Genomic DNA, 57,671 nt, shown 5'->3' with positions numbered 1-57,671 from the left:
TCCACTACATGACTATAAAGCTGGAAGCATGGGACCTCAAGCAAGCTTTGACTTACTTGAAAAATTCGGTGCCAAATGGACTTGGCAACCAGATATCGCCTATCGTCAAGATGGTCGTTTAGAATAAAAAAATTTCCTGCAAGTTTGTACCTTGCAGGATTTTTGCTTCTGATTAGATTAAGCCTTCTAAGAGCCCCTTCATAAAGTTTTCTGAGTTAAATTCTCCAATATCATCGATTTTTTCACCAAAACCAATCAATTTTACAGGAATATTGAGTTCTTCACGGATGGCTAGAACAACACCACCTCGAGCAGTTCCATCAATCTTAGTCAAGACAATTCCCGTTAAAGGTGTAATTTTTGAAAATTCTTTGGCCTGTACCAGGGCATTTTGACCTGTTGATGCATCCAGAGCCAAGAAGGTTTCATGCGGTGCTTCTGGCACAACACGTTTGATGATACGACCAATCTTTTCCAACTCAGCCATAAGGTTATCCTTATTTTGCAGACGACCAGCTGTGTCAATCATAAGAATGTCGATACCTTCAGCCACGGCACGTTCCATACCATCAAAGACCACACTGGCTGGGTCAGCTTTTTCAGGTCCAGTTACAACTGGAACATCTACACGTCGACCCCATTCAGCTAGCTGGGCTACTGCCCCTGCACGGAAGGTATCTGCCGCAACCAGCATGACCTTCTTACCTGCTTGTTTGTAGCGGTGGGCTAGTTTCCCAATAGAAGTTGTTTTCCCAACACCATTAACACCAACAAAGAGCATGACTGTCAAGCCATCTTGGAAGTGGATGCTTTCATCGTAGTTACCATCCTTTTCATAAAGCTCAACCAATTTCTCAATGATGACACGGCGAAGTGCATCAGGTTTCTTGGCGTTTTCAAGCTTGGCTTCGTAGCGTAACTCCTCTGTTAAGTTAGAAGCGACCTGTACACCAACGTCACTCATGATCAGCAGTTCTTCCAGTTCCTCGAAAAATTCTTCATCAACAGAGCGGAAATTTGCAAAGAAGGCATTCAAGCGGGCTCCGAAGCCTGTACGAGTTTTCTTAAGACTGCGGTCATATTTTTCCTGAACAGTTTCTTCTGCTTGAGGCGTTTCTGCTTCAAGAACTTCAGAACTATTTTCTTCTACAGTTTCTAGGAGCTCAGTATTCTCTTCCTCTGGGACTTCTTCTTGTTGAACTTCTACAACTGGTTCTGAATCCGTACTTTCTTCAACTGTGACTTGGATTTCCTCTTCTTCAAACACAGCTTCTTCAGAACTTTCAACCTCTGCTTCTTCTTGAGGAACTTCCTCAGCTTCTGCAAGGGCAAGCTCATTATCTGCAGACAAATCAAGATTTTCCAGAGCTTCTTTTACAACTTCTTCGATTTTAGGTTCTTCTTTTTTTCCGAATAGACGGTCAAATAATCCCATATCTTAGTTCTCCTTTAGCACATATTCTTCGATAGCCCAGGCGACAGCTTCCTCATCATTGGTCATTGGAGTTACCACATTTGCGACTGCCTTGACTTCAGGAACAGCGTTTTGCATGGCAACACCGAGCCCTGCCCATTCAATCATAGAAAGGTCATTGGCTTCATCACCACAGGCCATGACTTGGCTTTGATTGATTCCAAGATGGCTGATTAGTTTTGCCAAACCTGTTGCTTTATGAACATTCTTTGGTGACCACTCTAGCAACATTTCACGTGATTTAAAGATTTCATATTGGTCAAACAATTCTGGAGAAATCTTCTGAATGGCTGCATCCAAGGGTTCTTGAGCAAAGGCAGTCACGCATTTATTGTAAGTCATTTGACTAGATAAGTCTTCAAAGTCCACTGGAACAAAAGTCAAAGCTGGATTAAATTTGGCATAAAGACTTTCTTGGTCGGATTGGATTTGATAAACAGTTCCTTCTGAGATAGCATCAAGAGGCAGTGATAATTTCTCTGTTTCCTCGTACAAGCGTGCCACATCATCATATGAAAAGACTGTTTTATCAAGGATTTCTCCTGTATTTTTCTGAACCAAACCACCATTAAAAGTAATCGTATACTCATCTTCTTGGCCGTCAGTCCCTAGCTCATGGAGAAAGAAATCCATAGCTTTTAAGGGACGACCAGTTGTTAATACGACCTTGATACCACGATCACGTGCAGCTTTCAGGGTTGCCTTGGTTCGATCTGTCAGCCTTTTATCAGTAGTCAGCAAGGTCCCATCCAAGTCCAATGCAATCAATTTTATATCTGCCATTATAAGCCCTCCATATAAGCTATAACCGACTGGTCCTTATGGTGACCAATCACAGTCTCTGCTAATTCTAAAATTTCTGGTCGTGCATTTTCAGGAGCTACAGGATGTCCCACAACCTGCATCATATGCAAGTCATTTAGATTATCTCCAAAAGCCATAACCTGATTCATTGTGATACCAAGTTTTTTAGCTAATTCAACAATAGCCACACCCTTATCGACATAATCCAGAACAATATCAATAGATTCAAAGCCAGTTGTCATGGCCTTAACACCAGGAACGTTTTCATTAACCCAAGTTTCTCCAGCTTCTAGCGTTTCTTCTGTGAAGTTGGTTGTAAATTTGAAAATGTCATCTGTGATATCTTCCAAATTCGCTACTTTTTGGATATTTTCATTATAGTGCTGACTCACTTTTAAATAGATCTCATCAACCGTATCTAGCACATAAGAGCCTTTTTTCCCCGTCAAGAGCAGTTTATTGATATCTACATAAGGTGACGTTTTCAGCTTTTCAAAAGTCGTCAGATAAAAGTCACGAGACATGGTCGCTTCATACAAGTCTTGACCTTGATACTCTACCAAACTGCCATTCTCCGCGATGAAAATAATGTCATCACGAATATCAGCAAATAATTTTTCTAAAGACAGAAATCCTCGACCCGAAGCTACCGCAAAGTAAATCCCTTTTTTCTTATAGGAAACTAAGAGAGACTTGAGACGATCCATATCAAAGCAACCATTCCCATCTAGGAAGGTTCCGTCCATATCCGTTGCTACTAGTTTAATTGTCATCCTTCAATACTTTCTAAATCTTTTAACTTAACTGAAACAATTTTTGAGACACCTGATTCTTGCATGGTCACACCATAGATAGAATCAGCCGCTGCCATGGTTCCCTTACGGTGGGTTACGACAATGAACTGGCTATCCTTGTCAAAACGATTGAGGTAATCCCCGAAACGTTTAACATTGGCTTCATCCAGTGCAGCCTCTACCTCATCCAAGATAACAAAAGGAATGGTCTTGACACGAACAATGGAGAAAAGCAAGGCAAGAGCCGATAGAGCTTTTTCACCACCACTCATGAGGTTAAGCGACTGGATTTTTTTACCTGGAGGTTGAACAGAAATCTCAACCCCAGCTGTCAGCAAGTCTCCCTCAGTCAAAATGAGGTCCGCCTGACCTCCACCAAACATCTGCTTGAAGGTCACTTTAAAGGACTCACGAATAGCTTCAAAGGTTGATTTAAAGCGGTCTTTGACCTCATCATTCATCTCTGTAATGGTTTCAAGGAGCAGATTTCTCGCTGACAAAATATCGTCTCGCTGACTATTTAGAAAGGCCAGACGGTTGTGCACTTCTTCGTACTGTTCAATAGCATCCAAGTTGACAGGACCCAGCGAGCGAATAGCCTTCTCTAAATCCTTAACCTCTTGCTCCGCCAGATTGAGATTTTCCAACTCATGCGCTTTTTCTAGAGCTTCAGTGTAGCTGATCTGGTACTGGTCTGTTAATTGACTTTGTAGATGGCGCAAGCGCTCGCTGACCTTTTCTTTCTTGGCTTCAGCACGTGTTTGCTTGCGAATCCACTCCTCATTCTGCTGGCGAGCCTGATCCAAATGACTAGCAATATCATCCAGCTGACCTTCAATATCATCCAACTCAAACTGCTTGCGAATCAAACCTTGTTGGAGATTTGTTTTCTGATTTTTGGCTTCTTCAGCCTGCTGACTGAGCAAATCCGTATCAACTTTCTCAAGATTGTCAACCTTTTCTTGAAGAAGGCGCTGGATTTCCTCTTGTTCGACATCTAGATTGTCCAATTCCTTGCCTAAACGCTCAATATCAGCTACTTCATAACGTTTTTGTCCTTGCAGTTCAGTCTTAAGCAAGCGAGCCTGCGCTAGCTCTTCCTGCAAGTTTTGATAGCGTTCTTGGATGGCGTTTTTGTTAGACTTAATCTCTTCAATCTCAGCTTCCAGATTTTGCTTGTCACTGGCAATAGTAGCAAGGCGTGCTTGACATTTTTCCTTATCCGCTTGCCAATCTCCCTCAGAAAGACGATCTAATTCCTCTTCTTGGAGTTTCCAAAGAGTTTCTAGCTCTTCAACTTGCTGACTGGTCTGCTGATAAGCGAGGGACAAGCCTTGCTCCTGAATACGTGCCTGTTCTCCCTGAGATTTAATACCTTCTAATCTTTCTGTCAATCTAGCCATCTGGTCTTGTAAGGTCTTCAAAGCCACTTCTTCTGAACGAAGACTTGCTTCCTCTTCAGCAATTTCTTTTTGTAATTGCTCCAGTTCTGGCTTGATGAAGATGCTGTTGTTCTGACGATTGGCTCCACCTGCATAGGAACCACCTGTACGCAGCTCTGTCCCATCCAATGTCACCATGCGAACCTGATAACGAACTTGTCGAGCAGCTTCACGCGCATGTTCTACTGTATCAAAAATAGCTGTTGTAGCTAGCAAATTCTTGAAAATGGCTTCTAGTCTCTTATCAAACGACACCAACTCATCTGCCATGCCAAGGAAGCCTGGACTTGCTGCGATAGCATCTTGATTCTGACTAGAAATCGTACGAGCCTTGATTGTTGTCAAAGGAAGGAAGGTTGCACGACCGGCTCTGTTTCGTTTAAGGAAATCAATGGCCTTGGTTGCCGCCTCTTCATCTTCTACGATGATATGCTGGCTACTTGCCCCTAAGGCAATCTCTAGGGCAGTTTGATAATGCACATCAAAAGTCAAGTGCTCACTGACTGCACCAATAATCCCACCAAGGCGATCTTTTTCTTGGAGAACACTCTTAACACCTGCATAAAAGTTACTGTGATTTCTAAGGATATTTTCCAAACTTTGGGCTCTGGCCTGCTTGTTTTTGAGATTATCCAGACGGTCAAAGAGTTGACTTTGTTGAGCTTGATAGGAAGCTTTCTGCTCCTCTTGCTCCTTGGCAATAGCTTGGTAGTCGGCCAATAATTTTTGAACCTGCTCCTTGGCAGTTTCAAGCTCTTCTTTTTGCTGACTAGCCTTCTCTTTAGCTGTAGCCAGTTGTTCTTTGAGCTTTTGTAGTTGATCTGCTTGTTTTTGAGAAAGCTGACGACTATTTTCCAACTCATTCTCGATGCGGGTCAACTGGTTCGAGACATCTGCTTCTTCTTGTAAAAGAGCGACAAAGCGTTCACGCAAGAGCTCAATCATCTGATCAGGATCATCTGAAAAAGCCAGCAATTCAGCTTCTAAACGATTGAGTTTTTGATTATTTTGGACTAGATTTTCCTCTAACAGAGCTAAAGAGCTTTCTTTATCAGATTTTTCTTGGCTGAGTAAATTTCTCTTATCCTCCAAAGCAGCCAAACGAGTTTGTGCTTCCTGTTGATTGAGGGCTACTTGTTCAGATTCTAATTTTGATAGGGCTAATTTTCTCTCTAAATCACTAATCAGACTGGTCAAATCCATCAAACCGCCCTGGTCTTTGGCCATTTCAGCCTGTAAATCTTGGCGTTGCTTTTTAAGAGTTTGATTTTCTTTTTCTAATTTTTCACGCTTTTGGTAGTAGCTCGTCAAGAGTTCCTGAACCTGAGCCAACTCTTCTTCTGTCGAGTCTAGTTCAACCTTATTTTCCTTGATTTGAGCAACCAGAACGTCTAAATAAATAGCCTTACGTTGTCCTTCCAAGTCTAGAAACTTACGAGCATTTTCAGCTTGCTTCTCAAGAGGCTTGATTTGATTGTCCAACTCGTAGATAATGTCCTCTAAGCGGTCTAGATTATCCTGAGTTTGTTGCAATTTGCTCTCAGTCTCTTTTCTACGAGTCTTGTATTTTAAAACTCCTGCAGCTTCTTCAAAAATAGCTCGGCGTTCCTCAGGCTTGGAATTAAAAATCTCCTCAACCTTCCCTTGGGAAATGATGGAGAAGGAATCTCGTCCCAATCCAGTATCTAAGAAAAGGTCATGAATATCACGCAGACGGACTTTCTTGCCGTCAATCTTGTATTCGCTATCTCCACTACGATAGATATGGCGTTCTACCCTGATTTCTTGACCTGCATCCTTGATAAATCCGTCATGATTATCCAAAGTCACAACTACAGAAGCATAATTGAGCGGTTTGCGACTTTCTGTTCCAGCAAAGATGACATCCGGCATCTTGCCCCCACGGAGACTCTTAACACTTGACTCCCCCAAGGCCCAACGCAGACTTTCTGTAATATTAGACTTTCCAGATCCATTGGGTCCAACAACTGCCGTCACACCTTGGTCAAAGACGACCTTGGTCTTGTCAGCAAAAGACTTGAATCCCTGAATTTCGATTTCCTTTAAATACATGAATCCAGACCTTTCTCAACGGCATTTTTAGCAGCTTCCTGCTCTGCTAATTTCTTAGAACGACCTTGACCTTGACCGATGCTCTTACCTTCAACAAGAACTTCTACATCAAAGACCTTATCATGGGCAGGACCCGTTTCAGAAATCACCTGATAACGAATAGCCACATCCCCATTGACCTGTAGTAACTCTTGGAGATGGGTTTTGTAGTCTGTAATCATCTCAAATTCGCCTGCTTCAACCTTAGGAATCATGACTTGATAGATAAATTCCTTGACCTTGACCACATCCTTGTCCAAAAGGAGGGCACCAAGAAAGGCTTCAAAGGCATCACCAAGAATGGTATCACGATTGCGCCCCCCAGATTTTTCTTCCCCCTTACCCAGCTTGATAAACTGATCAAACTGGCAATCACGCGCAAAACCAGCCAAACTCTCCTCGCGGACAATCATGGCACGGAGTTTGGACAAATCACCCTCAGGTTTTTTAGGATATTTTTTATACAGATATTCTGAAATCAATAACTGTAGAACAGCGTCTCCTAAAAATTCCAAGCGCTCATTGTGTGAAATTTTTAAGAGGCGGTGCTCATTGGCATAACTCGTATGAGTAAAGGCAGTTTCCAGTAAATTTTTGTCTGCAAATTCGATTGCAAAATGGTTCTTTAGTACAGTTTGTAATTCTTTCATACCAACCTCTTTCTAACTGATAACAGTCCTTTTTATTATATCAAAAAAAGCCCCCTGAGTCACTCTAAAACGGGACTGGAAAGCATTTGGGCATTCTTTAAAATAAGATTTTCAGTTTTCGGAGCAAATTTGGGTCAGAATAAAGAAAAAAGCCCTATTTAAAGGCTTTCTTAGGATGTTTACATCCACCCTGAGGGAATCGAACCCCCATCTCAAGAACCGGAATCTTACGTGATATCCATTACACTAAAGGTGGAAACTTGTTTTATTATAACAGAAATTTGCTCTAATAACAAGTTTTTTTCTAGACGGATAGCCCGTCTTAGTGGGAAGCATCCCCATTCCAGATTGAGTTTTTCACGATAACATAATCAACGTGTTTAAGGTCAGCAACCTGACGTCCACCTGCATAAGAAATAGCACTTTGAAGGTCTTGTTCCATCTCAGTTAAAGTGTCTTGCAGATGACCTTTAGCAGGAAGCAAGATGCGTTTCCCCTCCACATTTTTGTAAGCACCTTTTTGATATTGTGAAGCTGAACCGTAGTACTCTTTGAATTGTTCACCATCGACTTCAATCGTTTTCCCTGGACTTTCGATGTGTCCTGCAAAGAGGGAACCAATCATAACCATGCTGGCACCGAATCGGATAGACTTGGCAATATCACCGTGAGTACGAATTCCTCCATCAGCGATAATCGGTTTACGCGCAGCCTTAGCACACCAGCGTAGAGCAGCCAACTGCCAACCACCTGTACCAAAACCAGTCTTGACCTTGGTGATACAAACCTTACCAGGTCCAATTCCGACCTTAGTAGCATCCGCACCAGCATTTTCCAATTCACGCACAGCTTCTGGTGTTCCCACATTTCCAGCAATGACAAAAGTATCTGGCAATTCTTTCTTGATGTGTTGAATCATAGAAATCACGCTATCCGCATGACCATGGGCAATATCAATCGTGATGTACTCAGGAGCATCAGCCTTGAGCTGGCTGACAAAATCATACTCATAATCCTTAACACCGACAGAGATAGAAGCAATGAGCCCTTGATCGTGCATGCGTTTAATAAAAGGAATGCGCCCTGCCTCATCAAAACGATGCATAATGTAGAAGTAACCACCTTTAGCCAGTTGCTCTGCTACATTTTCATCCAAAATCGTCTGCATATTAGCTGGCACAACAGGTAGTTTAAAGGTGTGATTTCCTAGAGTGACACTTGTATCCGCTTCTGCACGGCTTTTAATGACACATTTATTTGGAATCAATTGAATATCTTCGTAATCAAAAATTGGAAATTCATTTAACATATCGATGTCTCGTTTCTTTTGTAATGACCTACCTATGCTTGCGCATCTCTACGTCTTTTCCGACGTTTCCTTAATTTATTATAAACCAAAGTACAGTTTTTGTCAAATTATTTTATGAATTAAAATATATCGTTCGGGTTTTATTGTGTAAATGACAAAATAAAGAGGAGAGATTATTTTCTCCCCACTTCTTCTACATTCTAATAATACTCGCCCTGACGGTAGTCCCATGAGTTAAAGGTATCTGACAGGTGCATCATAATCTTATCAATGTCAAGCCCTTTACGGATTACAACTGGAGCTGGTGAAGTTGATCGTGCTCCCCCTTGTTCTGGGATGAGTTTGCCATCTTTATCGACCATAGACACCATCACGCCTTGCTCATAGCGAGTTTCAATCGTTTTGTCAGGTTGGATGGATGCCACATAGTCGTCTGCTTCGATGACAAGGTCTACAGCTCCTTCAATACGTTCTCCGATACCTTCTACCTTACCACGGTTTCCTTTTCCAGATGGGTTAGCTGATGAGGCATAAACCATCTTGCCTTCTTCCCAAAGTTTGGCAGCCAATTGTTCACCAGCTTTCCCAAACTTGATAACAAAACAGCTAGTACCACGCACGTCAGTCATAAGTTCTTCACGGCCATCACCGTATGCTTTGAGTTTTTCAAAGGCTTCTGGTTTCCAAGGAAGGATACAACCAAGAAGAATATCTTCATCCCAATGTTTTTGGTAAAAGGCTTCAATTTCTGGGTTAAGTTGTGCTAAAGCACGAAGCTCATCCATGCTACCGCAGAGAACAACACCTGGTTTGTTACGGTTACGTTCTTTAGCTGCGAACTTACGTTCAAGACCAGCCTTATCACTAGTCATGATGATGTAACCAACTTTAGTAGGGCAAACGATACATCCACCCTCACCTTTTAAAATGTCATATCCTTCTTGTGAAAGTGTTCCGTTCCATTGAATGTGTTTTGTCATAGTTCTATTTCCTTTTCTATTTTTCTTCTAATCCTGCCAGTAGGCTGGTCGTTGTTTTTCATAAGCAGCAATCAAATCTTCATACTGCAAGGTAATACCGATATCATCCAAACCATTTAAGAGCTTGTGTTTCCACTCGCTATCGATTTCAAAAGTGAATTCTCCAATTGGTGAGATGATTTTTTGTTGTTCCAAGTCCACAGTTACCTGGTCACTTGGTTGTAGCTGGGCTAGTTTCTCTCGAACCTCTCTCGGCTGAACAATAGGCAACATGCCATTATTGAGTTCATTATTGTAATGAATATCCCCAAAAGACCCTGCAATCACGACCTTAAAACCATAGTCCGCTAAAGCCCAAGCTGCGTGTTCCCTCGAAGAACCTGCCCCAAAGTTATCACCTGAGATGAGGATAGTTGCTTTCCGATATTCAGGTCGATTAAAGACAAACCCTGGATCCTCAGTATACTTGTCGTCCAGATAACGCCAAGCATACATGAGGTACTTACCAAAGCCTTTTTTATCAATCAACTTGAGAAACTGCTTGGGTAGGATTTGGTCAGTGTCGATGTTATCATTCATGAGAGGAACAGTCGTTCCCGTATAAACTGTAAATTTCTCCATATCCTCTCCTTACTGGGCTTCTGGCATTTGCCGAACATCTACAAAGCGCCCTGCGATAGCTGCCGCAGCTGCCATGGCTGGACTGCAGAGGTGGGTCTTAGCACCAAATCCCTGTCTGTCTTCAAAGTTGCGGTTGCTGGTTGAGGCGCAGTGGACACCATCAGGAACCTTGTCTGGATTCATTCCTAGGCACATAGAGCAACCTGGGTCTCTCCATTCAAAGCCAGCATCTAAGAAAACTTTATCCAAGCCTAATTTCTCCGCAGCTCGTTTGACAGGACGAGAGCCCGGAACCACGATAGCCGTTAAGTTAGGAGCTATTTTCTTCCCTTTGACAAATCGCGCAGCCAGTTGCAAGTCGCTGAGACGAGCATTGGTACAAGAACCGATAAAGATATAGCCTAATTCAATATCTGCTGGCTTTTGACCAGGCTCCAAATCCATGTAATTGTAGGCTCGTTCATCATTCATATCCTTAATTTCTGGGAAACTACTGTCAAAGTCAACCCCCATAGCAGGGTTGGTTCCCCAGGTCACCATAGGAGCAAGGTCTGAGACATCCATCCGGATAACCTTATCATAAACAGCATCCTCATCACTGACAATTGTTTTCCAATCCGCCACAGCCTCCTCGAAATTCTCTGGAACACACTCGCGTCCTTTGAGATAGTCATAGGTGGTTTGATCTGGATTCATAATTCCCATCTTAGAGCCAAACTCGATGGACATATTGCAGATGGTCATTCGCTCTTCCATGCTTAGTGCATCAATCGCTTGTCCACGATATTCCACCACATAGCCAACACCACAAGCAACGCCGTACTTGGCAATCAAGGCTAAAATAAAGTCCTTGGAATAAACTCCCTTTTGAGGAACTCCTGTGAATTCCACCAGCATTTTCTTGGGTTTGACCTGCCAGAGGGTCTGTGTCGCAAAGACATGTTCGACCTCACTAGTTCCAATTCCAAAGGCGATTGCTCCGAAAGCTCCGTGAGTCGCCGTATGGCTGTCTCCACAGACAATGAATTTTCCTGGTTGAGTTCTTCCTGTTTCTGGACCAACCATATGAACAATCCCCTGCTTTTCAGAACCGTGGGCCGCATGTTCAATCCCAAACTCCTCAACATTTTCAGCAAGCTTATCAATTTGCGCCTTGGAAATGACATCTCGAATATCGTAGATATTGACCGTCGGGACATTGTGGTCAAAGGTTCCAAATGTCAAGTCTGGTCGTCTCAATCTGCGCTCTGCATCTCGTAATCCTTGAAAAGCCTGAGGACTGGTCACTTCATGAATATAGTGCTGATCCACATACATGAGTTGGGGCTGCCCCTCTTCTCCTGTGATGACATGACGGTCCCATAATTTATCAAAAATCGATTTTCCTGCCATCCATTACCTCCAAATAACATATAAAGCTACTAGTGTAGTCACCATCCCAAGAAACCAAACTGTTTTAAAGTGCCATTTTCGAGTCTTGTGGTGAAAAATGATTCCTGCTAGCCAGGCACCAAAACCACCACAAGCAAAGGCTAAAATGAGTAAGATTTTCTCTGGGATGCGCCAAGCTCTTCTCCTTGCCTTAGATTTGTCAATACCATAAGTCAAGAAAACCATGACATTCCAAATCAAAAGGACTAGAGTAATTTTTTCGTCTAATTTCATAACCTTGCAATAATAGCTTCTGTCATTTCCTTAGTCGAAGCCTGTCCACCTATATCTCTTGTTAAAATGCCAGCCGCTAAACTAGCTTCAACAGCACGCTCAATACGCTCTGCATCCTCATAACGACCAAAACTATCTCTCAACATCATGGCCACTGATAAAATCATGGAGATAGGATTAGCAATTCCTTGACCTGCAATATCAGGAGCTGAACCGTGAATGGGCTCATATAGACTTGGTCCATTTTCAGAATGACTGGCTGATGGCATAACCCCAAGTGTGCCAGATAGAACGCTTGATTCATCCGAGAGAATATCTCCAAAAAGATTCTCCGTCACGATGACATCAAACTTGGCAGGATTGGTAATCATAAGCATGGCAGCTGAGTCGACTAGCTGGTGCTCCAAGGTTACATCTGGGAAATCCTGCGCGACTTCCTCAGCTACTTTCCGCCAGAGTTTTGAGGTCGCTAGAACATTTTGCTTATCGATACTAGTAACGATTTTTCTGCGATTTCTTGCGATTTCAAAGGCTTTGCGAATAATCCGCTCCACTTCCTCATAGCTATAGTCGTTGATATCACGCGCTTTGCGCTCTTCAAGGATATGATCCCCAAAGTAAATCCCACCTGTCAACTCACGCACCACAACAAAGTCTACACCAGCAATTCGTTCTGGTTTAAGTGGTGACAAATGCTTGAGACTGTCAAAGATTTTTACAGGGCGAATATTAGCGTAAAGATTGAGTTCCTTACGGAGAGCTAGCAAGCCTTGTTCAGGCCGAACCGCTGCGTCATCATACTGAGGACTACCGATAGCCGCTAGGAGAATGGCATCTGCTTCTCTACATGCCTTGAGAGTTTCACTAGGTAAGGGATGACCTGCAGCATCAATACCTGCACCTCCAAAAGGGCGTCTGTCTATTTCATAGTCAAAACCTGTTTTTTCAGCTAGAGCCTCCAGAACCTCTAAACCAGCCTCCATGATTTCTGGGCCAATTCCGTCCCCTGCTAGAGCTACTATTTTCTTTGTCATAGCCTTCTCCTTTACACACTAGGCATATCGCGATAGGAAACGCTACGTCCCATCTCACCAGCATTCTCTTTTTGAACAAAGGTATTAGCATTGATGTAGGCAATAGCAGATGCTTTCAGTACATCGAAATCAAGCCCTGCTGCGTTAAAGATAGTTTCTGTATCTCTGTTTTCAACAGTGACCAAGACCCGAGCTTGGGCATCAATTCCATCTGTCACCGCGTCAATAGTGTAAGACACCAAGCGGACGGATTGGTTAAAGAACTTATCGATAGCGTTAAAAATCGCTTCAACGGAACCTTGCCCTGTCGCATTAAACTCGACTTTCTCACCATCCATATTGGCTAGGCTAACAAGTGCTTCAATGTCATTATCTGCATGAGTTTGCAGTTGTAAATCATCAAAGTGGAAGCCTTCTGGGTTTTCAACCATAGTTCCAGCGACCAGCGCACGAATATCTGCATCTGTGATTTCTTGTTTCTTATCTGCCAGAGCCTTGAACTTAGCGAAGAGTGGTTTGATGTCCTCTTCTGTAAAATCTAAGGCTAATTCTCTTAGTTTCTCGACAAAGGCATGGCGACCAGACAATTTTCCAAGCGGAAGACTATTACTCTTAACACCAACCAATTCAGGGGTGATAATCTCATAAGTAAGAGGATTTTTAAGAACTCCATCTTGGTGAATACCAGATTCGTGAGAAAAGGCATTACCACCAACTACAGCCTTGTTTTTAGGAACTGGAATACCAGAGAAGCGAGAAACCATTTCTGACGTATTGATTGTTTCATTCAAAACAATATCACTAGTTACTTGGAAGAAATCCTCACGAATCTTCAAAGCAACAGCTACTTCCTCAAGAGCAACATTACCTGCGCGTTCACCGATACCATTAATAGTTCCCTGGACACGTCCAGCACCGTGTTTAATTGCTGTCAAAGTATTTGCAGTTGCCATACCGAGATCATCGTGACAGTGGACACCAAAGACAACTTTATGATCTGATTTAACATTTTCAGTCAAGTGATCAAAGATACGGGCAAACTCTTCTGGAGTCGTAAAGCCAACTGTGTCAGGGATATTGATATAAGACGCCCCTGCATCAACCGCTGTTTGAACGACTTGTAAGAGGAAATCCAACTCTGTTCTAGTCGCATCCTCAGGAGAGAATTCGACTACTTCAAACTTAGAGCGAGCATAAGAAACATGTTCCTTAATAGCTTCCAAAATCTCTTCCTTGCTCTTATTAAGTTTATACTTACGATGAATGGGACTGGTAGCAATAAAGACATGAACTTGTGGATACTTGGCGTCCTTGAGGGCCTCATAACATGCATCGATATCAGACTTGACAGAGCGAGCCAAACCTGTCACTGCAGTTTTCTTCAAGACCTTAGCAATCTCCTGCACTGCCGTAAATGAATCTGGACTAGCAGCCGGAAAACCAGCTTCAATTACAGAAATTCCCCATTTCTCCAGCTGTCTTGCAATGGAAACTTTTTCCTTTATTGAAAAGTTAACACCAGGTGTTTGTTCCCCATCACGAAGACTTGTATCAAAAAATTCAATTTTACGCATAAGATTTCCCCTTTTCCAAATGTGGTTTTTAAAAAAACATCTCGCTTAGAAGTCCAAGCGAGATGTTGATTCACTCCCGCTTGGTAAGCCAAACAGGACTAATGCTTTTTGCACTAGCCCGAGTACCTCAACAACAAAGCAAATTGATTAAACTTAGCTGTTCTCATGTTTGACTTTCTCCTTCGTTTGATATCTTGTTTAGTATTTTAGCATAGGCAAAAGCACTTGTCAAGAAAAAATCAAATATTTTCTGAAAATTTCTTCAGTATAGAATATTTAGCTAATTGAAAATTATTGAAAATCCTTGAAATGTTTCATTTTTTAGAAGTTAAATTCCAACTTCTTTCTATCAATTCCAGTACTTCTTCATCTGATAAAGTATCATCAAGCGCCACACTAATCCAGTAGCGTTTGTTCATATGAAAAGCTGGATAAATGCCCTTTTGTGAAAGTAAGTAAGCTACTTGGTCATGTTTGAGATTGACTGCTTCCACTAATCCTTCTCTGCCCTTATCTAGCCTATCCCAAGGTATTCTCATCAAAACAGCATACCATTTTTTATTGCCTTCATGTCTTAACACTGCCGTATCAGGCGATTTCTCCCACAAATACTCCAACTGATTACCATACTTTTCCTGAACTTGAGTCATGATTCGCTTAGTCTGAGGGCAGATAAAATCCTGTACCTCAAAACAAGCCTTCCGAATCTGGTAAAGAATCTCCAAACAAGCCTCACGGACACTTCCTACAAAACTTCCCCTCATACTTTCCATATGGACTTGAGGATAGAGATCACCCGTTTCCTGATCAAAGACTTGAAAGTTCACATTATCAGCAGTGATAGACACAGTCATGACAAAATCACCCTCCAAAATCTTACAACTGTAGGTCCAGACTCCACTATTTTCTACAAAACCAAAAGCATGAGCCTTTTCTTGATTAAACTGATAGGATTTAAAAATTTCAAACATAAGTGAAAACTGCTACCAAAAGCTAGCAGTTCCTTTCTATTTTTTAAAAGACAACCTTGGTACCATGCAATTGTGTCACACCTAGCTGGTCGATAAAGGTTTGACGGTTGTCAAGGTCAATCCCCCCACCTGGTAGAATTTCAATCTTACCTTTAGCATGCTCCAAAATTCTGTGATAATGAGCAAAACGTTTCTCTAGTGAATCGCCAGACTCACCAGCACGAGTTAAGATACGAGTGACACCGGCTTGGCTGAGCCAGTCAATAGCCTCCAACTGGTCTTCATCACTCAATTCATCAAAGGCCATGTGGAAGACAATTTCCATCCCTTTTGATGCAGCAGTTAACTTCTCAAGATTAGCCTTATCCAACTTCTTCTCAGCAGTTAAAGCCCCAAATACAACTCCTTGACTTCCAGCCTGAGCAGTCAAACGAATATCTTCTAGCATGATAGCAATTTCTAGTTCATTATAGACAAAATCGCCACCACGGGGACGAATCATGGTCATGATAGTCGTTTCATAGTTAGCCGCCAGTTCAACCGCTGCCTTGGTCACTCCATAGCTGGGAGTTGTCCCACCAACTGCTAGATTGTCACAAAGTTCGATTCGACGAGCTCCAGCCTGCATCGCTTTTTCAAGCAAGGTCACATTTTCAGCACAAAATTCGTAAATCATTTGATTCTCCTTGAAGATTACTTTAAATTTATTATATCATATTGTTGTGAATATGCTTTCAATTTTATCAAGGCAAATAACTACTATTTTAACTATTCTTTGTCTGGAATGACCTTGAAGAGATAATAGGTAATAAAGATGGTCAAGGCTCCTAGACCGATTTTGACCGGTAAAAGAGGGGCAAAATAAATGGAAATTCCCATCAAGATGTAGATAGAAACGATGATTTTTTTCTTACGTTCACGCGCAATAGACTTAGTCTCGCGAAAATCAGCCACATATGCTTGATAGAGTTTGGTATGATAAAGCCAATCTTCGAAGCGCTTGGAACTTCTAGAGAAACAAGCAATAGACAGTAAAAGAAAAGGTGTTGTAGGCAACAAGGGTAAAACAACCCCAACAATAGCCAAGGCCAGTGATAAAAAACCAATAATTAGATAAATAATACGCATAACTTCTCCTAGTTAATACTCTTCGAAAATCTCTTCAAACCGCATCAACGTCGCCTTGACGTAGGTATGGTTCCTGATTTCGTCAGTCTTATCTGTAACCTCAAAGCAGTGCTTTGAGCAACCTGCGGTTAGTTTCTAGTTTGCTCTTTGATTTTCATTGAGTATAAAATAATCTTCTTCTAGTTTCGCATAAAATGATGAATTTTGTCAAGTTCTAACCAAAAAGAGCCTGAAATTCACTTTCAGGACTCTCCTCTTATTTAATCTTTTCTTCTTCGTAGTCACCCTTGCTACAAACAACCTGCTTGCCACCACCACGGACTTTTTTCTCCATGAGGAAGTTGCCACATTTTGGACAGTCACGACCAACAGGCTTATCCCAAGAGGTAAATTCACATTCTGGATAGCGATTGCAACCATAGAAGAGGCGATTACGTTTGGTTTTGCGTTCAATGATTTGTCCCTGATGACAACTTGGACACTCAACACCAATCTCTTTCACGATTGCTTGGGTATGACGGCAATCTGGGAAATTGCTACAAGCGTAGAACTTACCAAAACGACCAAGTTTAATGACCATTGGACTGCCACACACTTCACAGTCAAATCCAGCTGGTTCATCCTTGATTTGGATTTTTTCCATTTCTTCTTCAGCCTTGGCGACCTCTTTAGAGAAAGGTTTGTAAAAGGCATCAATAACACGTTGCCACTGCTCTTTTCCGACTTCGACATCATCTAGTTTGCCTTCCATTTCAGCTGTAAAGGTTACGTTTACGATATCTGGGAAATATTCAACGATGAGCTTGTTAACAATTTCTCCCAACTCTGTTGGTTCAAAACGTTTGGCTGCAAGGCGAACATAATAACGTTTCTGAATAGTTTCAATGGTTGGTGCGTAGGTTGACGGACGTCCAACCCCATTTTCCTCCAAGGTCTTGATCAGTGTCGCTTCGGAATAACGAGCAGGCGGTTGAGTGAAATGTTGCTCTGGTTTGCTATTAACTTGCTTGACTACATCTCCAACAGCCATATCTGGTAACATCTTATTCTTATCAGAATCATTATAAATGGCAAGATAACCATCAAACTTAACCTGACTACCATTGGCAGCAAATTGAACCCCATTTTGAGACAATTTAACAGCCATGGTATCAAAGACAGCTGCTGTCATCTGACTCGCTACAAAACGATTCCAGATAAGAGTATAAAGCTTGAGCTGATCCTTGTCCAGATACTTAGCGATGCTTTCCGGTGTATTAAAGACACTAGAAGGACGAATAGCCTCGTGGGCATCCTGAGCTCCTGAAGCATTTTTGACCTTGCTACCATGCTTAGAATACTTGCTACCAAAACGGTCCGTAATGAAACTTGCTGCTTCGTTCTGCGCTACTGGACTGATACGAGTCGAATCAGTACGCATATAGGTAATTAAACCTTGCACACCAGAACCAATATTAATCCCTTCATAAAGCTGTTGGGCAACCATCATGGTCTTTCGAGTACGGAAATTAATTTTATTGGCAGCATCCATCTGCATAGATGAAGTAGTATAGGGTAATGGAGCATTACGTTTGCGCTCTTTCTTATCCACCTGATCTACTGAAAAATCTTTACTAGTCAGACGAGATAAGACTTCCTTGACCTCATCATTACTAGTCAGTTTTAGCTTTTTACCATCTACTCCATAGAAGGAAGCCTGAAATTGCTTGGTTCCCTTTTTAAAGACACCATCAATTGTCCAATATTCTTCTGGTTGGAAGGCATTAATTTCATTCTCACGGTCAATGATTAACTTAAGCGCAATAGACTGAACGCGACCTGCTGACAAGCCCTTCTTGACCTTCTTCCACAAAATAGGCGAAATCGAATATCCTACCAAGCGGTCTAGGACACGACGAGCCTGTTGGGCATCGACCAAATCCATATCAATTTTACGAGGTTCTTTAAAAGCATTTTTGACCGCATCCTTGGTGATTTCATTGAAGACCACACGGTTGGCATCATTTTCATCCAAGTTGAGAATATGGGCCAAATGCCAAGAAATCGCTTCTCCTTCACGGTCCGGGTCACTCGCCAGAAAGACTTTATTAGCTTTTTTAGCTTCTTTTTTCAAGTCATTGATGAGAGGGCCTTTTCCTCGGATATTGATATATTGCGGTTCATAATTATTTTCAATATCGACGGACATACTGGATTTCTTCAAATCACGGATATGCCCGACACTGGCTAAAACCTTGTAGTTTCTGCCTAAATATTTTTCAATCGTCTTGGCCTTAGCAGGCGACTCCACGATTACTAGATTTTTTTTAACTGTTGATTTTTTCTTTTTTGTTGCCGTAGCCACAGTATCACACCTTTTCAAAGTAATAAACTTTATAAAGTGTAAACCATTTTGTCATAACTGTCAAGACTTAGCTCCTATATATAGAAGAAAAGTTGGTTTAGAAGGAAAAAATAGTGTTCTATAATGAAGTTAGCCACCCAGCCCTCCTAAAAATTAGATGGTTCAACTAGCTGATAGCTAGTCTTCGATTTCATTTGATAAGAGGCTTGATGCTGTTAGGCTGGCGAGCCAAGGCTAAGACTAGCCTTGGTTTAGCTGACAAAACAGCTTCAAGGGTTCCTCTTACCAAATGAAAGCTAATTTAGGCATAAGAAAACACCTCTGTGTTATACTTGTTGTTCAACCACAAACACAAGAAAGGCACAGAGATGCAAGACAATTATACTACAAAAGGCAAACATTTGACAATCGATAGCCGTCGCTTAATCAAAAGAAGGGAAATCAAATAGAAAAATTCCTTCTCTACTTGGAAAAGCTCCTCAAACTATCCACACTGAAATCAAGCGCGGGACAATTCTACAATGTGTTGGAAAAGGGCGCTTCAAAAAGGTTTATTCTGCCGACTATGCTCAACAAGCTTATGAAAGCAATCGCAAGCACTCGGTCAAGAAATCAAGCTTAACCAAAGAACTAAAGGAAAAGATTCTCCGCTATCATAATCAAAAGTTTTCTCATGAAATGATGGTCAAGGCTAAGGAGGTTAACGTGGGCATTTCTACCATCTACTACTGGATTCATCATGGAAAATTGGGGTTAACCAAACAGAACCTCCTGTATCCTAGAAAAGGAAAAACTACTAAGAAACAGGCTAGCACCAATTTTAAACCCGCTGGTCAGTCTATCGAACAGCGTCCTGAAGTTATCAATCTGCGATTGGGAAATGGGCATTATGAGATTGATACGGTTCTACTTACAAGAGCGAAAAACTATTGTTTACTAGTCTTAACTGATCGAAGGAGTAGGCATCAGATTATCCGATTGATTCCAAATAAAAGCGCTGAGGCGGTCAATCAGGCTCTAAAACTCATCTTAAAACAACACAAGATTCTATCCATTACGGCAGATAATGGAACGGAATTCAACCGATTGTCTGATGTGTTTTCTAAGGAACATATCTATTATGCACACCCCTATGCCTCTTGGGAAAGGGGAACTAATGAGAATCACAACAGGCTCATTCGTAGATGGTTACCTAAGGGAACTAAGAAAACGACTCCCAAAGAAGTCGCATTCATCGAAAATTGGATTAATAACTATCCTAAAAAATGCTTGAACTACAAGTCACCCAGAGAAGACTTCTTGATGGCTAACTTGAACTTGAAATTCACCTTTAGAAGGAAAAATTAACCAACCGTTTCGATTTTCCAACTATTCCACCCTTTAAAGCGTATAGCTCCTTGCTGGTCAGTTCGATATACTTTGCTATTGATACCTTCCAGTCGTGTCAAAGTTTCCTGATGGGGGAGTTTGGTTCGATTGTTCTTTCCAACTGAGATGAGAGTAAACTCTGGTTTGAGTTGTTCTAGAAAGGCTGAACTTGATGATTTTTTAGAGCCATGTTGGCTAGCTTTCAAAACATCCACCTCTAGGTCAGGATACTGCTTCAACAAGTCCTTCTCTCCTTTCTCCTCCAAATTTCCTGTGAAAAGAAAATACTTATCCAAGAGTTTCCCATACAGAACCAGAGAATCTTCATGATTTCCATCTCCCATTTTCCTTGGAGATAGGACTTCTAACTGACTTCCAAAAATTGGAAGGTTCTCTCCCACTGACACACTACGAACCTTGGTTTGAGTCGCCTGTAGTTCTGCTACAAATTGCTTCTGTTTCAGACTTCCTTTTGATACTAAAATCTCCCCTACATGAAAAGCCTTGGTCACCTCCAACAAATCTCCAACATGCTCCTTATCTGTATTGGTCAAAATTAGCTGGTCAATCTTGACCGCTCCTCGACTTTTAAGATAGGGTATCAAGCTTCTCTGTGCATTGCTGGTCGTCGTCCTTTCTTGCCATTTTTCGATTTTCTTACCAGATTCTACCTTGCCACCTACATCTATGAGAATGGTCTTACCAGTTACATCCCGTAGGAAAATACTTTCCCCTTGCCCAACATCCAGCATGGTAATTTCATTTTCCAATGGATGCTTGGTCAAGCAAAAGAGCCCTGTAATCAATAAGCTCAACACTGCTAGCCTTTTAATGTTTTTCCTCAAATCATAGACCAAAGCCAAGGAAATTAATAGTAGCATCAACAGCCATGAATTGGGCTGTCCAAAGACCAGCGGCCTGCTTGCCACCTGCGATACCAAGCGAATAATGTCCTCCAACCATTCAAAGATAAAATTCAGCTGAATGACTGGATAGAGAAAGGAAATGGCAAATAAGATAGACAAGAGCGGTAAGAAGACCATGTCAAATAGAAAGGAAAAGACAAAGGTCAATAGGATGGACCAAGGTTGAAATTCCGCAAAATAGAAGGATAGAATGGGTAATATTCCCAAAGAAATAACCAGACTTTCTCTGGCAATAGCCTTAAGTCCCTCCCCTTCTTTGCTGGTCATAGTCAAGATAAAAGCATAAGCACATGACAAAACTCCTCCTGCGGTCAGGAAAAAGTTGGGCATGATGATAAAGAGTATAAGCACCGTCAGGGCAAAATTGTCCAAGCCCTTAACACCATGTTGAGCCAGTAACTTTTGCAAAAGACTGCGAATAACTGATGCTGAAAATCCTGTCAGCCCTGCATAGATAAGAGAAAAGGGATAGGTCAGCCATTTCAACTTTTCTTGGGTCAAGCCCAATCGCAAGAGAAGTTTCTTAAAGCCATCCATGAAAAATCCTACCTGCATGCCAGACAAGGCAAAGAGGTGGATAATTCCTAGACTGGAATAAAGCTCATTCATCTCCTCAAAATCTGTGTCCAGATGTCCTAATAGAAGCCCCGTCATGTAATTGCGCATAGGATCTGGAAAATGCGTCTTAATCCAAACTACAGCCTTTCGACGTAAACTGGACAGGTTTTCACCTACATTCCAACTGCCAACCTTTTGAAGTGACTTGATACTCTTGATAGTCAGTGTCTGGTAAATCCCTTGAGTCTTCAAATAAGCTTTGTAGTCAAAACCACCAAAATTTCTCTGCCCGTCTGGCTCCGAAAGTTTTCCTTCTAGTTCTATCTCATGAAGGTCTGTTAAGGTTTGAAAGGCTTCTTTCTCCTCTTCGGACTGGAGTTTATAATAGACTTGAAAAATGCGTCCATCAGCCTTGCCACGAAAGGATAGACTATCACCATTAACTTTAATAGTGTCAGGTAAAATCCGTACCCTTTCAACAGAATCCGCTAGGTTTTGACTAGCTTGACTCTGTTGCCAATTTTGAAACAGAAACCAGAAGGCAAAGATTCCGCAAATAACTAGAACTTTTCCAGCAGGTTTCCAAGGAAACTGAATAAGGAGACAAACTAGCAGAAAAACAAAGCCCAACAAAGCAAGATAGGATGCTGAGAAAATAGCATAGTAAAGCCAGAGTAATAGAAAACTCAGGTAAATTGGGGGAATAGAGAAATTCTTAATCCACTGTAACATAGTCTTTTAACTTTTCTATCGTTTTAGCACCAATGCCAGAGACCTTCTTGAGTTCATCGACCGACTTGAATTTCCCATTTGTTTCACGATGGTCGATAATATCCTGAGCTCGTTTTCCTCCCAGTCCCTTGACCTGCTTGAGTTCTTCCAGACTGGCCTTGTTGAGATTGACCTTCTTTTCTTTACTTGTTGAAGAAGCCACTCCAGAACCTGCCTGTTGACTAGCTACTTCTTCTCCCTTAGATGGAACGTAAACCAGAGCCTCATCACTAACTTTCTGTGCTAGATTGAGCGACTTACTGTCTGCTTGCTCTGTCAAGCCACCAGCCTTCTGAACGGCATCATTGACCCGACTACCTACCGGCAAATCATAAATCCCTGGTGATTTAACAGCACCTTTTACATCTACTGTAATCATATCTTGTTCAACCGGTTCTTCCTTCACTTCCTTCACTTCCTTTTCGGTCGATGAATCCTTGGAAACAGCTGCAACTTCTGCCTGTAAGTTCGTTTCCTTGACAGGTGTTGGTGGAGCTGGCTTTAGCAGAAAAAATCCTCCTACAAACAAGCCCAGACCAGTACAGATGACAATGATTTTATACTCTTTGATTTTCTCGATAATTGCTTCCATATTTTCTCCTCTCTTAGATTATTCGTAAGAGGAAGAAAAAACAGTTGAAAATTTCTTCTCAACTGCTTATTTATTTGCAAAATAGTCTTCCTTGGTCAAGACATAATGAACTCTGGTCACGATTCGGCCTTCTTCATGCTGGTCCATACAAGCATAAGCTTCTTCGTGGGAAAAACGCATTCCTGATTTCTCCATAACCTTTCCTGATGCAGGATTGTCCTTATCGTGAAGGGCAGTCAACTTATTCATTCCAATCTTCTCAAAAGCCAGCTCAATCACAGCACGGTTGGCTTCTGTCGTTAATCCTTGATTCCAATACTTTTTATTGATAATGTAGCCAATAGCTGCCTTCTTAAGAACAGGATCAATCTTGTGCAAGTCAATGGTTCCAATAAATTTGCCGTTATCTTTTAATTCGATCCCCCAACGTCCCAAGGGATTGGCCAAGTAGAACTGAGCAATATTATTTTTAGTTTCTTCTACATTTTGATTGGTTAGAAAAGTGTAACGTGTATTATCCTTATCCGAGGCATACTCAAACATAGCTTCCGCATCATCCAAGGTTACAGGTCTAAGCAATAAACGCTCAGTCTCGACTATTGGATACTGAACTAGTTTTAAAAAGATTGATTCCATATATTTCTTCCACTTGAAACCTTTCTAATCTAATACAAGGATATTGAATGAAACATTTAAAAAGCAAACTTATAGTATATTGAGATAAGATATAAACAAATAAATCAGGAAAGTCAAATTAATTTATAGAAATATTTTAGCAGTCACGACGTACTATTCTAACTTCAATCTACTATAGACTTAGCATTGAGATAACTTTAAGTACAAAAGAGCTATCCTTCAGACAGAGATTGAGACTCTAATTCTTCACTCTCTTCTTTTTTAACTGGAGCTGGTTCATAAGCTCGGATAATCTGAGCGACAACTGGATGGCGAACCACATCCTTGGCTGAAAAATGAACAAAGTCAATCTGGTGAATGTTCTTGAGCTTTTCTTGGGCATCAATCAAACCGGATTTGATGTTATGTGGCAAGTCAATCTGACTGATATCTCCATTGACAATCATCTTAGAATTAAAACCTAAACGAGTCAAAAACATCTTCATCTGCATGATAGTCGTATTTTGCGCCTCATCGAGAATGACAAAGGCATCATCCAAGGTTCGTCCACGCATATAGGCAAGGGGGGCGATTTCGATAATTTCACGCTCCATGAGACGAGTCGTCTGGTCTTTTCCCAGAATCTGATACAAGGCATCATAAACAGGTCGAAGGTAAGGATCCACTTTCTCCTTAAGATCACCCGGAAGAAAACCTAGACTCTCTCCTGCTTCCACCGCTGGACGTGTTAAGATAATCCGTTTGACTTGCCCACGTTTAAGGGCAGTCACTGCCAAGGTCACTGCAAGAAAGGTCTTCCCTGTCCCTGCGGGTCCGATTCCAAAGGTTACATCATGATGTTTAACACTATCCACATAAAGTTTTTGACCCAGTGTTTTGACACGGATAGGCTTCCCTGTATTATCTTTGATGATTTCTTCTTCGTAAAGGGCGACAAACTTATCAATTTCATCGTTTTTGACCATGCTAATTGCAGTCACCACATCTGGCGTACCAACGGTCATCCCACGATTTACCAAGACCATCAAAGCCTGAATAACCTGACGGGCTTCCTCACAGGCAGTCTCTTCTCCCAAAACCTGCACAATCTCCGTACGAGCATGAATCACCACATCAAGCTCTTCTTCCATCAAACGAAGATGGCGTTCATTGGAACCAAAAAGATGAAACAGGTCATCTGGATGACTCAGTTGAATGTCAATTGAATGTTCCTTCAAATAAAGAACCTCTCTAATCCTTTTATTTCTTTTTATTATAGCAAAGGGATGGATAAATTACTAGCCCAAACCTAATGAATAAAGTCTAGTGTTCTAAGTATTCTTGCCAGATAGCGTCAAAGTCTCCTAGGTTGAAAGAAAAACTGGCATGTTCTTCCAAAAAGCGACTCACCTCATCAAAATCATCTGTGTGTTTTGGGAAAGATGACTCTTCAAAAGCTAGGTCTGCCAAGATAGCTTTGGGACTGTTACTTTTAGGATTGCGCTCGGTCATGAGCCAAGTGTAAAATGATTTTCTCATAAGTCACCCTAGATCAACTCTGTCCCAAACTGGTCTTGCTTGATTTTACCAGCCTTCATAAGACCACCTAAAGCTTTCTTGAACTGACCTTTAGAAATGCCAAAGGTTGCCTTGATGTCGTCTGGAGATGACTTATCATTTAAGGTCATGAAACCACCATTGCTTTCCAAGTAGGTCAAAATCATCTGAGCATCATTTTCCAACATCTCAAAGGAACGTGGTTTGAGGGAGAGGTTCAAGGTGCGGTCCACTTCACGGAAACCAATGACACGCGCATCTAAAACTTGACCCAAACGTGGCTCTGCATAGCGCTCGCTAGGATGGATAAAGCCAAGCATGTTATTTTCTGGCAGGTAAACAAAAGTTCCTGACAACTTGAGGCGGTATACAATGGCTGGCCAGTTTTGGTTCTGCATGTTATTGTAGGCAGGACGAGCCAGACGTTGAAAGTCTTCTTGATAAGCCAAGAGTCCCCAGATACGGTCTTTCTTGTCCACTTCAAGACGGATGTAGAGTTGGTCGCCCTTCTTAGGCCAAAGTTCCTTGAGCTCAGGGAGAATATCGAGTGACACTACAATTTCCTTGTCAGGAAGTCCTGTATCCACAAAAACACCCAAGTCCTTACGAACTTCTGTGACACGGCCCCAACCAAATTGGTCCTGAGTAGCAGTCACTTCTAGAGTCGTCAAGCGGAGTTTTTGCTTCATATCCGCGTAGGCGAAACCTTTAACCGTATCACCCACTGTATGCTGACCTTCTTCCTTGGCAAGCGCATAGGTTTGGCCATCCTTTTGCACAAAGTAAAAACGGTCATTTTCATCGATGATGAGTCCAACGATAAAACTTGCAAGATTTGTATTCATATTTCCTTCTTTCGAATAAAACTCAGCCAGCAATGCCAACTGAGTTTTTCTGTTTATTTTAGACTTCCAAAAGTTCTTTTTCTTTATTGGCAGTCATGTCATCGATGTGTTTAACAGCATCGTCTGTTACTTTTTGAATGTCTTTTTCAAGAGTCTTCAATTCGTCTTCAGTGATTTCTTTTGCTTTCTCTTGTTTCTTAGCTTCGTCCATAGCATCGCGACGGATATTGCGGACAGCCACTTTAGCATTTTCGCCAACCTTCTTCACTTCTTTAGCAAGGTCACGACGAGTTTCTTCTGTAAGAGCAGGGATAACCAAACGAATCACAGAACCATCGTTAGCTGGTGTGATACCAAGATCAGAAGCGTTCAAGGCACGTTCGATGTCTTTCAATGAAGACTTGTCAAATGGTGTCACCAACAAAACACGCGCTTCTGGAATGGTAATTGAAGCGATTTGGTTAAGAGGAGTTTCTACTCCGTAGTATTCTACATGTACACGGTCAAGCAAGCTTGCATTGGCACGACCTGCACGGATACCACCAAATTCACGAGCAAGTGATTGGTGAGACTGGGTCATTCTCTCTTTAGCTTTTTCAATAATTGCGTTAGCCATAATCTTTCTTATTCCTTTTCTTCGATATTATTTGAAACTGTTGTTCCGATATTTTCACCAAATACGACACGTTTGATGTTGCCTGGTTGGTTCATGTTAAAGACAACCAAGTCAATGTCGTTGTCCATTGAGAGGGTTGAAGCTGTTGAGTCCATGATACGAAGACCTTTATTGATAACATCACGGTGGGTCAATTCTTCAAATTTAACAGCTGTCTTGTCCTTCTTGGGATCGGCATTGTAAACACCATCTACGCCATTTTTAGCCATAAGGATAGCATCCGCTTCGATTTCAGCTGCACGAAGGGCCGCTGTTGTATCTGTTGAGAAGTAAGGTGAACCAATTCCAGCACCAAAGATAACGATACGGCCTTTTTCAAGATGACGAAGGGCACGTCCACGGACATAAGGCTCTGCCACTTGTTGCATAGCAATGGCAGTTTGCACACGCGTATCGACACCAACTTGTTGCAATGAATCTGCCATCACAAGAGCATTCATAACAGTCCCAAGCATTCCTGTGTAATCTGCCTGAACGCGGTCCATTCCTGCTTCTGCAGCAGGTTCTCCACGCCAGAGATTTCCTCCACCGATAACAAGGGCAATTTCGATACCTAAGCTATGAACTTCTTGAATCTCTTTTGCGATTGTTTGAACTGTTTGGATATCAATCCCTACGCCACGTTCACCGGCAAGGGCTTCACCTGATAACTTGATTAAAATACGTTTATACTTGGGATTCGCCATTTTCACTCTCCTTTTTTTATCCTACCTATTTTATCACAATTTCTAAGATTTTTATAGTATCATGAGCAATTCTTTCAAAAAAATTAGACTGTTAAAAATTCCTCTAAATCGTTAAGGGCACGCTCTGCAATTTTTTCATAACGAGCCTTCTTATCACGGATACGCTCGCCTTCCAACTCCTTGATAATCCCGAAGTTGACATTCATTGGTTGGAAATGTTTGCTGTCCGCATGGGTGATGTAATGAGCTAAGCTTCCGATAGCCGTCGTCTCTGGGAAAATAGCCTCGCTTTCTCCCTTGAAAAGACGAGCTGCGTTAATTCCCGCAACTACGCCTGACGCTGCGGACTCAACATAGCCTTCTACACCCGTCATCTGACCAGCAAAGAAGAGATTTGGTTGTTTCTTAGAACGGTAAGTCTGTTCAAGAAGATTTGGTGAATCCATATAAGAATTGCGGTGCATAACACCATAGCGAACAAACTCAGCATTTTCAAGACCTGGAATCATTTGGAAGACACGCTTTTGTTCTCCCCATTTGAGGTGGGTCTGGAAACCAACAATATTGTAGAGGCTACCAGCTGCATTATCCTGACGAAGTTGCACAACCGCATAAGGTGCTTTAAATTCTCCATCACGAGGTCCTGTATAGTCGTCTGGATACTCCAAACCGACTGGTTTCATAGGACCATAAAGCATAGTTTTAATGCCACGTTTGGCCATAACTTCGATAGGCATACAGCCTTCAAAGTACTTTTCTTTTTCAAAGGAATTGAGCGGTGCTTCTTCTGCATTGACCAAGGCTTCATGGAAATCCATAAACTCCTGCTTGGTCATAGGAGCGTTGAGATAAGCGGCTTCTCCCTTATCATAACGAGATTTGAGATAAACCTTGCTCATATCGATAGTATTGACATCGATAATAGGCGCTGCCGCATCGTAGAAATAGAAACCATCGCCATCATTAAGGGCATGAATCTTTTCAGCTAGGGTATCACTAGTCAAAGGACCAGTAGCGACAACCGTAATAACATCCGTCGGCAATTCTGTAATTTCATCACGAACCACTTCAATCAAGGGATGGTTGGCCACTTTTTCGGTCACCATTTGGGAGAAACCATCACGGTCCACCGCAAGCGCACCACCTGCAGGAACACGGGTTGCTTCAGCAGATTCCAAGATAACTGAACCCAAGCGACGCATTTCTTCCTTGAGAAGCCCGACAGCATTTGTCAAAGCATCCCCACGAAGAGAATTGGAACAAACTAACTCTGCAAAATTGTCTGTTTTGTGTTGAGGTGTTGACTTGACACCACGCATTTCATAAAGTTTAACTGGAATACCACGTTCTGCAATTTGGTAGGCTGCTTCAGAACCTGCCAAACCAGCACCGATAACATTGATATAAGATTGAGACACGACACTAATACCTCTTTGGGAGTATAAAGACAAGTTTCACATTGAAAAAGCCAATCGGATTTACTTCGCTTTCGAGTTTCTTGGCTCAGGCTGAAAAAGTCCACAGGACTTACTTCGCTTTCGAATTTCCTGGCTCAGGCTGAAAAAGTCCCCCGGACTTTTTCACTCCCACAAATCTTTCTATTTTTTTCTTCTACTAGTATAACAAAAAAAGGGAAGAAGGCAAACTTCCCTGTTTAGTCATTTTCTTGTTTTTCTTCCCAGTCGTGGTAGGCAGCGTAGAGCTGGCTCTTATTCCACTGGTAAATCTTAGCGACTTCCTTGATAGCTTGATTTTTCTTCATGCCTTGCTGGATACGGGCTTGGATTTCTGAAAACAAATCCTCCTCGTCCTTCTCCTCCACATCTTGGCTGGCACCTTCAACAATGAGAAGGCATTCGCCCTTGAGTGGCGTTTCAGCGATGCTTTCCATCAATTCAGAAATGGTACCTCTTTGGTATTCTTCATAGATTTTAGTCAATTCCCTAACCAAGACGACCGAGCGGTCACCGTAGACTTCTAGCATATTTTCCAACGTATCTGCTACACGATGAGGGGATTCATAGAAAATTTGTGTTTCAGGATAGTCTTTTTTCGAGTCGAAAAATTGTTTTTGCTGGCCTGATTTTCTCGGTAAAAAGCCGTAAAAGATATGTGGCTGTGGCGCTAAACCACTGGCAATCAAGGCAGAAATTCCTGCAGAGGCACCTGGAACTGTCACAACTGCAATTTCTTCCTCAATAGCTGCCTTAACTAAATCATGACCAGGGTCTGAAATGCTAGGCAAACCGGCATCAGAGACCTGAGCAATACTTTGCCCTGCTTTCAAGAAACCAATCAAATCAGGAATTTTTTCCTTGGCATTGTGCTCATGAAAACTGATCTGCTTTGTCTGAATGTCAAAATGCTTGAGCAAAAGACCTGTATTGCGCGTGTCCTCAGCAGCAATCCAGTCCACTTCTTTCAAGGTCTGAATAGCTCGAAAGGTCATATCATCTAAATTGCCAATCGGCGTTGCCACTAGGTACAGCTTGCCGTAGGGAGACTGCCCCTTAAAACTTTTTTGAATCTGCATGCCTACTCCCTGTATAACAACTCATCACAGAACATACATTCCTCGTCCTGCTCTCGACGTTGTCCATAAAAATCATTACATACGTGAAATCCATCACGGTAAATGCGACGGACACTTTCACGAACATGCTTGGCCTTGACGGGAGCATCTGCTTCCACCTCACCCAAGCGTTCGCGCAACTTACTATTTTCCAAGCGAAGAGCTGTATTTTCTTCTACCAAGCTCTTGAGATTTTTCTTGATGGCTTCCACATCGGCCAAGGTTACCAATAACTGTTGGGAAAAATCATCCAGCGCGTCAAATAATTCTTTTTTGTCCATAAAACAGCCCTTTCCTTTCATTATCGTTCATTTTTGAGTTTATATTTCTTTCAAAATCAGATATTCCATGGCATTTTGAAAGCTGACATTAGCCTGCCACATTTTTCTAGCTTCTAGCAAATCCTGTAAAATCGTTCGTACTCTTGCTTGTAGGAGATCTTGTCCACAGAGAACTTCAAGAATCCGTAAAACCTGATCTTGTTTTTCCTTATCATCTGCCAAGTTCGCTAATTTAGCAACCTGCAAATAACTTTCTTTTTTCTTAGCCACTAACCAAGTCAGCAGGCGTTCACTTTCATCGACCAAGGTCCAAAAACTTGCCTGATTAGCCAACTTTTCCGCTTCAGCTCGCGATTGACTAAACTGAGCTAGGAGAGTCGCTTTTTTCTTAACCAGTCCCATTTGTTCTAAGAGCAAGATGAGTTGTTCTTCTTGCTTTTTAAAGTGGAAAATCTGGGTTCGACTGCGGATTGTCGGTAAAATCTTTTCCTCATCGCTGGTCAAGAAGAAAATATAAACCTCACTCTGGGGTTCTTCGATGACCTTGAGCAGAGAATTGGCTGCATTAGGATGCATTTTCTCAGCTTGCTCGATAATAAAGACCTGTTGCTGACTTTCAATCCCTGCTTGGGAAAACTGGCCCACCAATTCCCGAATGCGTTCTGTCTTGATGACCTGATTTACTGGCTTAATCAAAGTGACATCGGGAAATTCTCCCTGTTCAATCAGCTTACAATTTCGGCATTTCTCACATGGTAAAACACCTACTTTATCCGTACAAAAGAGGCTCTTAGCCAAAAACTGCGCCATTTCCAAGCTTCCAAAGAAACCTGAAAAGAGATAGGCGTGATTGAGCTGGTCTTGTTCTAAGATACGGACAAAACGGTCAAACTGATCTGGCTGCCAAGCCTTTAGTTGGTCTTGTTTCATTTAGCTAATCCCATTCTATCAAACAAGACAGCCTTGGTTGTTTCCACAACTTGCTCCAAAGGAAGACTGGCATCAATCTTGACAATACGACTTCCTTCTTTGTCCAGAAGAGAAAGGTAGCCTTGACGAACTTTTTTATGCAAGTCCAACCCTTCCAAGTCCAAACGATTGACCTCACGATTGCTATTAGCAACAATGCGAGCCAGTCCTTCTTCCACCTCGATGTCAAAATAGAGTGTCAAATCGGGTTTAAGGCCATCTGTCGCAAACTGATTGAGCCAGTCAATGGCCTCAATATCCAAGCCACGACCAAATCCCTGATAGGCAAGAGAACTATCGATGAAGCGGTCCATAATGACCAACTTACCAGTTTCAAGTGCTGGAAGAACTTTTTCCACCAAGTGCTGTCTGCGACTGGCAATATAGAGAAGGAGCTCTGTCTTCGCATCCATCTGGGTATGACTTGGGTCCAAAATCACTTGACGAATCTTCTCCCCAATCAAGACACCTCCTGGTTCACGGGTCGTCAGCACCTCTACTCCTTTTTCCTCTAAAATTGGTAACAAAGCTTCTAAAACACTGGTCTTTCCTGCTCCCTCTGGTCCCTCAAGAGAGACTAAAAATCCTTTTGACATGTCTAACTCATTTCTTTTTTACTACTTCTATTTTATCAAAAAAATAGATATTGTGAAAATCTTTTTGGACACTGATTTTAAAGAAGTATAAAAGAGGTAGATTTCTCCACCTCTTATTTACCAAGTTTTTTAGTTCGTTTGTAGGCTTGACCAACTGCCTCCATGACCGTTCCTCGAAAAGCATGCGCTTCTAGGCTTGCTACACCAGCGATAGTCGAACCGCCTGGGCTACAAACTTGGTCTTTCAAGACCCCAGGATGCTCTTGGCTTTCTAGGACCAATTCCCCAGCTCCTACCACAGTTTGAGCCGCCATTTTCAATGCCGTTTCTCTTGGCAATCCCATCTGAACGCCCGCATCTGCCAAGGCCTCAATAAAGAGATAGACAAAGGCTGGTCCACAGCCTGCAAGACCTGTCGCTGCATCTATTAAGCTTTCCCCAAGTTCAACCAAGAGACCAGCATTAGCTAAAAGCTGACAAAATAGCTCACTGTCCTCAGCCCTGCAATTAGGAGACAAGGCATAACTAATCACTCCTTGACCAATAGAAGCAGGGGTATTTGGCATCATACGAATAATTCGGTGTTGACTTGGTATAAGACTAGCGAGTTTTTCTAAAGTCAATCCAGCTGCCATGGAAATCAAAAGAAGACTTTCTCTTTTTTCAAGGATGGTCTGGTATTGAGAAAGCAGTTCAGAAAACTGAGCAGGCTTAACTCCTAGAAAAATCACATCTGCTTCTGCAAAAATTTCGTCATTGCTAGAAGCCTGACCACCGAAGTTGGCAATGAAAGCATCCACCTTAGCTTGACTACGATTGGCAAGGAGAAGATCATCACCCGTCTTGGCCTGCAAAACAGCCTTGGCCAAACTAGCTCCCATATTCCCCAAACCGATAAATCCAATCTTCATCTCTTACTCCCTTATCTGTCCATCACCAGCGACTACATACTTGTAACTGGTTAATTCTTTTAAGCCCATTGGGCCACGCGCATGAAGTTTCTGAGTAGAAATTCCCATTTCACAACCCAGACCAAATTGACCTCCATCTGTGAAACGAGTTGAGGCATTGACATAGACAGCTGCAGAGTCCACTTGATCTGTAAAGTAAGCTGCAGCTTCAGCATTTTCCGTCACAATGGCATCCGAATGATGAGTACTGTGTGCTTCAATATGCTCGACGGCTTCCTCAAGACTTGAAACTACTTTAACAGCTAGGACATAGTCTAAAAACTCGGTGTCAAAGTCTTGTGCTTCAGCTGCGTGACCTGAAACAAACTGACTTGCTTTCTCATCCAAGCGGAATTGAATTGGTTCCAACCCAGCTTCTTTTCGATCTGCAACCAGCACTTTCTCCAAGCGAGGAAGGAAGCTTGTTGCCTTGGCTTCATGAACCAGCAGAACCTCCATGGCATTGCAGACAGAAGGACGACTAGTTTTAGCATTGTTGATGATAGACAGTGCCTTGTCTTCGTCTGCATCCTTATCGACATAAACATGGACAATCCCTGTCCCCGTCTCAATAACAGGTACAATAGCATTCTCAACCACTGCATTGATCAAACCAGCTCCTCCACGAGGAATAAGAAGGTCTAGATAGCCCTTGGCCTTCATCATGGCATAGCTACTTTCTCGGCTGGTATCTTCCACCAGTTGAATCACATCTGGGTGAATAATAGTCGTCTCCAAGCCCTTCTTCAAGGCTGTGACAATAGCATGGGCTGTTTGATAGGCGTCCTTACCACTACGAAGAACAACCGCATTTCCACTCTTAAGAGCCAAAGCAGCCGCGTCAGACGTCACATTTGGACGGCTTTCATAGATAATACCGATAACACCCATGGCCACACGTTTTTTGGTGATAACCAAACCATTTTCAAGCTGACTTGTTTCTAGGACTTCACCGATTGGATCTGGTAAAGCAACCACTTCACGAATACCAGTTGCCATTGCTTCTATACGTCCTGCATCCAAATAAAGACGATCCAGCATCACATCTGAGATTTTACCCTTAGCAGCTTCCATATCGAGGGTATTGGCCGCTAAAATTTCCTCTGTAGCAACCACTAAGTGATCAGCCATGGCTAACAAGGCTTGGTTTTTCACCTCTTCACTAGCTGTGTTGATCGATTTTTTAACAGCCTGTACCTGTTCAAATTGTTCTTGTGTACTTACCATAGTTTACCTCTAAAATTCTGTAAAGAGTAGTTGGATTTCAGGAGTAATGGAAATCCAGTCATCACGGTGAATCAAGACACCCTTGGCTTTTTGAGAACGCAACATATCCTCCAAAGCAGATGCTCCAAATTGCACGCGCCCTTTTCCAAGTGATTTTCTACTTTCCTTGTCAAATACTGTCACAATATCACCGTAAGAAAAGGCACCTTCTGCTTCAACAACACCAGATAAAAGGAGACTCTTGCCATGTTGAGAGAGAGCTTCTGCAGCCCCTTTATCAACCCAAATAGAACCTTGACTCTGAGCATAAAAGGCCAGCCATTGTTTCTGGGTACGAAGTCCCTTCTCTTGAGCAACAAAGTAGGAACCATCCTCGGTTTCCTCAGCTGCTTCAATCATGGCATCTGCCTTCAAGGATGAGCAGATATAAACAGGAACTCCTGATTCCGTCGCGATAGTTGCAGCTTTGATTTTGGTTAACATGCCACCTGTACCATTAGACGAACCTGCTCCACCGGCCATATCAATAATCTCACGATTGATGGTCTCGATTCGCTCCAAGCGTTTGGCTCTTGGATCTGAATTAGGATTTCCAGTATAAAGACCGTCTACGTCTGTCAAGAGGACTAAAAGGTCTGCTTGAACCATGGCTGCTACCTGGGCACTCAGAGTGTCATTATCCCCAACCTTGAGTTCATCAATAACGACACTGTCATTCTCGTTGATGATAGGAATCGCCCCACGGCTAAGTAAAACCGACAAAGCCTGATGGGCATTTTTATAACGGCGCTTATCCACAAAGTCATCCTGGGTCAGCAAGATTTGTGCAGAAACGATTTGGCGCAAGAGAAGATTGGTCGTGTATTCTTCCAACAAAAGGCCTTGCCCTACCGCTGCTGAAGCCTGTTTATCAGCAATCTTAGTCGGACGCTTTTTAAATCCTAAGGCGCCAAAACCAGCCGCAATGGCACCCGACGACACCAAAATCAATTCATGACCAGCCTCGTGCAACATAGCTAACTGCTGGGTAATAGCCTTTACCTTACTACGTGATAAACTTCCATCCTCATTTGTCAGAGAAGAAGTCCCTACCTTAAAGACAATCCGTTTGTATTTCATAGTCTCACTCCGATTCTTCATATTTATCCATTATAACATGAATGGCAGGAAATAGAAAAGAGTTGATAGGAAAAAGAAGGCCCTAAAACCTTCTTTTTTACTACTGTGCTGATTCCGATTTGTTTGCACTCGTTTCAGAGCTTTGTGAAGTTGAAGAAGTCACATCCTGACTAGTTGAAGAACTTGTAACACTTTCATGTTGACTCGTTTCTTTATTTTCAAAATCCTTTGTCACTACTTCATTGGATTTTTTTATTTCTGAATTACTTGTAACTCTAGTTGTAGCGGATTTCTCTACCGGAACATCCACTAACCAGACACCACTTGAATCAACAGTATAGCCTTCTGGTGTCTTACCGTTCACAAGTAATTGACCATTTTCTTTCAAGAAGTACCATTTATCCTTGTCTTTAATCCAACCCACAGCTTGTGAACCGTCTGTCTTGTAGAAATACCAATCATTTGCCTTTTTAAGCCAGCCTTGCTTCATAGCTCCTGATTCTTCTAGATAGTAATGATGACCAGAAACTTCTATCTCACCTGTCTTCATGATACCAGTAGAATCCATATAGTACCAGGTTTCTTTATCTTTTACCCAGCCCGTTTTCATTTCCCCTGATTGAGCAAAGTAATACCATTGCCCCTTATATTGAAGCCAACCTGTCTTCATAGAGCCATCAACATCCAAATAATACCACTGTTCTTTATCTTGAATCCAACCAATTTCCATCTGGTTTTCTTTGTTGAAATAATACCAGATTCCATCAATTTTCTTCCAATTTTTTGCAGCGGCACCAGAGTCTGTCAAATAGAACCAACGATTGTTCCATTTTTTCCATTGATCCTGTAACAAGATACCCGTTTGGTTAAAGTAATACCAGTCACTCTTAATTTCATTCCAACCAACAGCATACTCTCCTGTAGAATCAGGCGCTTGATACCACCAGTTTCCATAAGCACTTTTATGCCAACCAGCTTGAAAACTTGGAATCGGCTTGTAGGATGTTGAAATATTGACAAAACCGTCTTTTCGAATATCAAAAACTGTCGCATCATAGTCTTTGCTGGCTGCGTTTATATGTTGAATTCCCATTGATTCAAGCCAGCTAATATATTCCCTATTTATTTCTTCACCGCTATCATACGAACCAATTGGTGAGGAAGAAGTTTGAACAATTATCTCAGGAGACAAATTTCTTATAAAATTTTTTGTATTAGAATTTTTTGTATCTAAATGATGATTAAACTTCATCAAATCAACTTTTCCAATGAGAGAACCGTACTTGTCTTCTGCTCCATGAACATTATCTAAGTCGCCCCCAAGATAAATTTTCTTGCCATTGACTTTTACTACACTAATCAAGGAATTGGAATTGTCATCCCAAATTTTCTTTAATTCACCTGATGAATCTGTTTCATTTTCATAATTATAGAGTTGAATATCCATGTCCCCAAACTGAAAATGAGCATCTCCTTGTGTGATGTTTTGAATCACTGAAACACCTTTTTCTGCAGCAGTCTGTAAAACCTTATCATAGCCATACAGATTATCCCAAAGACGTTTAGGCTTAGTAATACGATTATCACTATATTTTTTAAGATAGACTCGGTCAACTGGATAGCTAGACAGTAATTCATCAACATTTCCAATATGATCACTGTGAGTATGGGTCACCAAAATAAAATCAAGTTTTTGGACACCCAATTCCTTCAAACGACGAAAGACACGGTCTGTTAGAACATGCTTATAAGTTGTATTGATACCCTGTCTCCATGGATAACGAGAATCACTTCCATCTGGGAAATCATAATCTTCTCCTGTATCCACCATGGCAAAATGTCCATTGCTTTCAAGAATAATCGCATCACTTCCACCTTCATGAACATTTATAAAGTGAATTTTATTTCCTGAACTTTCTTGAGCTTGAACATTTCCATACCATGACAAGCCTAAAAAAGCGCCTGCAAGTGCTAAACTAGTCAATTTCTTTTTCATTCTTACTTCCTCAGTCTCTCTAATGTTTCCTTAAATATCTCTGGGATATCTGCTGTAAATTCCAAAATCTCACCTGTTCTCGGATGAGTAAAACCTAAAGTCTTGGCATGAAGAAATTGCCCAAGCCCTTTCAGGGTCTTACGTGGACCATAGACTTCATCACCAGCGACTGGATGACCAATATAAGCCATGTGAACACGGATTTGGTGAGTGCGTCCTGTCTCTAGCTGCAACTCCACTAAGCTGTAATCACCAAAACGTTCCAAGACGTGAAAACGCGTCACTGCAGGCTTCCCTTTAGCAGTCACAGCTTGTTTCTTACGGTCTTTTTCACTACGACCAATCGGTGCTTCAATCACACCGCGATCATTAGGCAGATTTCCATGAACAATCGCCCAATATTTGCGGAGAGACTTTTTATCCTTGAGTTCTTGGGCAAGTGCTAGATGCGCCTCATCATTTTTAGCAATCATGAGAAGGCCTGATGTATCCTTATCAATACGATGAACAATTCCTGGACGCAGAACCCCATTGATACCCGACAAATCCTTAATATGGTACATAAGGGCATTTACTAGGGTTCCACTAGTATGACCAGCACTCGGATGCACAACCATTCCCTGAGGTTTGTTAACGACAGCCACATCCTCATCTTGGTAGACTATTTCTAGCGGAATATCCTCAGCCACATACTCTAAAACCTCTGGTTCTGGCACATGGTAAGTGATGACATCGCCCTCTTGGACCGTGTATTTAGCTTTCTTGACTTGGCCATTAACCAAGACCTGTCCTGATTTGATTTGTTCATTCGCGAGACTGCGTGATAATTCTGTCAAATCTGACAAAGCCTTATCCAAACGCAGGCCACCAGTTTCAATTTTAATTTCCATTTATTTCCTCTTTTAGCATTGCAATCAATAAAATAATCACTCCAACAGTTAGATAGCTATCTGCCACATTGAAAATTGCAAAATTGATAAAGTCAAGGTGGAACATATCCACAACAAAGCCCTGACTTACCCTGTCAATAAAATTTCCAAGACCACCCGCGATAATCAAGGTCAAACCCAAGACCAGCCAGAATGAGTCCTCCATGTGTTTATGTAGATACCAAATGGCACCTACCACGACGACCAGAGTAATGATAGCAAATAAGAACTGCTGATCTTGTAAGATAGAAAAGGCTGCCCCTCGATTTTGCAGGTAGGTCAAGCTAACGAAATTGGGAATCCAGGAGCGCACTTCACCCAGTGGAATCTGTTGGACGATATAGGATTTAACTAACTGATCCAGCGCAATCAAAAGCAGTACAATGACTGCCACCATTCCTCTTTTTTTCATGATTTCCTCTTCTGATTAAAATATTCTTGCATGACTTCTACGAAAAGAGTTCCAGCCTGACTAAGCTCCACTTCCTCACGTTTAACATAGACCATGCGATTATCCAAATTATCCTTGAGACGAATAACTGTGATGCCATTAACACTGTCACTATCTAAAAATCCAGAACCTGTCGCATAGGCGTCCGTCCGCTCCAAAATACCATTCAAGGTAGCACGATCTGTCACATTAAACATCTGTGAGCTCGCACTGGTATCAACAAAGTTCTCCGAATAATAAAGGTACTCATCTTTCTCTTGAGTGAAACGAACCGTTGGTAGATCCGCTAAATCCTCCATGACCAATTCCTCTTTCTGGGCTAAAGGATGCCCTTCACGAAGATAAATGTGAGTATGGAAGGGAATCAATTCAATGACCTCAAGACCCAGCTTTTCAACCCGTTGCATAATCCCCTTTTTATTTTGATTGTTGAGGTAGATAATCCCAATCTCACTATGCCCTTGCGCTACTTCATCTAAGATTTGAACAGTAGTCGATTCAAAAATACGAAAGTTCTTATAGTCAGGATAGCGCTCTGAAAAAGCCGTAATCGTCGGTGGCAAGAAGTCATAGTGCTGACTAGCAATGGAAAATTCATCTTTTTCTTCTTCAGGATTGGCATACTGATTTTGAAAAATATCAAATCCTTTAACCAGTTCTTGCGCTTTTTCATAGAATTCCATACCTCGACGGGTCAAGAAAGTCCCTGAGCTGGTCCGACGGAAAATCTTAAAGCCCAATTCTTTTTCCAAATCACGAACAGAAATAGACAGACTCGGCTGACTAACATACATCTTTTCAGCAGCTTCACGAAAAGTACCACTATTGGCAATGGCCACAACATAGCGTAATTGTTGAATGTTCATCTTCTACCCCCAACTTCTTTATCTTTTCATTATACCATATTTTAGAAGTTTTCCAAAAAGGAAAAAAGTATGGAAATTTTCAAGTCTCAATAAATACTCTAACATTCCAAGACAAGAATTAGTATAATGTCTTTTTTCAGTCCTTATCTGATTTCAAGCAAATAAAAACAGCAAATCCTTTTGATTTACCGTTTAAAACATAATACAAGAAAACTCTCTAAAAATTTCTTGAATTCTATAAATCAACTAGAAAAAGTCTCTTCAATCCTATTAGCTATATCTGGATTTACTTCCCAGATACCAGCATAAGGTTGCTCAATATACTGTCTTTTCTTCTTAGTATATAGATAGACTACACTATCCTTTTCTTCATTCTGATGATAAAACTTGATAATGATGTAATCTTTAACATTTGTCGGTTGATCATTTACACTCTCCAAAGAGGTAGATTTTGACTGTCTCTGTATCTCCTTAATCAATTTTGAGATTTCTTCTCTCTTGTTGATAGTTTTAACATCTTCAGAGGTTTTTTTCTGCAGAGAAATAACAGAGATTTTTTCAGGTTCAGGAAGAATAAGTTTTTTCTTACTAACACAAGCAGATAAAACAAGAAAAGAGATTGAACAAACTATTATGGTGATAAGATTTTTCATACAAGTTTACATTCTTTCATTCTGCTTACTTTTTCTCTAAGATATAATTATAATATCATACCTTATCAATTTTTACAATATCTTATTCCCTTATAACATTCATTACTGTAAAAGGTTTACATTCCACTATTTTATGATTGTATCTAAAATATAAAGCAGCCGACAAGTTCGCTTCTTACATTGGTTTTTAAAATATGGGTATCAGCGTGGGTACCAAAACAAAAAAACAGGCTCTCCAAAAACTCGGAAAGCCTTATTTAATGCTACTTCTAGCTTCCTCGCCTTTACATTTCAAGGCTCGGGATAAAAAGGTTCACTGGACCTTTTTATTTAGCGATTGGGTAAACAGAAACTTGTTTTTTATCGCGTCCTTTACGTTCAAAGCGTACTACGCCTTCAACTTTAGCGAACAAAGTATCGTCTCCACCACGTCCAACGTTTACACCTGGATAGATGTGTGTACCACGTTGACGGTAAAGGATTGATCCACCTGTTACAGTTTGTCCGTCAGCTGCTTTAGCTCCAAGACGTTTTGCTTGTGAATCACGTCCGTTTGATGTAGAACCTCCACCTTTTTTGTGGGCGAAAAGTTGCAAGTTGTTAAGAGTCATTTTTAACATAATGTTTTCCTCCGTGTTAGTTTTCTGTGATAACTCTGGTTTGGACGAACTCAGAAGAGTTCTCCGATAAGTTTGCCATACCTAAGAAAAATGATTCAAAGAATAACTGGGTCATTTCTCTCTGGTGTGAAGGAAGATCTTTTGGAATTTCAACCATCAGATAGCCACCTTCATCTTCGTTTAATTCTAGGATTGGTTCATAGCCTGCAAATTTCTCAATAGAATTGATAAAGTTAATGGCAAGCGTAGAAACCGATGCACACACGACATCTAAGCCGTATTCGCCACTCTCGGCGTGTCCAGTAATTTCCGCACTCCTCAGCTCGCCATCTTCGGCTCTCTCAAAGACTGCTTGTATCATGTGTTCTCCTTAAAATTAAGCGTTGATTGCGTTGATGACAACTTTTGTATATGGTTGACGGTGACCTTGTTTACGGTGGCTACCTTTTTTAGGTTTGTACTTGTAAGTAACAACTTTCTTTTGTTTTCCTTGTTTTTCAACAGTTCCAACTACAGTAGCTCCAGCAACAAGTGGAGTTCCGACAACAGTGTTTTCACCACCAACAAGAACAACTTCGTTAAAAGTAACTTCTTGACCAGCTTCAACGTTCAATTTTTCAACGTAAACTGCTTGACCAACTTCAACTTTAACTTGTTTTCCGCCAGTTTTGATAATTGCGTATGTGCTCATTATGCACCTCCTATGATTTTTATGGGTTTCCCCGATTTTTTTGTGAAGACTCGCCTAGCATCGTGGGACGAACCACTTAAAAGAAGAGCTCTAAGTATAACAAAGAATAAACTAGGAATTGAGCCGAAGACATAACTTATGTTAGGCAAGGCGACAATGACGAAGTTTAAATTTGTTATACGACGAGCAACGATGTTCGTGCGGTTGCACAGGATTGTGCATAGTCAACTCTTCAAGTATAGCATATCTCCTATTTTCTTACAAGTAATAACACCTAAAATGAAGCTTTTTCTTTTACTTTTTTCCGCCACGAGGCAGAAAGCATACTGAGGTAAAAAATGCTCATCATAATAGGAACACCAAGAATGGTCTTTTCATGATAGAAAATCGTTAAATAGGCTGAAAAAACAACGCCAAGGACAAAACTACTAAGCAGGCTAACAAATATGAACCCTTCACGCAAAAAAGGAGTGTGCTTGGTTCGAAAATAATCTCCAAAAGCTAGCATGGTCCGCTTGATATTTCCTGTCATAAAGGCATTATTATAGGCAATACCTGACACTTCTCCAAAAGCAGTTGTCACCAGTCCCATACAGAAGGCCAAGGGTGGCACTAGATAGATATTATCCACAGTTTGCGGCATAAAAGCAATAATTATTGATAAGATTGCCAAAGGAATCAATGACAGAATCGGTTTTTTCACAATTCTCAATTTTTCCTTATAAACAGTTAATAAAAAGACCCCCATCATAAAAGCTAGCAAGGTGAGAACCTTGTCCCTAACATCTGAAACATTATTTTGAATTAATTCTACTGAAAGAAAGACGACATTCCCAGTTTGTCCAGCTACAAGGGTATTCCCTCGTACAATAAAAGTATAGGCATCTACATAACCTGCACAAAAAGTCAAAAAAAGCGCTAGCCTCTTAGACTGACGTGATATTTTTCTTATCGGTAATAACCTCATTTTCCCTCCCATTTCATTTACTCATCTCATTATTGTACCACTTTCTTTGGAAAAGGCCTAGTAGCTTATTTGAAAATTTTCCCCTGCGTAACTTCTCAAAGTAACTTCCACCTCTCTCCCAAAACTGGAAGTTACTCTAAGACGACTCTGTTTTAGGGCTATTTGTCGTGCACTTTTTTCTGAGTCTTTTCTCTTTTGAACCCTTATATATCAAGAAAAAGAAAACCAGTGGAAGTTAGTCTAAGACGGATTTCCACTGATGTCACGCGTTTTTATCATACTAAAAGCTAGGTTGTGGGAAACTGGAAGTTAGTTTTAGAAGTTACCAATTTTTCCCCTCTGTTGGATAGTCCTGTCTATCTATGTTATAATGAAAGAAGGATTTAAAATCAGAAAAGGAGTATCTATGCTTAAATTAGGTGTCATCGGCACTGGCGCTATTAGCCATCACTTCATAGAAGCAGCCCATGCCAGTGGAAAATACCAGCTGGTCGCAGTCTATTCTAGAAAACTAGAAACTGCAGCAACCTTTGCTTCTCGCTATCAGAATATCCAACTCTTTGATCAAGTAGAGGACTTCTTCAAGAGCTCCTTTGATGTGGTCTATATTGCTAGCCCAAACTCCTTGCATTTTGCTCAGGCAAAAGCTGCCTTGTCTGCTGGTAAACATGTTATTCTTGAAAAGCCAGCTGTCACTCATCCACAAGAATGGCTGGATTTGGTTCAAACAGCTGAAAAAAATCACTCTTTTATCTTTGAAGCAGCTCGCAATTACCATGAAAAAGCTTTCACTATCATTAAAGACTTTTTAGCAGACAAACAAATTTTGGGAGCAGATTTCAACTATGCCAAGTATTCTTCCAAAATGCCTAACTTGTTGACTGGGGAGACACCAAATGTCTTCTCAGACCGTTTTGCTGGTGGAGCTCTTATGGATTTGGGGATTTATCCCCTCTACGCTACCGTTCGTCTCTTTGGAAAAGCTAAAGATGCAACCTATCAGGGGCAACAGCTTGACAATAGCATTGACCTAAATGGTGACGGAATCCTCTTCTACCCTGACTTTCAAGTTCATATCAAGGCTGGGAAAAACATCACTTCCAATCTCCCTTGCGAGATTTATACGACAGATGGTACCTTGACCCTCAACACCATCGAACATGTCAGCTCAGCTATTTTTACCGACCATCAAGGCAATCAAGTCCAACTCCCTATCCAACAGGCTCCTCATACGATGACTGAGGAAGTCGCTGCATTTGCACAGATGATTCAGCAACCAAACCAGACACTCTACCAGAATTGGCTGGATGATGCAGGCTCTGTTCATGAGCTACTATATACCATGCGCCAGACTGCTGGCATTAGATTTGAGGCAGAAAATGAAAACTAAACTACCGACTGAATGGCAAGAACTGAGTGACCAACTCGGTTTCCAAGAATTCACCCCCATTCAAACTCAACTATTTGAGCCCCTTCTTGCTGGAGAAAACCTCCTAGGAGTGAGCCCAACAGGAACTGGTAAGACCCTAGCTTACCTTCTACCAAGTCTTCTCAGACTACAAAAGAAAAAAGCCCAACAACTCTTGATTCTAGCACCAAATACTGAACTTGCTGGACAGATTTTTGATGTATGTAAAACGTGGGCTGAAGCTATCGGCTTAACTGTCCAACTCTTCTTATCAGGTTCGAGTCAGAAACGCCAGATTGAACGCCTAAAGAAAGGACCAGAAATTCTGATTGGAACTCCTGGCCGTATCTTTGAACTAATTAAATTGAAAAAAATCAAAATGATGAATGTGGAAACCATCATTCTAGATGAATTTGACCAATTGCTCGATGATTCTCAGATACACTTTGTCGATAAAATTACTCACTACGCACCGCGTGACCACCAACTCATCTACATGAGTGCGACGGCCAAGTTTGACCAAGAAAAGATTGTGCCGAATACACGCACTATTAATCTCTCTGACCAAAAATTGGACAACATCCAGCACTTCTACATGCAGGTAGATCAACGTCACCGAGTGGATATGCTACGAAAACTGGCTCATGTAGAGGATTTCCGAGGTCTTGTCTTCTTTAACAGCCTATCAGACCTTGGAAGTGCAGAAGAAAAACTACAGTATCGGGATATCTTGGCTGTTTCCCTCGCTAGTGATGTCAATGTCAAATTTAGAAAAGTCATCTTAGAAAAGTTTAAAGACAAGCAACTAACCCTGCTTCTTGCAACTGATCTTCTGGCACGTGGAATTGATATCGATAGCCTAGAATGTGTCGTAAACTTTGATGTTCCTAGAGATAGCGAGACCTACACTCACCGTGCTGGCCGTACTGGCCGTATGGGCAAGGAAGGTTATGTTATCACTCTCGTCACCCATCCTGAAGAACTCAAAAAACTTAAGAAGTTTGTAAATGTCCGTGAAATTGTCCTAAAAAATCAAGAACTCTATATCAAATAAAGCCCCCTTTGCTCTATGCACATCCGATGTATGGAGCTTTTTTGTGTACAATTCTTCAATTTTAGTTCAATATCAGAAAAAAGAACCTTGCAAAGCAAGATTCTTTTAGTGTCTGACTTAAATAATTGTTCTTCTGGGAACTAAATCGAATTAAGCTTCGATTTCTGTAACCATACCTGAACCAACAGTACGTCCACCCTCACGGATAGAGAATGTAGTACCTTGTTCTACGGCGATTGGGTGGATCAACTCAACGTCGATTGTCACGTTATCACCAGGCATTACCATTTCAGTACCTGCTGGAAGTTCGATTGAACCTGTAACGTCAGTAGTACGGAAGTAGAATTGTGGACGGTAGTTGTTGAAGAATGGAGTGTGGCGTCCACCTTCTTCTTTAGTAAGGATGTAAACTTCACCTTTGAATTTAGTGTGTGGGTTGATTGAACCTGGTTTAGCGATAACTTGTCCACGTTCGATTTCATCACGTTGAACACCACGAAGAAGGACACCTACGTTATCTCCGGCAAGACCTTCGTCAAGTTGTTTACGGAACATTTCAACACCAGTAACAACTGCTTTTTGAGTTTCTTCTTTGATACCAACGATTTCGATTTCGTCGTTGACTTTAACGATACCACGGTCGATACGTCCTGAAGCAACTGTACCACGTCCAGTGATTGAGAATACGTCTTCGACTGGAAGAAGCAATGGTTTGTCAGTGTCACGTTCTGGTTCTGGGATGTACTCATCAACTGTGTTCATCAATTCCATAACGATGTCTTCGTATTTAGTGTCACCTTCAAGGGCTTTAAGAGCTGAACCTTGGATAACTGGAAGATCGTCACCTGGGAAGTCGTATTCTGACAATAGGTCACGGATTTCCATTTCAACCAATTCAAGCAATTCTTCATCGTCAACCAAGTCAACTTTGTTCATGAAGACGATAAGGTGTTTAACACCAACCTGACGTGAAAGAAGGATGTGCTCACGAGTTTGTGGCATTGGTCCGTCAGTTGAAGCTACTACAAGGATAGCTCCGTCCATTTGAGCGGCACCAGTGATCATGTTTTTAACGTAGTCCGCGTGTCCTGGAGCGTCGATGTGAGCGTAGTGACGTTTTTCAGTTTCGTACTCAACGTGCGCAGTGTTGATTGTGATACCGCGTTCGCGTTCTTCTGGAGCAGCATCGATAGACGCATAGTCTTTAGGTTGGTTAACTGATGAAGGCAAGCGACGTGCCAAAACAGTTGTGATAGCTGCAGTTAGGGTAGTTTTACCGTGGTCAACGTGTCCGATAGTACCAATGTTAACGTGTGGTTTACTACGATCGTATTTTTCTTTTGCCATTTGAGTAAAAGCCTCCAATAAAATATATTTTATAGATAGACAGTAGGCAATACAGTCTAACTTTCCTTACTATTTTATCAAATTTCAGCTAAATTGCAAGTGTTTTACAAAGTTTTTGTGAATTATTCTTAATAGGCTAATCTAAATGGCACTTCTACTCCTATAATTTACCTAAAGAAAAAGAAAAATCAGGAATTTCCTGACTTTTACTTAGCTAATTCTCTTTCTCGTTCTTTCATTGTTTTATGATTTTCATACAAACGTGATAAGAACTTAGAAATTTCTTTTAAGATAGAATAGGTTGGTACTGCGACAATCATACCAATGACACCATAGATATTACTTGATAACAAAAGTAATACTAAAATCGTAATTGGATGAACCTTCATCACACCACCAACGATTCGAGGGTAAAGGATATTTCCATCCACTTGTTGAATGATTAGCATGTAAACAACTGCAATTAGCATTCTATGAGGATCAGTAAAGACATTGGCAATAATCATCGGAATCAAGCCAATACTTGGTCCCACATAAGGAATGAGATTGGCCAATCCTGAAAAGATGGCAAAGACCAAAGCGTATTTCAAACCAATCACGCTATATCCGATAAAGGCCAAACAACCGATAATAATGGCATCAATTGCGACTCCACTAATATAGCGAGCAATTGTCGCATTCAAATTCTTTAAAAGACCTGCAATATGCAACTTATCTCTCTTTAAAACAGTGCGCTCAAGCATCGGCAAAAATTTGTTACCATCTAACAAAAAATAAACCAAAAACACAGGGGTCATAATAATAATCAAAACGGTGCTAAAGAGAGCTGATAGGACACTTCCGACACTATTGGTAACGCTATTTAGGATATTTTGTAAAATATCTACATAGGATAAATTTAACTGTTGAATAGTCGCTTGAATATCCAAATTTTGAAAGGCTGGATAAGTAGATAAATCTACAATCAAATCTTGTAAACGACTATAGATAGTCTGACTAGTCGCAATCAAGCTGGTCAACTGATTAACCAAAATCGGTAAGAGATAGACTACCCCAATGACAAGCCCCCAAACCAAAGCACACAAGGTTAGTAGAATACCAATAATACGATTAATTTTGAAATACTTTTGTAAAAAATTTACAATAGGATTGGTCAAATAATATAAAAACCCACCCAATAAAAATGGAATCATGATGGTGTTTGCGACGCTTACAAAAGGCGTGATAATAGCCCCCATCTCTCTCCATAAATAAAAAATGATTGTTAATAATAAAATCTCACTAGTCCAAAAAAATAATTTATTCTTACGAAACATGATCTACCTCCATTCATCTATTTTACCATACTTTCAAAAAAGCTTCTTTCTTCTATCATGAAACTGGGAATATTTTTTTCTTTATGTTAGAATAAACTTACTATGAAAAAAATCATTTTAACTCTCTTAAGTCTATCCGTAATTGGGTCAGCATCTACTGTTGCTGCCCAAGATTTTAATATTGCTGCTAAACATGCGATTGCTGTTGAGGCCAATACTGGTAAAATTCTATATGAAAAAGATGCAACTCAACCTGTCGAAATTGCTTCTATAACAAAACTGCTTACCGTTTACCTGGTCTATGAAGCACTCGAAAATGGAAGTATCACACTATCCACCCCAGTAGATATTTCTGACTATCCTTATCAATTGACGACAAATTCTGAAGCCAGTAATGTTCCTATGGAGGCCCGTAATTATACTGTGGAAGAGTTGCTTGAAGCAACTCTGGTATCTAGTGCCAACAGCGCCGCTATTGCCCTAGCTGAGAAAATTGCTGGCTCAGAGAAAGACTTCGTTGATATGATGCGGGCCAAACTCTTGGAATGGGGAATCAAAGATGCCACCGTTGTCAATACAACTGGTCTTAACAACGAGACTCTAGGAGATAACATTTACCCAGGGTCTAATAAAGATGATGAAAATAAGCTCAGCGCTTATGATGTTGCTATCGTTGCTCGTAACCTCATCAAAAAATACCCACAAGTCTTGGAAATCACGAAAAAACCTTCTTCTACTTTTGCTGGAATGACAATCACTTCGACCAACTACATGTTAGAAGGTATGCCTGCTTACCGTGGTGGTTTTGATGGACTGAAAACAGGAACAACAGATAAGGCTGGAGAGTCTTTTGTTGGTACTACTGTCGAAAAAGGCATGAGGGTTATCACTGTTATTTTGAATGCAGATCATCAAGATAATAATCCTTACTCTCGTTTTACAGCTACATCTTCCCTAATGGATTATATTTCTTCTACATTTACACTTCGCAAAATCGTTCAACAAGGCGATGCCTATCAAGATAGTAAAGTCCCCGTACAAGATGGAAAAGAAGATACGGTCACTGCAGTGGCCCCAGAGGATATCTATCTAATTGAACGTGGTGGGAATCAATCTTCCCAATCTGTTCAATTCACACCTGATTCTAAAGCAATCCCCGCACCACTTGAAGCTGGAACAGTGGTTGGCCATTTGACTTACGAAGACAAGGATTTGATTGGTCAAGGTTACATTACCACAGAACATCCTAGTTTCGAAATGGTAGCAGAAAAGAAAGTTGAAAAAGCTTTCTTCTTAAAAGTTTGGTGGAATCAGTTTATCCGATTTATCAACGAGAAATTATAAAACATACTGAGCAAAAGATTACTCCAAAATAGAAACAGACCAAAAAGGCTGTAAAGTCAAAAACGCATAGTATCAGGTATTAAAAAAACTTGATATTATGCGTTTTATTGTGGTAATATTTACTTCGTTTTCTCCTAAAATTGAATTTTATCCCAGTCTTTTTTGAGATATAGTGAATTGAAATAAGATATGAACAAAAAGATTTGTGAATTCAAATTAATTTCTATACAGGTTTTAGAATTAGTTGTGTACTATTCTAGATTCAATCCATTATATTTTATTCATTACTTTAGGAAGACAATTACTAATTTCCGTTGGCAAGACCACATAATGTTCTTGAGCTAGTTCTTGAGCAATAGCTGAATGAAGATGGGTCGCTACTGCCACACGCTCGTAGAGACTGGCCTGTCGGAATTGGCCTGCAAATCCTGCAATCATTCCAGCAAGAGTATCTCCCATTCCCCCAGTCGCCTGATAGGGACCGCCAACCTGTAACTGGCAATAATCAGATTGGCCAGCTTGCCAAATACGAGTAGCTGGACCTTTCTCTACCAAAATTGTTCCTTGAGGGAAGGAAGTTAGGGCACTAGCCGTTGCATCTTCGTTTTGCTTTTCAATAGCAATACCAGACAGCTTTTCCCATTCTTTTTGGTGGGGAGTTAGGATAAACTGACTCGAAGGAAATGACAATCTTGTTCTAGCAAGGATGGTTAAGGCCCCTCCGTCTACAATCAAAATCTGATTTTGGCTTAAGCTAGCAAAGATCTGTTTAACTAAATCTTCTCCAAAAGCATCGTCTCCTAAACCAGGCCCCAGCAAGACAACTTCAGCCTTCTCCAATTGCTCTTTTAACAATTGCTGGTCTTGCAGAGAAAAGGCCATAGCTTCTGGTAAATGGCTGTGCAGAGCTGGAATATTTTCCCTGTCCGTTCCAACGGTCACCAATCCTGCACCGCTTTTAACAGCTGCAATGGCTGACATGATGATAGCTCCCCCATAAGGATAAGTCCCACCCAGCAACAGCAGACGACCGTGGTCTCCTTTATGACTTGTACGAGAACGTTCAATAATAACTTTTTCTAGTAAGGCTTGATCAATCACTTTCATCGTTTTTTCCTCAACTATCCTTTATCTGATTGTTTTAAAACAACTTGATAGACTTTCTTAGTCCACTCTTCTAAGTCTTCTCCAGCATGGTCAAGATAATACACCCTATCCAGTAATTGACTTGGAATAATATTTTCAAATTGGCTCTTATTATGAGTTGGAATAATACAAATATACAACTCACTAAATAAATTCAACATGTCCTTAATTTTTGCAACATGGTAGCCATCAAAAATATAACCAGTAACTTTAATCAAATCTGTATAGATAAAATGAAAACTCACTCCAGGAATAAACTTGTCTTGTAATTCTTTCTCTGAAGGAGCTCGACCTAATAAACGCTCCATCGCTAATCGATAACCAGAACTTGTATTTGACCACCCTAACATGACATAGTCAAAATAATCTATCGGATCCGATGCAGCATTTCTACTATCCAAAACCAACTCCTCAGCATCTCGCCCAAAGGCTTTCACAGCAGATAAGAGCTGACCTGTTTTAAAGATAGAAATCGCTGCATCTATAGTCGTAGTATGACTACAGTAGTCTGAAGTCACTAACCTCTTATGTAGATCATAAGTCGAGGCTACTCTTTTATCTATAGGGGTAAATGGTGGCAGAAAGGGATGCTGACCAATGTAATCTAAAATTTCTTTTTTTAAACAAGAATCAGCACAGTCAATACTTGTTTGACGTTTATGAAGTTTTTCGTAAGCTATAAATTTAGCAATTTTTTCTAATTCCCACTCTTGAATATTTGGATAATCAATTAGTGCTAAGTAGTATATTCCATCCCATTGTAAACTATATTCCCCATTATAAACTTTTAAAATCATCTAATCACCTCACTCCATTATACAACAAAAAGGAGGCGCAGACCTCCTTTTGTAATCTTATATCTAAAATTTAATATTCATTTCTGCCATTTTAGATATAGCTATAGAAAATACACTCTCTTCAGCGATTTTTCTCTTATTTTCTATCCAATGTCCGAAGTGCTGCCTGATAAGTTTGCTCCATTAGCATAGTAATGGTCATAGGACCGACACCTCCAGGGACTGGCGTAATATGGCTAGCAAGTGGGGCAACTGCCTCATAATCAACATCCCCACAGAGCTTACCATTTTCATCGCGGTTCATCCCAACGTCAATGACTACCGCACCTGGTTTGACAAAATCAGGAGTCACAAACTTAGCACGACCAATTGCTACAACAAGAATATCCGCTTTAGCAGCCACCTTAGCAAGATTATGGGTGCGTGAGTGAGTCAAGGTAACCGTTGCATTCTTGGCCAAAAGAAGCTGAGCCATGGGTTTTCCAACAATGTTTGAACGACCGATGACAACCGCATTTTTACCTTCTAATTCAATCCCATATTCATGAAACATTTCCATAATTCCTGCAGGTGTCGAAGGAATCATGACTGGATGACCAGACCAAAGGCGTCCCATATTTAGGGGATGGAAACCATCCACATCCTTTTCTGGGTCAATAGCCAATAGAACCGCCTCTTCATCAATGTGTTTTGGTAATGGCAACTGAACCAAAATCCCATGCCAAGCTGGATCCTGATTGTATTTAGCAATCAGGTCTAACAATTCCTCTTGAGTAATGGTCTCTGGAACTCGCACTACTTCGCTACGGAAACCAGTCGCAAGAGCTGACCTCTCCTTGTTGCGAACGTAAACTTGGCTGGCTGGATTGTCCCCAACCAAAATCACTACCAAACCAGGCACTAGACCTGTTTCTTCCTTTAATTTTGCAGTCTTTTCAGCCAGCTGTCCTTGTAACTTAGCTGCTAGAGCCTTCCCATCAATAATCTGTGTCATATCACTTCTCTTTTCTTTCAAATATCTTCCATTATACCAAAAACTGCTAATCCCCTCTAACACTTCTTTCCTAGGCAATCCTATAGTTTCAAACTATAAGAAAAAGCTCTGGTTGAGCTTTTCACTAATCTTGTCTTGAAATTTTAAAATAGATTATAAAACCTTACTCAAGAAGTCTTTAGTCCGTTGTTCTTGGGTTTGTTCAAAAATCTGTTCAGGTATCCCATCTTCAACAACCACACCGTCTGCCATAAAGATAACACGATCTGCCACCTCGCGGGCAAATCCCATCTCATGTGTTACGATAACCATGGTCATTCCTGACTTGGCAAGGTCTTGCATAACAGCCAGAACTTCTCCAACCATCTCAGGGTCCAAGGCTGAAGTTGGCTCGTCAAAAAGCAAAACATCAGGTTCCATGGCCAACCCACGCGCGATGGCAATCCGTTGTTGCTGGCCACCTGACAAACTCTGTGGATAAGCATCTGCCTTATCTGGCAAACCAACTTTTTCCAAAAGCTCTTGGGCTCTCTTCTCAGCAACAGCCTTGCTCTCACCTTTGGTCTTGATAGGTGACAAGGTGATATTTTCCATCACAGTCATATTAGGAAAGAGATTGAATTGTTGGAAAACCATGCCCATCTTCTCACGCATGGCAAAGAGATCATTCTTCTTGTCCGTAATATCGACTCCCTCAAAGATAACCTTCCCCTTGGTTGCTTCTTCCAACAAATTCATAGAGCGAAGCAAGGTAGATTTCCCGCTCCCTGAAGGACCGATGATAACGACAACTTCTCCTCTTTTAATCTCGAGGTTGATGCCCTTCAATACTTCATTCTTTCCAAATGATTTATGTAAATTTTCAATTTTTATCAAGGTTTCTGTCATTATTTCTTATCTCCTTGTCCCATACGTTTTTCAAAAGCTTTCAAGGCTACTGTCAAAATAGAGGTCATAATCAAGTAATAAAAGGCTGCAAATAAAAGTGGTGTTAAAGGTAGATAGGTTGTTGTAGAAACTGTTGTAGCCCCGTTCCACAACTCCATAACACCGATAGCTGATAAGAGGGAGCTGTCCTTGATAATGGTGATAAATTCGTTCCCCAATGCTGGCAAAATATTTTTGATTGCTTGTGGCAAAATCACATACCGCATCGCATTTTTAGGACGAATTCCTAGCGAATAAGCCGCTTCTAGCTGACCTTTTGGAACCGCATTAATCCCAGCACGAACAGTCTCAGAAACATAAGCACCACTGTTCATAGAGATAATCAAAATCCCTGGAATCAAGCGAGAAAAATCAACACCTAAAATTCCAACCTGAATAGTCGGAGCATTGATGTGCATAAGGGCAAAGGCAATCATAATCTGAACCATCATCGGTGTCCCACGGAAAATCCAAACGTACAAGTTGGCGAGCCAAACAAGCGGTTTAAACTTTGAACGTTGCCCAAAAGCCAAGACAACACCCAAAATAGTTCCCAAAAAGACAACACAGATAGAAATGAGAACCGTCACGACAGCCCCATAGTTAAAATAAGGTAAATACTTAGGTAAAAAAGAAAAATTCATAGTCACACTGCTTTCTAAAATAGAATACTGTATGATTATAACATGTATTGAATTAAAATTCAAACTTTTTGTCCGATTTATTTAAAAATCTTTAAACTAGCAGAATTAGCGAGAAATCTTAGTTTTTTCTAGGCAAGTTGGCCTCCTTTATGGTAAAATAGTAACGATAAGAAATGAAGGAGAATCAAAATGGAATCACATTTGGTTAGAATCATCAACCGCCTTGAAGCAATGGCAAAAGACGGCGGAAATTTAAAACGTAATTTTGAACGCGAAGGAGTTGTTGTTGCAGAAGTTGCATACAGCAACGACGAAGAAAACGGCTCAATCTTTACCCTTCGTGATGTCGAAGCTCGCGAAACTTATACGTTTGATAGCATTGACTTGATTGCAATGGAGATTTACGAACTCCTTTACTAATACAAAACAAGCTGGGATTACACCCTGCATGTCTAACCAAAATCCTTTTTGTCTCACAAATAGGATTTTTTTATTCCCTAAAATCTCAAAAATTTTCATTGCAACAACTTCTCAAAGCGGCAATCTTTTTACTTGCTTTACACCCCAATCCTGTTATAATGAGAGTATAGAAATTTGACTATTATTGACCTTTAGACAGGTCAGGCTAAAGAAAGAAATGAGGTAGATGTATGCTTTGTCAAAACTGTAAAATCAACGACTCAACAATTCATCTTTACACCAATCTCAATGGAAAACAAAAACAAATTGACCTCTGTCAAAACTGCTATAAGATTATCAAGACAGATCCTAACAATAGCCTCTTTAAAGGTATGACGGATCTGAACAATCGTGACTTTGATCCCTTTGGTGATTTCTTCAATGACCTAAACAATTTCAGGCCTTCTAACAATACTCCTCCGACTCCCCCAACCCAATCAGGTGGAGGTTACGGTGGAAATGGCGGTTATGGTTTCCAAAATCGTGGACCTGCTCAAACTCCTCCACCAAGCCAAGAAAAAGGCCTACTGGAAGAATTTGGTATCAACGTAACTGAAATTGCCCGTCGTGGAGATATTGACCCCGTTATTGGGCGCGACGATGAGATTATCCGTGTCATAGAAATCCTCAATCGCAGAACCAAGAATAATCCTGTTCTTATCGGTGAACCAGGTGTCGGAAAAACTGCCGTTGTCGAAGGTCTAGCTCAGAAAATAGTTGATGGAGATGTTCCCCATAAACTACAAGGAAAACAAGTCATCCGTCTGGATGTGGTTAGCCTAGTTCAAGGAACGGGTATCCGTGGACAATTTGAAGAACGCATGCAAAAACTCATGGAAGAAATTCGCAAACGTGAGGACATCATCCTCTTTATCGATGAAATCCATGAAATTGTCGGTGCTGGTTCTGCGGGCGATGGCAATATGGATGCAGGAAATATCCTCAAGCCCGCCCTTGCTCGTGGAGAGCTGCAATTGGTCGGTGCTACTACCCTCAATGAATACCGTATCATTGAAAAGGATGCAGCCCTAGAGCGTCGTATGCAACCTGTTAAAGTGGATGAACCAACAGTGGAGGAAACAATTACTATCCTCAAAGGCATTCAAAAGAAATACGAAGACTACCACCACGTTCAGTATACCGATGCTGCGATTGAAGCAGCTGCAACTCTTTCCAATCGCTACATCCAAGATCGCTTCTTACCTGACAAGGCCATTGACCTCCTGGATGAAGCTGGTTCTAAGATGAACTTGACCTTGAATTTTGTTGATCCTAAAGTAATTGATCAACGCTTGATTGAGGCTGAAAATCTTAAATCTCAAGCTACACGAGAGGAAGATTTTGAGAAGGCCGCCTACTTCCGCGACCAGATTGCCAAGTATAAGGAAATGCAAAAGAAAAAGGTCACAGACCAAGATACTCCTATCATCAGTGAGAAAACCATTGAGCACATTATCGAGCAGAAAACAAATATCCCTGTTGGTGATTTGAAAGAGAAAGAACAATCTCAACTCATCCATCTAGCTGAAGACCTCAAGTCTCATGTTATTGGCCAAGATGATGCTGTCGATAAGATTGCCAAGGCTATTCGCCGTAATCGTGTCGGTCTCGGTACGCCTAACCGCCCAATCGGAAGCTTCCTCTTCGTCGGACCAACTGGGGTCGGTAAGACAGAACTTTCCAAACAATTAGCTATCGAACTCTTTGGTTCTGCTGATAGCATGATTCGCTTTGACATGAGCGAATACATGGAAAAACACAGCGTTGCTAAGTTGGTCGGTGCCCCTCCAGGTTATGTTGGCTACGATGAGGCTGGGCAATTAACTGAAAAAGTTCGTCGCAATCCCTACTCACTTATCCTCTTGGATGAAGTGGAAAAAGCCCATCCAGATGTTATGCACATGTTCCTCCAGGTCTTGGACGATGGTCGTTTGACAGATGGACAAGGACGTACCGTTAGCTTCAAGGATGCCATCATCATCATGACTTCAAATGCAGGTACAGGTAAGGCAGAAGCCAGCGTTGGATTTGGGGCTGCTAGAGAAGGACGTACCAACTCTGTTCTTGGTGAACTCGGTAACTTCTTTAGCCCAGAGTTTATGAACCGTTTTGATGGTATTATCGAATTTAAGGCTCTCAGTAAGGAGAACCTCCTTCAGATTGTCGAACTCATGCTAGCTGATGTTAATAAGCGCCTCTCGAGTAACAACATTCATTTAGATGTAACTGACAAGGTCAAGGAAAAGTTGGTTGACCTCGGTTATGATCCAAAAATGGGAGCACGCCCACTTCGCCGCACTATTCAAGACTATATTGAAGACGCAATCACTGATTACTACCTTGAAAATCCAAGTGAAAAAGATCTCAAAGCAGTTATGACTAGCAAGGGAAACATTCAGATTAAATCTGCCAAAAAAGCTGAAGTAAAAACTTCTGAAAAAGAAGTATAAATCCTATAGAAAAGGAGTAGAAAATGAAATTTTTCTGCTTCTTTTTTACTAAAATAACTGTAATTTCTTGACAGCTTGCCCTTTGTCCATTATGATAATAATAACGATACTAGATAATGAGGAAAATGCAATGGCAAACCCAACTTTCGGAGAAAAAAAAGCGAATACAGACTATGTTGCACGCTATGGAGTGTATGCAGTTATCCCTGACGCTGAACAAAAACAAATAGTTTTAGTTCAAGCTCCTAATGGTGCTTGGTTCTTACCAGGTGGCGAAATTGAATCAGGTGAAAATCATCAGGAAGCTCTAAAGCGTGAATTGATTGAAGAGCTTGGTTTCACAGCTGAAATTGGTACTTATTACGGACAAGCTGACGAATATTTCTACTCTCGTCATCGTGACACCTACTACTACAATCCTGCCTACCTCTATGAAGCGACTTCTTTCAAAGAAGTTCAAAAACCACTAGAAGACTTTAATCATATTGCTTGGTTCCCTATTGATGAGGCTATTGAAAATCTCAAACGTGGTAGCCATAAATGGGCCATCCAATCTTGGAAAAAACAGCATAAGATTGGCTAATACTCTTCGAAAATCTCTTCAAACCACGTCAGCGTCGCCTTACCGTAGATATGGTCACTGACTTCGTCAGTCTTATCTACAACCTCAAAACTGTGTTTTGAGCAGCCTACGGCTAGCTTCCTAGTTTGCTCTTTGATTTTCATCGAGTATAAATCAAGCGACTTTATTCAAAAAGTGCTATAATAGAATTAGAAAATCGGAGGAAATATTATGAAGCTTATCAATACGACAAACTCACACTCGCAACTTGTAAAAAGTCAGCTAGAAAGTACAGATGCAACCCTTGTTGAGGTTTACTCAGCAGGAAATACTGATGTTATTTTTACCCAAGCCCCGCTTCACTATGAAATCCTCATCTCAAATAAACACCGTGCTATTCGTGAGCCTGAAATCGAAACCATTCAAGAATTTTTCTTGAAACGTAAAATTGATAAGGACTCTATTGATGAAGCCAATATCAAGACACTCTACTCAGAAAAATTGATTGGAATTTCGATTCCAATCAAATAAAGAACTTGAGTAAAAACTCGATTTAAGAAAAAATCCAGTAAGTCTTTCAATAATAAAACGCATAGTAGCAAGATTTTCTACATCTGCTATTATGCGTTTTTATAATTTTGAACCCTTTTGATAAAGATTACGGCTCTACCTTATACTCAATGAAAATCAGAGAGCAAACTAGAAAGCTGGCCACAGGTTGCTCAAAGCATAACTTTGAAGCTGCAGATAAGACTGACGAAGGCAAGGCCATATATAAGGCAAGGTGAAGCTGACGTGGTTTGAAGAGATTTTTGATGAGTATTACTATAAAAAAGATTT

At 41.1% G+C, this 57,671-nt stretch carries 58 protein-coding genes, 1 tRNA gene, 2 pseudogenes and 1 other annotated feature (1 of these 62 running past the window's edge); of the genes and pseudogenes, 10 read left to right on the top strand and 51 right to left on the bottom strand.

The window, feature by feature from the left end; all coding sequences use genetic code 11:
- Positions 1–127: the end of a glucose-6-phosphate dehydrogenase gene (zwf, locus tag SMSK597_RS08020; RefSeq protein WP_000096149.1), read on the top strand. It extends 1,361 nt beyond the left edge of the window; only the last 127 of its 1,488 coding nucleotides appear in the window; the start codon falls outside the window, past its left edge; the stop codon is at positions 125–127.
- Positions 128–172: 45 nt separating this feature from the next.
- Here the strand turns inward: zwf and ftsY are convergent, their stop codons facing one another.
- From ftsY to topA, 17 genes are all read right to left on the bottom strand, one after another.
- On the bottom strand, positions 173–1,435 hold the full coding sequence (gene ftsY / locus SMSK597_RS08015; RefSeq protein WP_000522295.1) for a signal recognition particle-docking protein FtsY: 1,263 nt from the start codon (positions 1,433–1,435) through the stop codon (positions 173–175).
- A 3-nt stretch (positions 1,436–1,438) separates the two neighbouring features.
- Positions 1,439–2,257, bottom strand: coding sequence for a Cof-type HAD-IIB family hydrolase (locus SMSK597_RS08010; RefSeq protein ID WP_000763445.1), 819 nt, complete (start codon positions 2,255–2,257; stop codon positions 1,439–1,441).
- Positions 2,257–3,051, bottom strand: coding sequence for a Cof-type HAD-IIB family hydrolase (locus tag SMSK597_RS08005; protein WP_000153014.1), 795 nt, complete (start codon positions 3,049–3,051; stop codon positions 2,257–2,259). The genes SMSK597_RS08010 and SMSK597_RS08005 overlap by 1 nt, the downstream gene beginning before the upstream one ends.
- Positions 3,048–6,587, bottom strand: coding sequence for a chromosome segregation protein SMC (gene smc / locus SMSK597_RS08000; protein WP_000280949.1), 3,540 nt, complete (start codon positions 6,585–6,587; stop codon positions 3,048–3,050). Before smc ends, SMSK597_RS08005 begins: the two co-directional genes overlap by 4 nt.
- The gene (gene rnc / locus SMSK597_RS07995; RefSeq protein WP_000661494.1) at positions 6,578–7,276 is read right to left on the bottom strand and encodes a ribonuclease III; all 699 of its coding nucleotides are present in this window, start codon (positions 7,274–7,276) and stop codon (positions 6,578–6,580) included. The genes smc and rnc overlap by 10 nt, the downstream gene beginning before the upstream one ends.
- A gap of 184 nt (positions 7,277–7,460) precedes the next feature.
- Positions 7,461–7,532 (bottom strand) — tRNA-Arg (locus tag SMSK597_RS0102475).
- A gap of 66 nt (positions 7,533–7,598) precedes the next feature.
- Positions 7,599–8,585: a GMP reductase gene (locus tag SMSK597_RS07990; RefSeq protein ID WP_000931164.1), complete on the bottom strand. Its 987-nt coding sequence runs from the start codon at positions 8,583–8,585 to the stop codon at positions 7,599–7,601.
- A 200-nt stretch (positions 8,586–8,785) separates the two neighbouring features.
- Complete coding sequence (locus SMSK597_RS07985; protein WP_000160498.1) at positions 8,786–9,565, bottom strand: L-threonylcarbamoyladenylate synthase; 780 nt, start codon at positions 9,563–9,565, stop codon at positions 8,786–8,788.
- Positions 9,566–9,592: 27 nt separating this feature from the next.
- The gene (gene leuD, locus SMSK597_RS07980) at positions 9,593–10,186 is read right to left on the bottom strand and encodes a 3-isopropylmalate dehydratase small subunit (RefSeq protein WP_000410633.1); all 594 of its coding nucleotides are present in this window, start codon (positions 10,184–10,186) and stop codon (positions 9,593–9,595) included.
- A gap of 9 nt (positions 10,187–10,195) precedes the next feature.
- Positions 10,196–11,578 (bottom strand): 3-isopropylmalate dehydratase large subunit, encoded by a 1,383-nt coding sequence (leuC, locus tag SMSK597_RS07975; RefSeq protein ID WP_000907557.1) that lies wholly within the window; start codon positions 11,576–11,578, stop codon positions 10,196–10,198.
- Between the two features lie 3 nt (positions 11,579–11,581).
- Positions 11,582–11,851, bottom strand: a complete 270-nt coding sequence (locus SMSK597_RS07970; protein ID WP_000762447.1) for a DUF1294 domain-containing protein — start codon at positions 11,849–11,851, stop codon at positions 11,582–11,584.
- Complete coding sequence (leuB, locus tag SMSK597_RS07965; RefSeq protein WP_000162522.1) at positions 11,848–12,885, bottom strand: 3-isopropylmalate dehydrogenase; 1,038 nt, start codon at positions 12,883–12,885, stop codon at positions 11,848–11,850. Before leuB ends, SMSK597_RS07970 begins: the two co-directional genes overlap by 4 nt.
- Positions 12,886–12,896: 11 nt before the next feature.
- Positions 12,897–14,459, bottom strand: coding sequence for a 2-isopropylmalate synthase (locus SMSK597_RS07960; RefSeq protein WP_001225784.1), 1,563 nt, complete (start codon positions 14,457–14,459; stop codon positions 12,897–12,899).
- A gap of 314 nt (positions 14,460–14,773) precedes the next feature.
- Positions 14,774–15,430: an MmcQ/YjbR family DNA-binding protein gene (locus tag SMSK597_RS07955; protein ID WP_000461573.1), complete on the bottom strand. Its 657-nt coding sequence runs from the start codon at positions 15,428–15,430 to the stop codon at positions 14,774–14,776.
- Between the two features lie 43 nt (positions 15,431–15,473).
- Complete coding sequence (locus tag SMSK597_RS07950) at positions 15,474–16,106, bottom strand: copper homeostasis protein CutC (protein ID WP_000638811.1); 633 nt, start codon at positions 16,104–16,106, stop codon at positions 15,474–15,476.
- Positions 16,107–16,198: 92 nt separating this feature from the next.
- Positions 16,199–16,558, bottom strand: a complete 360-nt coding sequence (locus SMSK597_RS07945) for a YbaN family protein (RefSeq protein ID WP_001220352.1) — start codon at positions 16,556–16,558, stop codon at positions 16,199–16,201.
- Between the two features lie 256 nt (positions 16,559–16,814).
- Positions 16,815–18,902, bottom strand: coding sequence for a type I DNA topoisomerase (gene topA, locus SMSK597_RS07940; protein WP_000179659.1), 2,088 nt, complete (start codon positions 18,900–18,902; stop codon positions 16,815–16,817).
- Positions 18,903–19,270: 368 nt separating this feature from the next.
- Between topA and SMSK597_RS12840 the strand changes: the two are divergent.
- Positions 19,271–20,249: pseudogene (locus tag SMSK597_RS12840) on the top strand (IS30 family transposase).
- On the opposite strand, the gene SMSK597_RS07925 reads toward SMSK597_RS12840, so the two are convergent.
- From SMSK597_RS07925 to SMSK597_RS07830, 20 genes are all read right to left on the bottom strand, one after another.
- The gene (locus SMSK597_RS07925; protein ID WP_000942424.1) at positions 20,246–22,486 is read right to left on the bottom strand and encodes a DNA internalization-related competence protein ComEC/Rec2; all 2,241 of its coding nucleotides are present in this window, start codon (positions 22,484–22,486) and stop codon (positions 20,246–20,248) included. The pseudogene SMSK597_RS12840 and the gene SMSK597_RS07925 sit on opposite strands and share 4 nt — an antisense overlap.
- A complete protein-coding gene (locus SMSK597_RS07920; protein ID WP_000387321.1) occupies positions 22,470–23,117 on the bottom strand; it encodes a helix-hairpin-helix domain-containing protein in 648 nt (215 codons plus the stop codon). The genes SMSK597_RS07925 and SMSK597_RS07920 overlap by 17 nt, the downstream gene beginning before the upstream one ends.
- Positions 23,118–23,183: 66 nt before the next feature.
- Positions 23,184–23,753 carry a GNAT family N-acetyltransferase gene (locus SMSK597_RS07915; RefSeq protein ID WP_000443737.1) on the bottom strand — a complete coding sequence of 190 codons (570 nt, stop codon included), beginning with the start codon at positions 23,751–23,753 and terminating at the stop codon, positions 23,184–23,186.
- Positions 23,754–23,965: 212 nt separating this feature from the next.
- Positions 23,966–24,970: a PhoH family protein gene (locus SMSK597_RS07910; RefSeq protein WP_000658195.1), complete on the bottom strand. Its 1,005-nt coding sequence runs from the start codon at positions 24,968–24,970 to the stop codon at positions 23,966–23,968.
- Between the two features lie 85 nt (positions 24,971–25,055).
- Positions 25,056–25,271 (bottom strand): YozE family protein, encoded by a 216-nt coding sequence (locus tag SMSK597_RS07905; RefSeq protein ID WP_001232089.1) that lies wholly within the window; start codon positions 25,269–25,271, stop codon positions 25,056–25,058.
- A gap of 8 nt (positions 25,272–25,279) precedes the next feature.
- On the bottom strand, positions 25,280–26,134 hold the full coding sequence (gene cvfB / locus SMSK597_RS07900; RefSeq protein ID WP_001095431.1) for an RNA-binding virulence regulatory protein CvfB: 855 nt from the start codon (positions 26,132–26,134) through the stop codon (positions 25,280–25,282).
- Between the two features lie 58 nt (positions 26,135–26,192).
- Positions 26,193–26,750 (bottom strand): ribosome recycling factor, encoded by a 558-nt coding sequence (gene frr, locus SMSK597_RS07895; RefSeq protein WP_001262225.1) that lies wholly within the window; start codon positions 26,748–26,750, stop codon positions 26,193–26,195.
- A gap of 8 nt (positions 26,751–26,758) precedes the next feature.
- Complete coding sequence (pyrH, locus tag SMSK597_RS07890) at positions 26,759–27,496, bottom strand: UMP kinase (protein ID WP_000002996.1); 738 nt, start codon at positions 27,494–27,496, stop codon at positions 26,759–26,761.
- A gap of 83 nt (positions 27,497–27,579) precedes the next feature.
- A complete protein-coding gene (gene trmFO, locus SMSK597_RS07885; protein WP_000083718.1) occupies positions 27,580–28,914 on the bottom strand; it encodes a methylenetetrahydrofolate--tRNA-(uracil(54)-C(5))-methyltransferase (FADH(2)-oxidizing) TrmFO in 1,335 nt (444 codons plus the stop codon).
- Between the two features lie 236 nt (positions 28,915–29,150).
- Positions 29,151–30,029, bottom strand: coding sequence for a 16S rRNA (cytidine(1402)-2'-O)-methyltransferase (rsmI, locus tag SMSK597_RS07880; RefSeq protein WP_001166862.1), 879 nt, complete (start codon positions 30,027–30,029; stop codon positions 29,151–29,153).
- 2 nt (positions 30,030–30,031) lie between these two features.
- Positions 30,032–30,349, bottom strand: a complete 318-nt coding sequence (gene yabA / locus SMSK597_RS07875; protein WP_000358228.1) for a DNA replication initiation control protein YabA — start codon at positions 30,347–30,349, stop codon at positions 30,032–30,034.
- Positions 30,350–30,388: 39 nt separating this feature from the next.
- The gene (locus SMSK597_RS07870) at positions 30,389–31,279 is read right to left on the bottom strand and encodes a DNA polymerase III subunit delta' (RefSeq protein WP_000806726.1); all 891 of its coding nucleotides are present in this window, start codon (positions 31,277–31,279) and stop codon (positions 30,389–30,391) included.
- Positions 31,276–31,914: a dTMP kinase gene (tmk, locus tag SMSK597_RS07865; protein ID WP_000033374.1), complete on the bottom strand. Its 639-nt coding sequence runs from the start codon at positions 31,912–31,914 to the stop codon at positions 31,276–31,278. Before tmk ends, SMSK597_RS07870 begins: the two co-directional genes overlap by 4 nt.
- A gap of 113 nt (positions 31,915–32,027) precedes the next feature.
- Positions 32,028–32,825 carry a pyrroline-5-carboxylate reductase gene (proC, locus tag SMSK597_RS07860; RefSeq protein ID WP_000689680.1) on the bottom strand — a complete coding sequence of 266 codons (798 nt, stop codon included), beginning with the start codon at positions 32,823–32,825 and terminating at the stop codon, positions 32,028–32,030.
- 3 nt (positions 32,826–32,828) lie between these two features.
- On the bottom strand, positions 32,829–34,091 hold the full coding sequence (locus tag SMSK597_RS07855; RefSeq protein WP_000255281.1) for a glutamate-5-semialdehyde dehydrogenase: 1,263 nt from the start codon (positions 34,089–34,091) through the stop codon (positions 32,829–32,831).
- 9 nt (positions 34,092–34,100) lie between these two features.
- The gene (gene proB, locus SMSK597_RS07850; protein ID WP_000875719.1) at positions 34,101–35,210 is read right to left on the bottom strand and encodes a glutamate 5-kinase; all 1,110 of its coding nucleotides are present in this window, start codon (positions 35,208–35,210) and stop codon (positions 34,101–34,103) included.
- Between the two features lie 100 nt (positions 35,211–35,310).
- Positions 35,311–37,206: an MBL fold metallo-hydrolase gene (locus SMSK597_RS07845; protein WP_000728243.1), complete on the bottom strand. Its 1,896-nt coding sequence runs from the start codon at positions 37,204–37,206 to the stop codon at positions 35,311–35,313.
- A gap of 2 nt (positions 37,207–37,208) precedes the next feature.
- Complete coding sequence (locus SMSK597_RS07840) at positions 37,209–38,096, bottom strand: RluA family pseudouridine synthase (protein WP_000403210.1); 888 nt, start codon at positions 38,094–38,096, stop codon at positions 37,209–37,211.
- Positions 38,086–38,547 carry a signal peptidase II gene (lspA, locus tag SMSK597_RS07835; RefSeq protein ID WP_000745698.1) on the bottom strand — a complete coding sequence of 154 codons (462 nt, stop codon included), beginning with the start codon at positions 38,545–38,547 and terminating at the stop codon, positions 38,086–38,088. The genes SMSK597_RS07840 and lspA overlap by 11 nt, the downstream gene beginning before the upstream one ends.
- Positions 38,544–39,452: a LysR family transcriptional regulator gene (locus SMSK597_RS07830; protein WP_001025694.1), complete on the bottom strand. Its 909-nt coding sequence runs from the start codon at positions 39,450–39,452 to the stop codon at positions 38,544–38,546. The genes lspA and SMSK597_RS07830 overlap by 4 nt, the downstream gene beginning before the upstream one ends.
- On the opposite strand from SMSK597_RS07830, the pseudogene SMSK597_RS13840 reads away from it, so the two are divergent.
- Positions 39,445–39,519, top strand: a pseudogene (locus tag SMSK597_RS13840) (AraC family transcriptional regulator); the annotation flags it as partial. The gene SMSK597_RS07830 and the pseudogene SMSK597_RS13840 sit on opposite strands and share 8 nt — an antisense overlap.
- Positions 39,520–39,694: 175 nt before the next feature.
- Here the strand turns inward: SMSK597_RS13840 and SMSK597_RS07825 are convergent.
- From SMSK597_RS07825 to SMSK597_RS07805, 5 genes are all read right to left on the bottom strand, one after another.
- On the bottom strand, positions 39,695–40,105 hold the full coding sequence (locus tag SMSK597_RS07825) for a DUF5301 domain-containing protein (RefSeq protein ID WP_000793086.1): 411 nt from the start codon (positions 40,103–40,105) through the stop codon (positions 39,695–39,697).
- 326 nt (positions 40,106–40,431) lie between these two features.
- Entirely contained in the window at positions 40,432–40,725 is a 294-nt protein-coding gene (gene rpmA / locus SMSK597_RS07820; protein ID WP_000916509.1) for a 50S ribosomal protein L27, read from the bottom strand.
- A gap of 16 nt (positions 40,726–40,741) precedes the next feature.
- Positions 40,742–41,086: a ribosomal-processing cysteine protease Prp gene (locus SMSK597_RS07815; protein WP_000613699.1), complete on the bottom strand. Its 345-nt coding sequence runs from the start codon at positions 41,084–41,086 to the stop codon at positions 40,742–40,744.
- 15 nt (positions 41,087–41,101) lie between these two features.
- On the bottom strand, positions 41,102–41,416 hold the full coding sequence (gene rplU / locus SMSK597_RS07810; protein WP_000109141.1) for a 50S ribosomal protein L21: 315 nt from the start codon (positions 41,414–41,416) through the stop codon (positions 41,102–41,104).
- Positions 41,417–41,452: 36 nt separating this feature from the next.
- Positions 41,453–41,632, bottom strand: a sequence feature (ribosomal protein L21 leader region).
- 58 nt (positions 41,633–41,690) lie between these two features.
- A complete protein-coding gene (locus SMSK597_RS07805) occupies positions 41,691–42,383 on the bottom strand; it encodes a YoaK family protein (protein WP_004237978.1) in 693 nt (230 codons plus the stop codon).
- 406 nt (positions 42,384–42,789) lie between these two features.
- On the opposite strand from SMSK597_RS07805, the gene SMSK597_RS07800 reads away from it, so the two are divergent.
- Entirely contained in the window at positions 42,790–43,773 is a 984-nt protein-coding gene (locus SMSK597_RS07800) for a Gfo/Idh/MocA family protein (RefSeq protein WP_000915877.1), read from the top strand.
- Positions 43,763–44,845 (top strand): DEAD/DEAH box helicase, encoded by a 1,083-nt coding sequence (locus tag SMSK597_RS07795; protein WP_000850576.1) that lies wholly within the window; start codon positions 43,763–43,765, stop codon positions 44,843–44,845. Before SMSK597_RS07800 ends, SMSK597_RS07795 begins: the two co-directional genes overlap by 11 nt.
- A gap of 150 nt (positions 44,846–44,995) precedes the next feature.
- Here the strand turns inward: SMSK597_RS07795 and tuf are convergent, their stop codons facing one another.
- Both tuf and SMSK597_RS07785 read right to left on the bottom strand, forming a co-directional pair.
- Positions 44,996–46,192: an elongation factor Tu gene (gene tuf, locus SMSK597_RS07790; protein WP_001040726.1), complete on the bottom strand. Its 1,197-nt coding sequence runs from the start codon at positions 46,190–46,192 to the stop codon at positions 44,996–44,998.
- A 206-nt stretch (positions 46,193–46,398) separates the two neighbouring features.
- Positions 46,399–47,508: an AI-2E family transporter gene (locus SMSK597_RS07785; RefSeq protein ID WP_000488881.1), complete on the bottom strand. Its 1,110-nt coding sequence runs from the start codon at positions 47,506–47,508 to the stop codon at positions 46,399–46,401.
- 102 nt (positions 47,509–47,610) lie between these two features.
- Between SMSK597_RS07785 and pbp3 the strand changes: the two genes are divergently transcribed.
- Complete coding sequence (gene pbp3, locus SMSK597_RS07780; RefSeq protein WP_000720659.1) at positions 47,611–48,852, top strand: D-alanyl-D-alanine carboxypeptidase PBP3; 1,242 nt, start codon at positions 47,611–47,613, stop codon at positions 48,850–48,852.
- A gap of 270 nt (positions 48,853–49,122) precedes the next feature.
- On the opposite strand, the gene SMSK597_RS07775 is transcribed toward pbp3, so the two are convergent.
- The 5 genes from SMSK597_RS07775 to SMSK597_RS07755 form a co-directional block, all read right to left on the bottom strand.
- The gene (locus SMSK597_RS07775; protein ID WP_000863005.1) at positions 49,123–49,959 is read right to left on the bottom strand and encodes an NAD(P)H-hydrate dehydratase; all 837 of its coding nucleotides are present in this window, start codon (positions 49,957–49,959) and stop codon (positions 49,123–49,125) included.
- Between the two features lie 14 nt (positions 49,960–49,973).
- Entirely contained in the window at positions 49,974–50,795 is an 822-nt protein-coding gene (locus SMSK597_RS07770; protein ID WP_000601655.1) for a hypothetical protein, read from the bottom strand.
- 136 nt (positions 50,796–50,931) lie between these two features.
- Positions 50,932–51,789, bottom strand: coding sequence for a bifunctional methylenetetrahydrofolate dehydrogenase/methenyltetrahydrofolate cyclohydrolase (locus tag SMSK597_RS07765; RefSeq protein ID WP_000192096.1), 858 nt, complete (start codon positions 51,787–51,789; stop codon positions 50,932–50,934).
- A gap of 153 nt (positions 51,790–51,942) precedes the next feature.
- On the bottom strand, positions 51,943–52,677 hold the full coding sequence (locus SMSK597_RS07760) for an amino acid ABC transporter ATP-binding protein (RefSeq protein ID WP_000140953.1): 735 nt from the start codon (positions 52,675–52,677) through the stop codon (positions 51,943–51,945).
- Complete coding sequence (locus SMSK597_RS07755) at positions 52,677–53,360, bottom strand: amino acid ABC transporter permease (protein ID WP_001011641.1); 684 nt, start codon at positions 53,358–53,360, stop codon at positions 52,677–52,679. The genes SMSK597_RS07760 and SMSK597_RS07755 overlap by 1 nt, the downstream gene beginning before the upstream one ends.
- Before the next feature lie 189 nt (positions 53,361–53,549).
- Here SMSK597_RS07755 and SMSK597_RS07750 point away from each other — a divergent pair, with 189 nt between their 5' ends.
- The 3 genes from SMSK597_RS07750 (at position 53,550) to SMSK597_RS07740 (ending at position 56,852) form a co-directional block, all read left to right on the top strand.
- Positions 53,550–53,780, top strand: a complete 231-nt coding sequence (locus tag SMSK597_RS07750) for a DUF1797 family protein (RefSeq protein ID WP_000443571.1) — start codon at positions 53,550–53,552, stop codon at positions 53,778–53,780.
- A gap of 230 nt (positions 53,781–54,010) precedes the next feature.
- Positions 54,011–56,269, top strand: coding sequence for an ATP-dependent Clp protease ATP-binding subunit (locus SMSK597_RS07745; RefSeq protein WP_000882501.1), 2,259 nt, complete (start codon positions 54,011–54,013; stop codon positions 56,267–56,269).
- 130 nt (positions 56,270–56,399) lie between these two features.
- On the top strand, positions 56,400–56,852 hold the full coding sequence (locus SMSK597_RS07740; RefSeq protein WP_000013080.1) for an NUDIX hydrolase: 453 nt from the start codon (positions 56,400–56,402) through the stop codon (positions 56,850–56,852).
- On the opposite strand, the gene SMSK597_RS13570 is transcribed toward SMSK597_RS07740, so the two are convergent.
- Complete coding sequence (locus SMSK597_RS13570) at positions 56,849–56,995, bottom strand: hypothetical protein (protein ID WP_000693452.1); 147 nt, start codon at positions 56,993–56,995, stop codon at positions 56,849–56,851. The two genes, SMSK597_RS07740 and SMSK597_RS13570, sit on opposite strands and share 4 nt — an antisense overlap.
- 67 nt (positions 56,996–57,062) lie before the next feature.
- On the opposite strand from SMSK597_RS13570, the gene SMSK597_RS07730 reads away from it, so the two are divergent.
- Positions 57,063–57,362 carry a DUF1827 family protein gene (locus SMSK597_RS07730; RefSeq protein ID WP_000767194.1) on the top strand — a complete coding sequence of 100 codons (300 nt, stop codon included), beginning with the start codon at positions 57,063–57,065 and terminating at the stop codon, positions 57,360–57,362.
- A gap of 127 nt (positions 57,363–57,489) precedes the next feature.
- Here SMSK597_RS07730 and SMSK597_RS13650 read toward each other — a convergent pair.
- The coding region (locus SMSK597_RS13650) for a hypothetical protein (protein WP_000519874.1) at positions 57,490–57,671 on the bottom strand (182 nt) is incomplete at its 5' end.

This window comes from Streptococcus mitis SK597, from assembly GCF_000148545.1.
Lineage (GTDB): Bacteria > Bacillota > Bacilli > Lactobacillales > Streptococcaceae > Streptococcus > Streptococcus mitis_C.
This window is presented reverse-complemented; position numbering and strand designations above follow the sequence as displayed.

Excerpts from the sequence above, each read along its gene's own strand:
- ftsY (WP_000522295.1), bottom strand. The coding sequence starts at position 1,435 with ATGGGATTATTTGACCGTCTATTCGGAAAAAAAGAAGAACCTAAAATC.
- SMSK597_RS08010 (WP_000763445.1), bottom strand. The coding sequence starts at position 2,257 with ATGGCAGATATAAAATTGATTGCATTGGACTTGGATGGGACCTTGCTG.
- SMSK597_RS08005 (WP_000153014.1), bottom strand. The coding sequence starts at position 3,051 with ATGACAATTAAACTAGTAGCAACGGATATGGACGGAACCTTCCTAGAT.
- smc (WP_000280949.1), bottom strand. The coding sequence starts at position 6,587 with ATGTATTTAAAGGAAATCGAAATTCAGGGATTCAAGTCTTTTGCTGAC.
- rnc (WP_000661494.1), bottom strand. The coding sequence starts at position 7,276 with ATGAAAGAATTACAAACTGTACTAAAGAACCATTTTGCAATCGAATTT.
- SMSK597_RS07990 (WP_000931164.1), bottom strand. The coding sequence starts at position 8,585 with ATGTTAAATGAATTTCCAATTTTTGATTACGAAGATATTCAATTGATT.
- SMSK597_RS07985 (WP_000160498.1), bottom strand. The coding sequence starts at position 9,565 with ATGACAAAACACATTCAATGGAACGGAACACTTTCACAAGAAGGATAT.
- leuD (WP_000410633.1), bottom strand. The coding sequence starts at position 10,186 with ATGGAGAAATTTACAGTTTATACGGGAACGACTGTTCCTCTCATGAAT.
- leuC (WP_000907557.1), bottom strand. The coding sequence starts at position 11,578 with ATGGCAGGAAAATCGATTTTTGATAAATTATGGGACCGTCATGTCATC.
- SMSK597_RS07970 (WP_000762447.1), bottom strand. The coding sequence starts at position 11,851 with ATGAAATTAGACGAAAAAATTACTCTAGTCCTTTTGATTTGGAATGTC.
- leuB (WP_000162522.1), bottom strand. The coding sequence starts at position 12,885 with ATGACAAAGAAAATAGTAGCTCTAGCAGGGGACGGAATTGGCCCAGAA.
- SMSK597_RS07960 (WP_001225784.1), bottom strand. The coding sequence starts at position 14,459 with ATGCGTAAAATTGAATTTTTTGATACAAGTCTTCGTGATGGGGAACAA.
- SMSK597_RS07955 (WP_000461573.1), bottom strand. The coding sequence starts at position 15,430 with ATGTTTGAAATTTTTAAATCCTATCAGTTTAATCAAGAAAAGGCTCAT.
- SMSK597_RS07950 (WP_000638811.1), bottom strand. The coding sequence starts at position 16,106 with ATGATTTACGAATTTTGTGCTGAAAATGTGACCTTGCTTGAAAAAGCG.
- SMSK597_RS07945 (WP_001220352.1), bottom strand. The coding sequence starts at position 16,558 with ATGCGTATTATTTATCTAATTATTGGTTTTTTATCACTGGCCTTGGCT.
- SMSK597_RS07925 (WP_000942424.1), bottom strand. The coding sequence starts at position 22,486 with ATGTTACAGTGGATTAAGAATTTCTCTATTCCCCCAATTTACCTGAGT.
- SMSK597_RS07920 (WP_000387321.1), bottom strand. The coding sequence starts at position 23,117 with ATGGAAGCAATTATCGAGAAAATCAAAGAGTATAAAATCATTGTCATC.
- SMSK597_RS07915 (WP_000443737.1), bottom strand. The coding sequence starts at position 23,753 with ATGGAATCAATCTTTTTAAAACTAGTTCAGTATCCAATAGTCGAGACT.
- SMSK597_RS07905 (WP_001232089.1), bottom strand. The coding sequence starts at position 25,271 with ATGAGAAAATCATTTTACACTTGGCTCATGACCGAGCGCAATCCTAAA.
- cvfB (WP_001095431.1), bottom strand. The coding sequence starts at position 26,134 with ATGAATACAAATCTTGCAAGTTTTATCGTTGGACTCATCATCGATGAA.
- frr (WP_001262225.1), bottom strand. The coding sequence starts at position 26,750 with ATGGCTAACGCAATTATTGAAAAAGCTAAAGAGAGAATGACCCAGTCT.
- pyrH (WP_000002996.1), bottom strand. The coding sequence starts at position 27,496 with ATGGCGAATCCCAAGTATAAACGTATTTTAATCAAGTTATCAGGTGAA.
- rsmI (WP_001166862.1), bottom strand. The coding sequence starts at position 30,029 with ATGCAGATTCAAAAAAGTTTTAAGGGGCAGTCTCCCTACGGCAAGCTG.
- yabA (WP_000358228.1), bottom strand. The coding sequence starts at position 30,349 with ATGGACAAAAAAGAATTATTTGACGCGCTGGATGATTTTTCCCAACAG.
- SMSK597_RS07870 (WP_000806726.1), bottom strand. The coding sequence starts at position 31,279 with ATGAAACAAGACCAACTAAAGGCTTGGCAGCCAGATCAGTTTGACCGT.
- tmk (WP_000033374.1), bottom strand. The coding sequence starts at position 31,914 with ATGTCAAAAGGATTTTTAGTCTCTCTTGAGGGACCAGAGGGAGCAGGA.
- proC (WP_000689680.1), bottom strand. The coding sequence starts at position 32,825 with ATGAAGATTGGATTTATCGGTTTGGGGAATATGGGAGCTAGTTTGGCC.
- SMSK597_RS07855 (WP_000255281.1), bottom strand. The coding sequence starts at position 34,091 with ATGGTAAGTACACAAGAACAATTTGAACAGGTACAGGCTGTTAAAAAA.
- proB (WP_000875719.1), bottom strand. The coding sequence starts at position 35,210 with ATGAAATACAAACGGATTGTCTTTAAGGTAGGGACTTCTTCTCTGACA.
- SMSK597_RS07845 (WP_000728243.1), bottom strand. The coding sequence starts at position 37,206 with ATGAAAAAGAAATTGACTAGTTTAGCACTTGCAGGCGCTTTTTTAGGC.
- SMSK597_RS07840 (WP_000403210.1), bottom strand. The coding sequence starts at position 38,096 with ATGGAAATTAAAATTGAAACTGGTGGCCTGCGTTTGGATAAGGCTTTG.
- lspA (WP_000745698.1), bottom strand. The coding sequence starts at position 38,547 with ATGAAAAAAAGAGGAATGGTGGCAGTCATTGTACTGCTTTTGATTGCG.
- SMSK597_RS07830 (WP_001025694.1), bottom strand. The coding sequence starts at position 39,452 with ATGAACATTCAACAATTACGCTATGTTGTGGCCATTGCCAATAGTGGT.
- SMSK597_RS07825 (WP_000793086.1), bottom strand. The coding sequence starts at position 40,105 with ATGAAAAATCTTATCACCATAATAGTTTGTTCAATCTCTTTTCTTGTT.
- rpmA (WP_000916509.1), bottom strand. The coding sequence starts at position 40,725 with ATGTTAAAAATGACTCTTAACAACTTGCAACTTTTCGCCCACAAAAAA.
- SMSK597_RS07815 (WP_000613699.1), bottom strand. The coding sequence starts at position 41,086 with ATGATACAAGCAGTCTTTGAGAGAGCCGAAGATGGCGAGCTGAGGAGT.
- rplU (WP_000109141.1), bottom strand. The coding sequence starts at position 41,416 with ATGAGCACATACGCAATTATCAAAACTGGCGGAAAACAAGTTAAAGTT.
- SMSK597_RS07805 (WP_004237978.1), bottom strand. The coding sequence starts at position 42,383 with ATGAGGTTATTACCGATAAGAAAAATATCACGTCAGTCTAAGAGGCTA.
- SMSK597_RS07800 (WP_000915877.1), top strand. The coding sequence starts at position 42,790 with ATGCTTAAATTAGGTGTCATCGGCACTGGCGCTATTAGCCATCACTTC.
- SMSK597_RS07795 (WP_000850576.1), top strand. The coding sequence starts at position 43,763 with ATGAAAACTAAACTACCGACTGAATGGCAAGAACTGAGTGACCAACTC.
- tuf (WP_001040726.1), bottom strand. The coding sequence starts at position 46,192 with ATGGCAAAAGAAAAATACGATCGTAGTAAACCACACGTTAACATTGGT.
- SMSK597_RS07785 (WP_000488881.1), bottom strand. The coding sequence starts at position 47,508 with ATGTTTCGTAAGAATAAATTATTTTTTTGGACTAGTGAGATTTTATTA.
- pbp3 (WP_000720659.1), top strand. The coding sequence starts at position 47,611 with ATGAAAAAAATCATTTTAACTCTCTTAAGTCTATCCGTAATTGGGTCA.
- SMSK597_RS07775 (WP_000863005.1), bottom strand. The coding sequence starts at position 49,959 with ATGAAAGTGATTGATCAAGCCTTACTAGAAAAAGTTATTATTGAACGT.
- SMSK597_RS07770 (WP_000601655.1), bottom strand. The coding sequence starts at position 50,795 with ATGATTTTAAAAGTTTATAATGGGGAATATAGTTTACAATGGGATGGA.
- SMSK597_RS07765 (WP_000192096.1), bottom strand. The coding sequence starts at position 51,789 with ATGACACAGATTATTGATGGGAAGGCTCTAGCAGCTAAGTTACAAGGA.
- SMSK597_RS07760 (WP_000140953.1), bottom strand. The coding sequence starts at position 52,677 with ATGACAGAAACCTTGATAAAAATTGAAAATTTACATAAATCATTTGGA.
- SMSK597_RS07755 (WP_001011641.1), bottom strand. The coding sequence starts at position 53,360 with ATGAATTTTTCTTTTTTACCTAAGTATTTACCTTATTTTAACTATGGG.
- SMSK597_RS07750 (WP_000443571.1), top strand. The coding sequence starts at position 53,550 with ATGGAATCACATTTGGTTAGAATCATCAACCGCCTTGAAGCAATGGCA.
- SMSK597_RS07745 (WP_000882501.1), top strand. The coding sequence starts at position 54,011 with ATGCTTTGTCAAAACTGTAAAATCAACGACTCAACAATTCATCTTTAC.
- SMSK597_RS07740 (WP_000013080.1), top strand. The coding sequence starts at position 56,400 with ATGGCAAACCCAACTTTCGGAGAAAAAAAAGCGAATACAGACTATGTT.
- SMSK597_RS13570 (WP_000693452.1), bottom strand. The coding sequence starts at position 56,995 with ATGAAAATCAAAGAGCAAACTAGGAAGCTAGCCGTAGGCTGCTCAAAA.
- SMSK597_RS07730 (WP_000767194.1), top strand. The coding sequence starts at position 57,063 with ATGAAGCTTATCAATACGACAAACTCACACTCGCAACTTGTAAAAAGT.